Source organism: Mesorhizobium sp. M7A.F.Ca.CA.001.04.2.1, from assembly GCF_003998485.1.
GTDB lineage: Bacteria > Pseudomonadota > Alphaproteobacteria > Rhizobiales > Rhizobiaceae > Mesorhizobium > Mesorhizobium ciceri.
Genome location: NZ_RZQT01000037.1, coordinates 1 through 52,175, shown reverse-complemented (window position 1 = coordinate 52,175; position 52,175 = coordinate 1). Strand labels below are relative to the sequence as shown.

Below are 52,175 nucleotides of genomic sequence, written 5' to 3'. Positions count from 1 at the left end.
GGTGTGGAAATTGTGGAAGCCGCGGCGGCGGTAGTCGGGCAGGTTCCAGCGCGGCTGGTTGTCGAACAAGATGTCGAGGTCGGGATTGGCGATCGAGGGCAGCGTCATGTGGCGGGCCGTTTCAAGTTGGGGTTCGCTCGTGAGACTCACGCCTCGGCAATCATAACAATGGCGGCATGTTGCGGAGGGGCCGCTCACAACCGTTGCGCTTACTGCTGCGACGGACGTTTTTGCCGTCCAGGCTACCCTCCATGGATATCTCCGACTTGTGCCTGATGGCTTGTGTGGCAAATCCGGCGCATCCATGTAGAGGAAGCATCCGGGACCACGGCGTTCGTGCCCTGCAGACTCTGGTCTCAATTAAGTGACTACATCGTGATGATTTCGCCCCTGCTTCGAGATCCGTCCTAGGATCCATAATTTCTTAGTTTAGCAATTGTCCTAAAACCGGCTAATATCAAATCTTGGGTGGCCACCTCGAAACTGATATGAGCAACTGCTTGCATTTCCACCGGCCACGCCGACTGTCCGGTCAAAACAGGGTGCGCTCCACATGGAGGCTTGGGGAATGTCCTTAAGCACAAACCGGAGTTGTCACGTTGTTTGATTGTGGCTGCGTGAGGCGGCCCCTCGTCTCGGCGGCGGAAGCGGTCGCCTTTGCGAAGAAGGCGGGCCTGCCACTCGCCATCAAGGCCGCCTTCGGCTGCGGCGGGCACGAAGGTCGCGCGCTGACGTGAAGAGGTGGGCGAACTCTTCGATTCGGCTGTGCGCGAGGCAACGGAGGCCTTTGGCCGCGGTGAATGCTATGCTGAACGGTTCCTCGACAAGCCACGCCACATCGAGGCCCAGATCATCGCCGACGGCCACGGAAACACCGAGGTGCTGGGCACCCGGGACTGCTCGCTTCAGTGCCGCGACCTCGAAACTCGTGGAGCAAGCACCGGCGCCCTTCATCACCGTGGAGTAGCGTGCCAGCATCCACCGGGTTCTCCCTGTTCCACGGTGAGTGACCCACGGAACGGTTCAGAAAAAGGTGCAGTAGCATCTCAACCTCAAAGACCCCAATCAGAGAGGTTTTACATCTCTCTCGAGTGAACATCGTCCTCTGTACCGGGAGAGTTGGTGGTAGAGCGCCACCCAATCGAGACGGTTGGTTCAGGCGGCTGATTCACACATCCGGTGCTCGTCAATGCGACGGCCTAACCCGCGATATCTCACACTGTCTTCCGGCATATGTCTGTGCGCGGCATTTTTGCGGGCGCATGAGTTGCGCAAGGGCTGTCGCCGCGCGAAGCGGTCGTTGTGGTTCGGCGATATCCTTGTTGTTGACGGGAGGGGTGGATCGGGGCGCTCAGATGGCGGCTGCCGACAGTCTGGCGTAGGTCAGGGTCCACTCGCGCTGGAAGGGCAGGCCGAGTTCATGGCCAGCCTGATGCGGCGCCCGAGACGCTGACCAGGGCGCCGATCTTGAACAGTTTGAGGCGGATGGTGGCGCAGCTTGCCCTGGCGAGGCGGGTGTTGGCCAGGCCGATGCGGCGCAGCGCGCAGACCAGCACATAGGCCATCGAGGCGAACCAGAGCCTGAGCTGGCTGGCCCGCATGGTGGCGGCCGAGGTGCGGTCGGCGAACAGATCGAGCTGGCATTCCTTGATGCGGTTCTCCATCTCGCCACGGGCACAGTAGAGGTCTTCGTGCCGGCCAGGCCTCGGGATCGACCGAGGTGACGACGAAGCGCGGGTTGGCCTCACCTTGCGTCCACTCGGCCTTGGCCACGACCCGGCGCCGGCGGCTCCAGCTCTTGCGCGTGGTCCACAGGAAGTCCTTGAAGCGGCGGGCGGGCCGGCTGGTGAGGGAGCTCTCTGCTCTGGCTTGCTCCAGTTCAGCTCCGATGTGCCGGGCCAGCCCGACATTACGGGCCAGGCCGAACAGGTACTCGACGGCGTTCTGCTCGCACCAGTCCATCAGTTCCTCACGGGCGAAGCCGGTATCGGCGCGCAGCACGATGCGCAGCTTGGGCCAGCGCTGGCGCAACTGGCGCACGATGCGCGCGATCTCCTGAACCGAGCCGGCGGCGGCGGCGATGTTGGCGGGCCGCAGCTTGGCGCACAGCAAGTGATCGCCGCAGAAGACGTAGAGCGGCAGGTAGCAGTAATTGCCGTAATAGCCATGGAAGAAGCGGCCCCTCCTGATTGCCGTGCAGGGGATCGTCGGTGGCGTCCAGATCGCGCACGATCTCTTCGGGCGGGGCCGCGTGCGCGCCAAGGAACAAGTCACGAACAGCGCCTCGATCGCCGCCGGATCGTGGCTGATTTTGTGATCGCGCGAAGGTTGCGGCCGCGCATTTCTTGTGACGCCGCGCCTTGAGCTTGCCGCCCAGCACCGGATCATGGCGCAATTCGTCGTGGTCGCTGAGGTCTCCATAGCCGAGCGCCAGCGCGAAGATGCGCTGCCCGACCAGCGTCCTCACCGCATGCTCGACCGGATTGCGGGCATCCACGAAGCAGCGGGCAAAGCGGTCGACCAGTCCGATCGCCCGCTCCGTAGCCCCAGCAAAAAGCGCGCCGGCATCCGAGGTGATCGTCCTGCCGTCAAAACCGGCCACGACCGCTCGCTTTTCAACGGCTCCAAAATCAAACCGTTCTGCGCTACACTCTGTTTGCATCGGGGAGCACCTCTGCCTCGAGTAAGTCTTTGTAGCAGAAGCATTTTCCCTGATTCGGAGCCCCGATGCACCTCAACTCTGAGAGAGATCCGGGCTAAGCCCCAGTCTTGCGACCCCAGCAGTTGCAAAAAATTTCCGCCTTCACTTCGCCAGCCAGCACGCAGACAAGTGCTGTGGTCCTACTTCGATGGCCAGTGGCTCCTCTACTTTGCAGCGATCGAAGGTGAGAGGGCAACGCGAATGGAAGCGACAGCCCTTCGGCACGCGTGCGGCGCTCGGAACCTCGCCTTGCAGGGCCGGCAACTCGGCGCGACCAGCGTTAGCGCCAATCTGCGGTGTGGCGTTGCGCAAGGCGACGGTATACGGATGGCGGGGGCTGAATGTGATCTCGTCAGCGCTACCGATCTCGACCATTTTTCCAAGATACAACACGGCAATCCGGTCGGCGATCAACCAGGCAAGAGGCAGGTCGTGCGTGATGAACAGCAGCGCCATGTTGTACTTGTCGCGCAGGTCGACCAGTACCTGAAGGATCTGTGCGCGTATCGAGACATCGAGCATCGACACAGGTTCATCGGCAACGATGAGATCCGGCTTCACGGCAAGCGCTCCGGCAATCACGACCCGCTGACGCTGGCCGCCAGACAGCTCGTGCGGGAAGCGGGCGAAGAAATCGCCGGGAGGATTTAGCCCGGCGGACGCCAGAGCTTCGCTCACCCGGTCGGTGAGCTGGATGCTGTTTTCAACGAGCCGTAGCGACCGCAACGGCTCCGCCACGATATCGAACACGGTATGTCGCGGGTTGAGCGCCTGATAGGCGTCCTGGAAGATCATCTGCACGCGATGCCGGTAAGGACGCAGGGCCGAGGCGCCTCGCTCCGCGGTCATGTCGCGGCCTTCGAACAACAGCCTGCCGCCTGTCGGCTGGGCAAGCTTGGTGATGACGCGGCCCACCGTCGTCTTGCCGCTTCCCGATTCACCCACAAGGGCGATGATCTCCCCCCGTCCGATGTTGAGGTCGATCCCGTCTACCGCGCGCACGGCGCTGGCAGGTCGGCCCAGGACACGGTCGAACAGCCCGCCCTGGATAGGAAAATGGACCTGCAGGCTCTCAAGACGCAGGATATCGGCAGTGTCAGGCATGAGTTGCGACCTTGTCTTCTTGCGAGGACCGGTGAAGATGACAGGCGACGCGTCCCTGCCCGAACTTATCGATGCCAGGGACTTCGGTCGCGCAAACCGCCATAGCCGACGGGCAACGCGGATGGAAAGCGCAGCCCGAGGGTCGGTTCACCAGGTTAGGGGGATCACCCGGTATTGGCCGGATGAACTTTTTGCCGCTCGCCGGGTTCGGGATCGAGTCGATCAGCAGGCGGGTGTAGGGATGTTTGGGCTGAGCGAAGATCTCGGCGACAGTGCCGTCCTCGACGATGCGGCCCGCGTACATGATCATGACGCGATCACAACACTCAGCCACCACAGAAAGGTCGTGGGTGATCAAAATGAGGGCGAGATTCAGCTGCGATCGCAAGTCGGCCAGCAGTTTGAGGATCTGAGCCTGGGTAATGACATCCAGTGCGGTCGTGGGCTCATCGCCAATGATGATCGAGGGGCGACATGCGAGCGCCATCGCAATCATCACCCTTTGACGCATGCCGCCTGACAATTCGTGGGGATAGGCGGCCCCGCGATCGACCGGAATGCCGACAAGTTCAAGCAATTCCTTTGCTCGGGCGATTGCGTCAGCCCTCGGCATCCCGAGCTTCAGCATGCATGGCTCGGCTATTTGTTTGAGGATGCGGTGAACGGGATTGAGCGCATTCATCGCGCCCTGGAAGACAACGGACGTTTCGCTCCAGCGATGTGGCCGCATAGCGGCATCGTCATCGATCGGCACTCGATAGCCGCGATAACGCACCTCGCCGCTGCTGACCCGCGCGTTGGGTGATAGCAGACCCGCAATCGCCATGGCGGTCGTGGTTTTCCCGCTGCCCGATTCTCCGACGAGGCCAATGGCCTCTCCGGCCTGGAGCGCGAAGCTAACTCTGTCGATCGCACGCGACGAAACGCCCTTAAGACCATAGTCGACCGAAAGCCCCTCGACTTCTAGAAGCGGAGCCTTGTCGTGGGAGGAGTTTGTCATGGAACAACCCTCCGCCGTGGATTGAAAGTGTCGTCGAGGGCGTTACCAACCAGAACGAAGCTAAGGGAAACCATTAGGACGCACACTCCGGGGGCACCGAGATACCACCAGGCTCCGGCGCTAGCGGCTCCAGCGCGTTGAGCGAGCGACAGCAAAGTGCCCCACGAAGGCTGCAACGGATCGCCAAGCCCAAGGAACGAGAGCGATGTCTCGACATAGATTGCCCCGGCTACGACCAGCGCACCGTTCGCTGCGATTTGCGGCACGAGATTGGGAAGGATGTGCCGCACCATGATGCTGAAATTACTGCTACCCGCAACGCGCGCACGATCAATGAATGTTCGCTCTTTAAGCGACAGTGTCTGGCTGCGAACGATACGTGCAACGAACGCCCAGCTTGTCATGCCGATAACGACAAGGATCACGAAAAGAGAAGGACGAAAGCCGAGGATGTCTCCGCCGCGCCCCATCACCTCGAGAACCACGGGTGTGATGACCAGCGCCAGCACGAAGGACGGCATAATAAAAAAGAAGTCCGTCAAGCGCATCAGCCAAACATCGACCCGGCCACCATAGTAGCCAGCCGTCATACCGATCGTAGTGCCGACGACGAGGCTGATCACAGTCGCCAGTAGCGCAATAGTGAGCGAGATCCGGGCACCGTGGACGACCAGATTGAGCACGTCACGCCCCACCTCATCCGTACCCAGCAGATGCTGGGCTGATGGTGGCGCGAGGAAATCGCCCGTTGCATTGATTGCAGTCTGAAGTGGTCCCACGAGAATATTGGGGACTGCTGCCACAATAACAAAGAATACCAGACATACGAGGCCCACCTGAGCGCCGGCGTAGTTGAGAAATTGGCGCAGAAAGCCTTTTATCGCGCGCGCCCGGGCCCGCGGGGAATATCGAACTGTACTTTCACTCATTGCCGGACCCTGGGATCAAGAAGACCGTAGGCAAGATCGGCCACGAGGTTTGCGAGAACAATCGAGGCACCAAGCAACAGGAATATTCCTTGAAGGACTGGATAGTCCCGGGCGTTGAGAGCCTCCACCGTCAGGCCGCCGATGCCTGGCCAGGCGAATACGGCCTCGACCGTGATGGCGCCTGCCACCACATAGCCAAGATTGAGGGTAATCAAGGTCACGACCGGCAGCATCGCATTGCGAAATGCATGACGCATCAGCATCTGACCATTGGTCAGCCCTTTGGCCCGTGCGGTTACCATGTAATCCTCGGTGACTACTTCACTCATTGCGGCACGGGCGACCACGACATATTGGCCGATAAGTCCAAGCGCCACGGCGGTGACCGGAAGCGCGAGATGCCGCAAGTAATCGAGCAACGAATTCAGGGAGCCGGGGATCGCGCCGGGAGAGTACGCACCGTAGCCCGGAAACCAACCCAACGCTGTGCTGAAAATCACAACCAGGATCATGGCCAGCCAGAAAGAAGGCGTCGAATAGAGCGCAAGGGAGGCTCCAGTCGCGATATGGTCGATGGCTCCTCCTCTGCGCCAACCCGCGTATAGGCCAAGCATAACCCCGCATAGAATGGCGATGAATTGGGCCAGACCGACGAGGGCGATGGTGGCCGGCAACCGCTCCAAAATTAGGTCATCGACACGTCTGCCCCTGAACTTGAAGCTGTACCCCAGATCGCCGTGGAGAGTTGCCGACAAGAAGTCGACTGTCTGGTCCGGGAAAAGTGGCCGGTTAAGCCCCCAGTTCTGGCGCTGGGCCTCGATCTGCTCAGCGGTCACGCTGGCGCGTGCCCCGCCGAGCAAAAGCGATGCAGGGTCGCCTGGAATGACCCGGAACAGGATGAAGTTCAGAGTGGCCACCATCAGGAGGGTTATAATGGCCCTGATGAGAATGCGGGCGATGTGTCGCGTTGTTCCGCCTCCATTCATGGGGCTGGCACCGGCTTCAGGCGGTCAAGCGGAAAGTAACTCCACGCGGCTATACTGTCCGGCGACCCCCACCCCTCGAAACAATCCTTGCGATGAGCGTCAAGCATAAAGGGGTAACACAGCATGATATAAGGCGCTTCTGTGTAAATGAGGCGTGCCGCCTGATCGACTAGTTCCTGGCTCTGTTTAAGATCGACTGTGACGTCGACCTCCGACACGAGCTCTTCGAACTTATCATTTTTCCAGTAGGAAGTGTTGTCGATGCCAATGCGCTTGCTGTCGCCCAAGGCGAGTAGGTCGTGAGGCGAGGGAGACAACCAGCCCCCACGAACGAGCAGATCCCAGCCTCCGCCGCCGTTCTCTGGCGCTGCCGTGTGGGCGCCGAGCGCACCGGAATCGAACTGGGTCACCGATACGGGAATGCCGATTTGTCCCAACCAGCCTGCGACGAGTTGCACGGCCGCGATCGGTATTTCGAGTTCACCGGAGTCGGTTCCGGTGATCAGCTCGAGCTGGAAGCGTTTTCCCTCCTTATCCTCCCGAACGCCGTCGCCGTTCGTGTCCCGATACCCCGCGGCATCGAGCCGGCGGCCGGCCTCCGCGGGATCGAAATGGCGTCTGATGTCCCCAAGGTCCGAGTAGTAGTCGGCGGCCAACGGCATGACCAATCCCACTCCGGGGTCGGCATGTCCACGGTAGGCACGATCGACGATCGTCTTCTGGTCAATCGCATACCCGATCGCATCGCGAAACGCCGGATCCTGCAGGGCCTTCGTGCTGCCTGCCCCGTCACCGGACAGGGTGTTGAAAGCCAGGTAATTCCGCTGCTCGACGCGCACTTCACCGACCACGATGCTAGGATCCTTCGAGAGGTCGGCCCATTGGGCAGCCGTCGGGGGGCTGCCGTAATCGAGGCTTCCGCTCTTTAGGCCCTGTGCTAGGGGATCAGCCGAATCGAAGAAGCGTATGATTATGCCGGACGTCTTCGGCTTTCCCGTGCGGAAATATTTGTTCGGCACGAGACGGGCAAACTGGCCCTGCTGAAACTCCGCAACGATCATCGGGCCCGTGCCCACCAGCGGCGGGTCGTTGCGGAAGGTGCTGCGCGCATCAGCGTAGCTGATGTCCTTCCAGATGTGCTCAGGAACAATCATTACATTCTTGTAAAGCGGCAGGCGGGTAGGGGCCTTGGTCACGATCTGCAAGGTCTCGTCGTCGAGGGCCGTGATCGACTTGAACCGTTCAAATCCGCCCGTGTTGTTGAAGCCGATGTTAAGTTCGTCGGCCTTGCCTATGGAGCCAAGCAGGTAGTTGTAGGTGAATGCGGCATCTCTGGCTGTAGCGGGCTGGCCGTCCGACCACTTCATGCCAGGCCAGATCTTGAAGGTCCACGTGACGGTGTCGTCAGCAACGGACCACCCTTTGGCAAACGACGCCTTCCAGTCGGGGTGGCGCAGCGCGTCCGGGCCCACTAAAAGGTCATAGGTGAAGGTGATCGGCCAGAACGAGCCCCAGGTGACAAACGGGTTCATCGAGTCGGGAGCGACGATGTTGCCAAGACGCACGATGTGATCGTCGCACGACGACGAGGCGAACGCCCTGGAGCGCATGACCCACGGTGCAGCCGACCCTAGCAGCATCCCCTTCATGACCGCACGGCGACTGAGCGTCCACTTGTTCATTCTTCCTCCCTTCAAGTAGGTTTCGTTTTTTGCTGCAATCCCCACCCGGCAGTGCCGTAATGCGAAGTCCCGTGATGCGAAGCTCAGTTCCAGTTGCTAAATACCGGCGCAACCTGGCGCAACGGCATCGCGTTCATCTCTTCCGCAGCGGATGACTTGCAACGGCACGCTGATGTTAGCCGTGGCCCCAAGGTTCCCTAATACCAAAGTTTTGGTAGCCACAGTAAAATTGATATGAGCCGTCCCGCCCCGGTTCTGGTCTTCTAATGCTACAATTCGGCAATCAACCAATTCGGAATTGCCAACATGGAAAAATGCGAGCGCACGCGTCACAGCGCTCCCTATTACCTGCACGTTACGAACGAACCCCTTACTTACTTGGAAGGCTCCCCGCATGACGATCCCCTCGATCGCCAATCCCGACCTCGACATCTTGTTCGACAACCAGCCGCGCTGGAACCTGCCCGACTACCGCCGCCGCGGCTTCCACAATTTCCACACCACGATGCGCTACGCCATGTCGCTGCGCGCCCCCCGCGTCCTGCCGCTCAGGAAGCAGATCGACTGGGCCATCGGCGAGCGCCCCGGCGTCGCACGTTTCCTCGCCATGCCGCATTTCTCGGCCTTCGTCGTCCTGCGTGGCGAGCGCATCCTCTACGAAAGGTACGCGCCGGACTTCGGCCCCGACAGGCCGCATCCCATCATGTCTATCACCAAGACGACACTCAACCTGATGCTCGGCCGCTGCGTCGCTGATGGCCTCATCAATCTTGACGAGCGAGTAGGTACTTATCTGCCGGAGATCGGCACGGGCTACGCCGAGGCGACCGTCAAGGCGGTCGCCGACATGAACGTCGCCAATGACTTCAGCGAGGACTACACCAACCCTAACGCGACGTGGTTTGCCATGGAGGCCGCCGTCGGCTGGCGCCTGCCGCTGGCGGGGCATATGGAGGAGACGACCCGCTCCTTCGTCTGCGGCATTACCGGCGGCGACCTGGCAAACCGCACTGGCTATGCGCTCTACAAGTCGACCAACAGCGATGTCCTTGGCTGGATCATCGAGCGGGCCAGCGGCCGGCCGCTTCGCGACTGGCTGATCGAGATCGTCGAGGCGGCGGGGCTCGAGGGATGCTTCCATATCACCTGCGACCGCGAGGGCGTGCCGCTGGTCGACGGCGGCGCCTGCCTCTCTGCCCGCGACCTCGCACGCTACGGCCTGCTCTTCGCGCGCAAGGGCGAGGGCATCGATGGCCGCCGCGTCGGCGATGCCGCCTTCATCGAACAAACGCGCTACAACCCCGGCCTTCCAATGCCGAAACCACGCGACTGGATGCGCTATAGCCGCCAGATGACGACCGATGGTACCTGGCTTGGCCACGGCGGCTACGCAGGCCAATATATGCTCGCAAACCCTGACACCGGCATTGTCGTCGTCTACTTCGGCGTGCTCGAAAACACAGGCGACCCTGACCCCGATCCAAACTTCCAAGGTCCTCTGGTGAAGATGATGGCAAAACTCGCCGCGGAAGTTTGAGCGAGTGGTAGACGTGCTGGAGCATTTACCAAGAACGAGCAACCAAGCAAAGGGGAAACACAATGACAATGAATCGACGCGATATTCTCAAGGGGGCCGCAGGGTCGTCCGTAGCCATCGGTGGACTGAGTTGGTCCAGCCTTCATGCGATCGCGCAGACAAACAAAAAGAACACGCTGACCTGGATTTGGGACATAGCGTACCAGAACATGAACCCAGCCATTGCTAATGCGGCCGAACTCTATGTGCTAGGCAGCGTCTACGAGACCCTCTTTGCCTACAAGGACGGGAAGGTCCTGCCGAAACTGGCAAGCGCTTGGGAGGGTGCGGAGGGTGGCAAGACTTGGACTGTCAAACTGCGCGAAGGGGTAAAGTTCCACGACGGATCGCCGCTGAATTCGGCGGCTGTCAAGAAGTCGTTCGAATATACGCGTGATCTTGGGAAAGGGGCGAGCTACCTGTATGCGGGCTTGGAACATGTAGAGACGCCGGACGAACATACCCTCATCTTCCGTTTCAAAGACGCCATCGCCTTCGATCTCGTGGCGGGTGCACAATCTGGTGGTTACGTGATCGGTCCGGCAGGCATCGACAAGGGCGACGAATGGCTGAACCAGGGCAATGCGATCGGCACAGGGCCCTACAAGTTGACAGAGTTCCGGCAGGGAAAGCTAATCGTCCTCGACAAATTCGAAGATTACTGGGGCGGATGGAAAAGTGGCCAAATCGACCGTGTTCTTCATCCCTATGTGGCCGAAGTGTCGACGCGCATTCAGATGATCCGCTCCGGCGAAGCAAACCTTTGCCCTCGTATTCCCGCTACGCAGATCGAGAGCCTCAAGGCTTTGCCCAATGTTTCCGTCGCGGATATTCCGAGCTGGCGCACACAATTTTATATGATTAACACCCAAAAATATCCCACAGACAATCTGAAATTCCGACAAGCTCTGTTATCTCTTTGGGATCACGAGTCAGTACTGAAGGACATCTTTCATGGCATCGCCAAAAAGCCGGTAGGTCCCGTCGTATCGACCTTGTGGGGTCATGGAACATACGACGTGGGCAAATATGATCCACAAAAGGCGCTAATACTCCTTGAAGAATCGGGCATTCCTAAGAAAGATTGGAAGATAAAGGCACTGTACTACGCCGGTAATCAAGAGCAGATCGATGCAATAGAGCTGTTCCGGGCCAACGCCGAGGCTGTCGGCCTCGATGTCGAGCTCGAGCTTGAGGCGGTCGCCACCACCTACAACACGAAGGCTCGGTCTCCTGAAACGACCGGTCACCTGAACGCGATGGTAAATTGGCCAGGTTATCCCTCTCCGCAGGATTTTTTGGGAATCTTTAAGAGCGAAGAGAAACCCGTCTGGAACTTTTCCTATTACCACGACGAAGAGTACGACCGCCTGGTAGGCGAGGGCTTCCAATTGGAAGGTGTCGACAAGGACGCTGCGGCTAAGGCCTATATTGCCGCCCAAGACAGGGTGATGCAGAATGCCGTCGCCATCTTCTATGCCGATGTTGACCGGGTCGTCGCCTATTCCTCCGATATCAAAGGAATGGAACAAGCCAACAATCCCGCCTACGAATGGATCTCCCTCTACAGCCTGAGCAGATAGGCGGCTTTGCTTAGCTGAAAGTAACGGGAGGATATCACGGCTATGGCAGTGCACTTGGTTCAACGGCTGTTGATGATCGTTGGCGTCGTACTTGGCGTCGTCACCATAATGTTCGTCCTGAGCCGAGTGCTTGCCCCCTCGCCCGCGGAGTTGATGCTGGGGCAGAGGCCTTCCGCTGAGATGACCGACAAGATGAACGACGAGCTCGGACTCAATAGACCGCTCGCGGTTCAATATTTGGGTTTCATTGGCAATGTGCTGCGTGGAGAGTTGGGCAACAGCCTGCTTACCAAGCGGCCTGTGCTGTCGGAGGTAGGCGAGCGGTTTGGCGCGACGTTCGAACTCACCACCTTGGCGATGGTGATCGTTCTGCTCATTGGCATTCCGATCGGAGTTCTTTCCGCTGTAAAGCAGAACTCGATCGTCGACAATGTCGTCCGGACGGCCTCGGTTGCTGGCGTCGCGGTCCCCTCTTTCATCCTGGCGATGTCACTGCAGCTCCTCTTTTACGGCGCTCTCGGATGGCTGCCGCTCCAGGGTCGCGTGGATACTTCGATCCTTTTGGGCAGCCCGATCAGGCCGATCACCGGTCTGTTCCTTATCGATGCCCCTCTTACCGGCAATTGGGAGGGTTTCATGAGCGCTCTTGCACACATAGCGCTGCCACTCCTCACCTTGACCATCCTGCTACTTGCTACCGTGACACGCATCACGCGCAACATGATGATCGAGGTTCTGAAGGAGGAGTATATTCGGACTGCGTTTGCCTATGGCCTGCCGAAGTCCGTGATTTACTATCGGTATGCGTTGAAGGCCACCCTCATACCAATCCTGACGGTCGTTGGGTTGACCTATGGATTCCTTCTGGGCGGAGCCGTTGTGGTTGAGTCAGTCTTCGACTGGCCAGGACTGGGTGCCTTTGTGGTCTCGTCGATCGCGCAGAACGACTACCCCGCCTCGCTCGGCGCCACACTCTTTCTTGCCGGCACATACCTCCTGGTCAATCTGATCGTCGACCTTCTGTATGCGGTCGTCGATCCCCGGCTCAGAACAGCGTGATGGAGATGATGATGCAAACCGATGTCATCGAGTGGCCCAGCCGCCTGATCCGGGCAAGAGCATTCTTTAGGCAACACCGGCTGTTCGTTTTTGGCGCGGCCATCCTCTTGGTGGTGGTTTCATGTGCGGTGCTGGCCACCTGGATTGCACCCTATGAGCCGACCAAAATCATCATGTCGGAGCGGCTTTTAGCCCCCGGCGCCGAGCATCTGATGGGCACGGATCGCTTCGGCAGGGATATCTTCGCCCGGGTGCTTCATGGAGGAAGGATATCGCTGCTCGTCGGCCTTTGTGTTGTCCTTCTATCCTTAGTCATCGGCGTCCCCATCGGACTTGTGGCAGGGTATTTTGGTGGCAGGACCGACCTTCTTTTGATGCGTATAGCAGATGTCTTCTTGGCCTTTCCGCCGCTGCTTCTGCCGATCGCCATCATTGCTGCACTTGGTCCTGGCATTTGGAGCGCTGTGATCGCGCTCGGTGTTTCATGGTTCCCAGGAACGGCGCGCATTATGCGCGGCGCGGTTCTGCGAGTGCGCGAGGAACTTTACATCGGCGCCGCGCGAACGATCGGTTTGGGGCATCCGAGCATTCTGGTTCGCCACGTGCTGCCAAACTCGTTGACGCCGGTCATCGTTGCGGCCTCGGCGGATTTTGGCTACGCGATCTTGGCAGGGGCATCGCTGAGCTTTATCGGCTTGGGCGCAAGGGCTCCGGCGGTCGAGTGGGGTCTAATGGCGGCGGATTCCCGCGTCGACTTCCTCGATCATTGGTGGACTGCGCTGTTTCCGGGTCTGGCCATCTTCGTGACAGTGCTTGCGCTCAATCTCGTTGGCGACGGTCTCCGCGATATTCTGGACCCAAAGCAGGGTCGACCGGAATGAGCGACCCGGTTCTTCAGGTGAGCGGCCTCGGAGTGACTTTTCCCGGTCTTTTCCGATCGACTTCGATCCTGCGCGGCGTTGATTTCGAAGTTGCCGCAGGCGAAGTGCTCGGCTTGGTGGGTGAGTCGGGCTGCGGGAAGTCCATGACCGCGAGCGCCTGTCTTGGCATGGTGCCGCCGCCCGGTTGCATCACCGGCAGCATCAGGATCGACGGGCAGGAGGTCATTGGGCGGCCCGAGTCCGAACTGCGCGCGATGCGCGGCAGCCGCGTTGCGATGATCTTCCAAAATCCTATGCGTTCCATGAACCCGTTCTTCACGCTTGGGCGGCAGATGATCGATGTCATTTGTTGCCACCGACCGGTCGGCCGGCGAGAAGCGCGTACCGTGGCTCTGAGCGAGCTCAAGGCCGTGCGCATCCCTGACCCGGAGCTGGCACTTCAGAAGTACCCGCACCAGCTTTCAGGCGGGCAGATCCAGCGTGCCCTGATTGCGCTCGCGCTCGCCTGCCAGCCGCGCCTTTTGATCGCCGATGAGCCCACAACGGCGCTCGACGTGACCATCCAGGCACAAATCGTCTGGCTCCTGCGGCGCCTCGCCGATGAGAAGGGCCTTGCCGTCGTGTTCATCACACACGATCTCGGCATCGTTTCGCAACTTTGCGACCGCGTGGCCGTCATGTATGCGGGCCGGATCGTTGAGATGGGCAGCGTGGAGGGGGTGATTGACCAGCCTCGCCATCCCTACACGGCAAAGCTGCTGGGTACTGTTCCCGTAGTTGGCCGCGGTACCGGCGATCTCGTCTCGATACCCGGCCATGTACCCGATCCTGGCGTAATACCGACGGGCTGCGCGTTTCACGACCGGTGCGACCGGGCGACTGGCATCTGCGCAGAGGCGGATCCGCCGGCCCGGACCTTTGGCGAGGGCCACCTGGCACTATGCCATCATGCCGTTCGCCATCAGCAGGTCACGGAGGCACCATGAACGCCGCACCGCCCGTTCGCCTGGTCTCCGTGGAGGGTCTGTGCAAAGTGTATCCCACGCGCCAGGGTGCCATAAAGGCCTTGGACGATATCAGCTTTCAGATCGCGCCGGGCGAGACGCTAGCACTCGTCGGCGAGTCGGGCTGCGGCAAGAGTACGCTCGCCTCCGCACTCCTGGGGCTTATGAAATTCGATGCAGGCACAATCGAGATCGGCGGCAATGCAGTCACCGCCCACCGATACGGAACCACAATGCCCCCACGCCGCGACGTCGGCGTGGTGTTCCAGAACCCGCATTCCTCCCTCGATCCGAGGATGAAGGTGCGCTCGCTCGTCGGCGAACCGCTGAGCGGTATTCTAGGCATACGGGGCGAAGCCGTCACCCGGCGCGCCGGCGAACTGCTGAGCCAAGTTGGACTCGGCGTGGATTACCTCAACCGTTATCCCCATCAGCTCTCGGGCGGGCAAATGCAGCGCGTCGCCATCGCACGTGCGTTGGCGCTTGAACCACGGCTGCTTGTGCTCGATGAGCCTACCGCGGCGCTCGATGTCTCCGTGCAAGCCCAGATTTTGAAGCTTCTTAAGGCTCTCCAGGCCAGATCAAACGTCAGCTACCTATTCATCACGCACGATCTTGGTGTCGTAGACTACATCGCCCACCGCGTCGCCGTCATGTATCTTGGCCGGATCGTTGAGAGCGGGTCCGTTGATGAGGTCTTCGCCGGTCCGCGCCACCCATACACGCGGGCATTGCTCGACGCCGTCCCGGTCATCGATCCTCGGCGACGGCGCCAGTCCCCACCGCTCGACGGCGAGGTCCCGAGCCCTCTCAACCGCCTTCCCGGCTGCGCCTTCGCACCACGTTGCCGTTGGGCGATGAACGAGTGTCGCTCATCGGAGCCCGCGCTTTGTGAAGAAGAGCCTAGACGACGGGCTTATGCTTGTTTCCGTCCATTAGCGCCCGAAAAACGTCCCCCATAAAGAGACCTGCATGAAGCTGCGTGAATATGCAGGCGGCCGTAGAAGGCGCCAGCATTACGATTGCCGAAGCGTGAGCCTCACTACTAACGAACCCCATCTTTGAAAGGCCCACCACATGACGCTCCTCTCGATCGCCAATCCTGATCTCGACATCTTGTTTGACAACCAGCCACGCTGGAATCTGCCGAACTACCGCCGCCGCGGCTTCCACAACATCCACACCACAGTGCGCTATACGATGTCGCTACGCGCCCCCCGCGTCCTGCCGCTCAGGAAACAGATCGACTGGACCATCGGGGACCGGCCCGACGTCGCACGCTTCCTCGCCATGCCGCATTTCTCGGCCTTCATTGTGGTGCGCGGCGAGCGCATCCCCTACGAGCGTTATGCCCCGGACTTCGGGCCCGACAGGCCACATCCCATCATGTCTATCACCCAGACGACACTCAACCTGATGCTCGGCCGCGCGGTGGCCTACGGCCTCGTCAATCTCAACGAGCGAGTAGGTACTTATCTGCCGGAGATCGGCACGGGCTACTCCGAGGCGACCGTCAAGGCGGCCGCCGACATGAACGTCGCCAACGGCTACGCAGAGGACTACACCGAATCCTACACGTGGTCCGACTTGGATGCCTCCAACGGGTGGCGCCTGCCGGTGGAGGGTCACAAGGAAGAGACGACTCGCTCCTTCATCTGCGGCATCACCGGTGGCGATCTGGCGACCGGCCACGCCCTTTACAAGATGACGAACAGCGATGTCGTTGGCTGGATTATCGAGCGCGCCAGCGGCCGGGCGTTGCGCTATTGGCTGATCGAGGTCGTCGAAGCGGCCGGCCTCGAGGGATGCTTCCACATCACCTGCGACCGCGAGGGCGTTCCACTGATTAGTGGCGGCGCCTGCCTCTCCGCCCGCGATCACGCGCGCTACGGCCTTCTCTTGGCGCGCAACGGCGAGGGTATCGACGGGCGCCGCGTCGGCGATGCCGCCCTCATTGAAGATTCACGCCGAAACCCCGGCCCTCCAATGCCGAAACCGCGCGACTGGATGCGCTATAGCGGCCAGCTAACGAACCGACGGCATCTGGCTAGGCGACGGCGGCTACGGCGGTCAGTACATGCTCGCAAATCCTGACACCGGCATCGTCGTCGTCTGCTTCAACGTGCTCGAGAACACGGGTGACCCCCACCCCGATCCCGCCTTCAAGGTCATCTGGTGAAGATGACGGCCAAACTCGCTGCGCAACGTTGACTCAGTACTAAGCCTTGGCGTTGCAGGGTTGCCTGGCGGTTGCAATTTACTTGCCGTGCTTTGCCATCGCGGTGTCGGGGTCAAACGGCAAATCGCTCATAAAGCCAAAGGATGTGGAGGGAAAGATGAACCCAATTAACACCAACCTTACTGAAGATGACGTCGTACGCGATATAGGCTACGTTTCTATGGCGGACGGAACGCGCATAGCTCACATTACCTGGCGCCCGAAATCTGGCCACTATCCGACAGTCTTCTGGTATTCCCATTACAAAGCTAGTGCCGCACCTTTCGAAATGGCAAAGCAATTTCTCGAAGCCGGCTACGCTTTCGTCGGCGCCAACTTTCCTGCAACGGGTTGCTCAGAAGGAATTGTTGAATATTGGTATGACAACAAGGAAGGCGTTTATGGAGCCGAGGTGGTGGAATGGATTGCCCGACAGCCTTGGAGCGACGGCAACGTTGGAATGATCGGTAATTCAACTCCCGGTGTAATTCAATTCTGGGTCGCAGCAGAGCGACCTCCTCACCTAAGAGCCATCGTGGCGAGCGGGATAGGGGATGGCTACGAGAATTTCGTCTACGTTGGCGGGATATTCCAGCTTGGTGCCGCGGCGTGGGAAGTCACGACCAAGGCGACGCAGGCAGCCGGTGCAGAGTGGCGCATAAACGCGGGAGATAGCCAATGCGCCGCGATTCGCCGGGGTAAGCAAGTCGTCAAACGCGGATTTCTCGATGAGGTTAGGAGCCGCCCACTCAAGGATGAATGGTGGGATGCAGTCACATTGGCCCGCCCGGAGGTTGCCGGCAAGGTCGATGTCCCGACTATGATTGTTGCCTCATGGCAGGATGAATCCTGCCGCTGCGCCAGTCAAAGCGCCCGGCTATTTACTCACCTACTCAGAAGTGTGAAGCACAAGAAACTTCTGCTGATGAACGGTGATCACAATGTCGCCGGTCCCCACCCAACTATGGGAGTTCGAAGCTATGGCTTTGTGGATACGGAGCAGATGAGGTTCCTGGACCGTTGGGTGAAGGGCATAAAGAATGGTGTAGAAAACGAAGCTCCTGTCACTGTGTTTTGGGACGTTCGAGAGGTTGCTGGAAACGCTAAGAAGGCGGTTGCCGGGTGGATGACGACGCACGAGACGTGGCCAGAACCGACCATTGAGCGTCGTCCCTTCTATCTTACAGCCGATGCCGCGCTATCCTCTGACGAGCCAAGTGGCAACTCAACCGATGGCGCCCGGGCCTATCTCTACCCAACGGCAGCAGAGCTCGTTGGAAGCAGTGAGCAGTTTGCGCTCCAGCCATATTCGCCAGGCGTATTAAATTACAGAACGGAGCCGTCTGATTCAGACATGGTCATGCTTGGGAACCCCGAGGTCACGCTATACCTCAGTATTGATTATGGCAATGATACTGACTTGGGATTATCGCTGAAAGATATCGATGAAGAAGGCAATGTTCTCTTTCTGCAAGGAGGCTTGCTGCGAGCTTCGCTACGAGCGATCGATAAAGAGCAGACATGTGAAGAGGTGATTCATTCGTTTCGTAGAAGCGCAAAGCTCGTACCAAGTGAAATCTACGAGATACGGATGTCATTGCTGAACCCGATTGCTCATGTCGTCCGGCAAGGGCACTGTCTCGAGCTAACTATCGGCGCACCGTGCTCTATTCTCGACCAGCAAACTGCTCCCCACCGATATCCGCACAACTTTCAAAGCAGCATCCCCGTCGGTGGCCCGTCAGTCAATAGGGTCTATCACTCGAAGAAGTACCCTTCGAAAATCCTGCTTCCCATCATACCGGGTGCAGTAGCCCAGGCGTCCCCGCCTGACCCCCTCGCGTTGCGAGGCCAGCCTTTTCGAAAGCAAACTGAGTTTGTGCCTGGAGGGCTACCCATTTTGTAACTTCAGCTCAGACGCTACTTCCTTCAGCATCTCGGCGCACGCGAGGGCGTACCGAATGAGGAACTATAGCTTCGCGCCACTTCTATGTGGAAAGTAGAGGACAATGAGATACACTCCGCACATCGACGCTGAAGCAGACGTCACTCACATAATAGTGTGACGCGAGCAGTAGGTCCGAGTGTTTTAGTTGCCGATCCGAAAGTTTTTGGGGCGGAAACTCCTTATCAACTGCTATCGTATTTCACAAAACGTCTGAGGAAGGTGCTCCAAATGGGTAAACTCAAATTACCGGCAGGCAAGAAAATAGCGGTTAATCTAGGCGCCGACTTCGACGCTCAAGCATTGTGGCTTGGCGGTTTCAACCGCCCCACCCCCTCGGCCATGTCCAGAGGTGAATTTGGCGCGGCCGTTGGCGTGCCGCGGTTACTTGATCTATTCAAGCGCGAAGGCATCAGATCCACATTTTTCACACCTGCCCACACCGTCGACACCTTCCCCGAAGTCAGCAAGCGCATCCGCGACGAAGGCCACGAGATCGGCCACCATGGCTACTATCATGAAAACCCGACACTGCTGTCCAGTGACACTGAGAAACGGCTAATGGATCTTGCGTTCAGGACATATAAGAAGGTGCTCGACCTTCGGCCGGTCGGGTACCGGTCTCCCTATTGGGACTTTAGTGACAATACACTCGATTTGATCGAGGAAGCGGGCTTTAGTTATGACAGTAGCTTGATGGCGCGGGACCTGGTCCCTTACCGACCCCAGCGCTGGCAGATACGTTGGGAAGAGGGCAATGTCGCCGGTCCAGCAAGCAAGGTGCTAGAGCTTCCCGTCAGCTGGTATCTGGACGATTGGCCGCCATTCGCCTATACTGGCACTCACGTAGGTATGGGCGATACGGATATTGTTCTTCGTCGCTGGAAGGACATCTTTGACTACGCCTATAAGAACCAGCCCGACGGTGTTTATACGTTGGCACTGCACCCACAAATCATTGGTCAAGCCCATCACATGGTCCTGTTGGAGCGTCTGATCAAACATATCAAATCTCACGAGGGCGTTTGGTTCGCGACCTGTGAGGAAATCGCCGGGTGCTGGGAGGACGACGCTGACGACCGCCGCCTGATGGCGCTACCCGACGCCCGCGGCGTTGAGCCAATGCCCGCTGATTATAGTTGGCCTGGACGACAGGTGTGATTGCACGCTAGAGACGCGGTTGATCGACAATGTCGAGGTGCCTCCCGGCGAGGAGCCATCACGCGGACAGCGGCTGAGGCAGACCGCGCCCGGCCATCACTTCGAACCGATTGGTGCGTGGGGCCAATTGGACTAGACGTCATGTTCCGAGGGTCTGAGATCGGGTGGGCCCGCCCTTTCGTGCGATTAACAGACGAGGGTTGCTTCTCTATTCGGCGTGTTGAAGTCAAGCGCTTTTCGAGCCTTCAGCTTCGCCGACGTTGCGCTCTTTCGCGGGGTCTTGCTCCTCTCCGGGCGGCTCGATCGACCGCGAGCAAGGCATTTCGAAGGCGGGCAATCCGAGCATTTTACCTGAAAATCCATCCCAGGGCAGGTTCGAAAGCGCGGCTTTTTGCGAGCTGGCTCGCCAAAAGCTCTTGAGCAGCTGCTCTCTTGCTCGCTGTTCTCTTCGGGCGGCTTCACATCACCGCGCTCGCTATGCCTTGGCCAAGAGGGCGTAGCTTGCTGTGAAACGCCCGAATTTGTGGTCGCCACAAGTCACCGGTTTATAGCGACGCGGGTTGCCATCGGTGACGCAGGCGCCAGCGGTTCGATGATTGCACATCGAAATCAGCATCGATAAAGACGGGGATCGAATAGGGCTCCCGCCCAGTGGTGTTGACTACGCGATGCATGTTCGCATGATAGACATCATTGGTGAGCCGCTGGATCAGATCGCCAATGTTGATGACGAAGGTGCCGTGGATAGCTGTGCCCTCTACCCAGTCGCCGTCGCGATTCATGACCTGCAGACTACCGACGTCGTCCTGTGCCAGGATGGTCAGATTGCCATAGTCCGTGTGCGCACCGATACCGATGATGTTTCCCCGACATAGCCACCCGGCGGAGGGTAGTGGAGAAGGCGCTGGATACTGATCGGGTGGCGCATCAGTTTCTCGAAATGATTTTCCTGCAAGTCCAGACTGAGAGCGATGCCACACCCTCCAGGGTCGAGCGTTCAGGGCCGATGTCAAAGCATTCTTTGAGGTCTTTCGTCTTGCCTGGATCGGTGTTTTCCCCGAATGGCTCGATGTATCCGCGCAGCGCCACATCCGATTTGCTTACGTGCAGTTCCATCTTCTGCGGCATAGGCAAATCAAAAAACCGGCGACTCACGTCGAACACCGAATCGACGAACTCCTGAGGAATGCCATGGTTCTTGACGTACATGAAATCATTGTTCGACAGCGCCCAACGTATCTGCTTGGCCACTGCCTGCTTATTGCTGCCATCGAGAAGGGGCGCGATATCGACCACCGGAATTTTGTCGAAGCTTTCGCGCTTCGCACGCAGCTTGTCGTCCAGTCTGGCAACGAGATCTACGGACATCGGACACTTTGGTTTGACGGAGGGAAACCGGCCGACCTTGGCCCATTCGTTCCGATCTCCTCAACTGCAATAATATTGTTGTCGGATTACTTCTAATAACCTGGCGTCACCGGTGCGGACGGCACGGACAATCCGATCCTGATGGATTCCGGCATCCCTGTCTATGCTGTCTTGAGAATGCAAAATCTTGCGGAGCTCGACATCAAACCATTATCGCCAACCAAAGCGGTATCTATCCGGTCGTTGGTCGGAAAATCGCCATCCACGCAGGCGATCCTTTGTTGCCGATGATTAAATCGCTCAATCCAGCCAAAGGCCTAGCAGATGGGTGAATCGTTCCCATTTTCGAGATGCCGGGGCTCCAAACCCCCGCCTCGTGTCGGCTGCTGAAAAGATTCGACTTATTGACATGCTGTCGAACTGCGGCTTTCGAAAGCTTGAGGCCACTTCATTCGTGTCACCGAAGTGGGTACCGCAAATGGCCGATGCGGCCGAGGTCATGGCCGGTATTCGCCGCGCGCCGGACGTCGTCTATGCGGTGCTGGTCCCCAAAGGGCTACGAGGTGGCGCGGTCGGCCAACGCTGACGAGATCGCCGTGTTCGCATCGGCCTCGGAAACCTTTAACCGCAGGAACATCAACTGTTCGATTGCCGAGAGCTTCGAGCGTTCCGCCCGTGCTCGCATGTCAGCCAAGATATTTGACGCCAATGAAGCCTGTGAACTTGGAATGCTTTCCTGCGCTGGCCGCCGGCCGACCTTGACGCAGCGGTCGAGCCGAGATCCGGCGGCCCTATCGCTCCGCCTCTCCGCAAGCCGTCGCCGCCGCCAGGGCGCTTGCGCGCCGACTTAGGTCGGCAATCGATGACGCGATAATCGGCGAAACGGCCGCTCTGCTGGCCAATGCGTGGGAATTGACCGACGCCGCCGAAGGAATCGCGGCTTTCTGCGAAGGCCGTGGGCCATGCTGGCAGGCGTGAGGCTGGGGTCATGTACCTTTGCTTATCGATGGTCGACAACTGTGTTTCGGCATGTAACGCAGAGACGCCAAGGCAAGTTCAGGCACAATGACCATGTCAATTGGCTCTATCCAACTGCCGGCTAATCGACATCATGCTTTCTTTTCTGTCTCTGCTGCTCGCCCTGATGTTGGTAACACTCGTTGGTCCGGGGATGTTAACGCTGGTCTTTATGATCGGCATTTCGTATGTGCCGGTCTTTGGCCGATTGACGCGCAGCGCCGTCATGGTGGTCAGCAACCGCGATTTCGTGACTGCGAGTAGGTCGTTTGGCGCGACCGACGCACGCACCATGCGTCGCACATCCTTCCGAATGTCCTCGGACCGATCATCGTGATGAGCAGCTTGACCATTGCGGGAGCAAAGAGACGAAGGAAGCCTCAGCTTTTTGAGCATGGGCATTCAGCCGCGCGAACCCGAGTTGGGGAACCTGATTTGGGACGGAGTCGTGGTTATCCTCCAGAACCCTGATGGCAGTGCGTGCCGGAAGCCGGGAAACATCTATGCGGACCTATACCCGCGCATATGAAGGAACTTGAATCCAAGCGGCAAAGCTGGACTCGGCGTGATAAGCCCATCCGAAGGCGAATGCTGGCCGCGAGCAACGGCCAAACTTTTCTTGGCCAATGCGCCGACGTGACATCGCGTGACATCCCATCCCTCAATCCATTGTATCGATTGACAGAACTACAGATCAACACGCTCGTCTAGACACCCGCGCACGGGTCTCATTATCTCGCGAAGCTCAGCCACCGGCCCTGGCCAGTATGGGCTAAAGCTTACCGAACCGGTAGTCCTCCGGGCACAACTCAGTTTGCTTCCGAGAAGGCTGGCCTCGCAACGCGAGGGGGTCAGGCGCGGGCGCTTGGGGTACTGCCCCCGGTGTGATGGGAAGCAGGATTTTCGAAGGGTACTTCTTCGAATGATAGACCACCGACAGGGGACCGGCGATATTGTGATCACCGTTCGTCAACAAAAGTTTTTGGTGCTCCACGCCTGTCAGTAGTTGAGATAATAGCCGGGCGCCCTCATCGAGAAGCGCCACAGGTTCAAGGTAACGTTACAAGACCAGAGCTGGTGCGGCGTGGCTCATATCAATTTCACCGTGGCTACCAAAATTTTGATATTAGCGAGCCTTTCGGTGACGGCTATGTTGGCGTGGATCTGGAAGTTATGGGGATCTTTGCTTAGGCCAAAACTGGATACGCTGCCGACCTATAGCTCGGGTAGACCTCGCTCTCGGCGCCGGCGAGCCTCGAGCGTCCGAAGCGCGCAGCGGATTGAAGCTGATTTGTGGAACTCGAAGGGCGATGGGTCATGAGCATCAGAGTTGGGCAAAGGGATGAAAAATGTTGAACCCCATCACCGTTGAGATCGTCAGGAATGGATTGATATCCGCCGCGGAAGAAATGAACGCGATGCTGATCCGCTCCGCATTCACGCCGATCATCTATGAGATGAAGGATTGCGCTGTTGCGATCCTGGACCGCGACCACAAGGTTCTCGGCCAATCGTCGGGCCTGCCGATATTTCTCGGCAATTTGGAAATCTGTTCGGAATATACGGAGCGCAAATTCGGCAGGCACATTTGGCGCGAAGGCGACATCTGGGCACTGAACGACACTTACGTGGTTGGAACCCATCTCAATGACGTCTCTGTATATGCACCGATCTTTTTCAGGGGCGAGCTCTTTGGCTTCGCCGTATCCCGAGCCCATTGGCTGGACATTGGCGGCAAGGATCCGGGACAGTCGTTCGATTCAACGGAGATATTCCAAGAGGGCCTACGCCTTCCGCCCACCCGAGTGGCAATAGGAGGTGAAATCAATCACGACGTGGTCGACGTGATCGAGGCCAACACCCGATTACCCAAGGGAGTAATCGGCGATCTCAAGGCGCAGATCGCGGCTGCGAACGTCGGGTCTCGCCGCGTCATCGAACTCCTCGACAAATATGAAGTTGAAGTTGTTAACGAGGCAAAGAAAGTCATCTTCGATCAAACCGAAAGCTTTGAACGGGCAGCCATCGCAGCGATTCCGGATGGAGAATACTCGGCGGAAGGCTTTGTCGACGATGACGGATTGGGGAACGGCCCGCTTCAGGTGAAAATGCGAGTTACTGTAAAGGGTAGCGATATCGAAATCGATGTAACCGAGGCGAGTGATCAGGCGCCTGGCCCGATCAACAGCGGGGCTTCCCAGACAATCTCAGCATGTCGAGTCGGATTCAAATATCTGTTCGCATCCGACAAGCCGGTTAACGGTGGCTCGTTTCGATCGCTGTCAGTAAGACTGCGCGAAGGATCGTTTCTCGCCTGTACCTGTCCCGCACCCGCAAACTGGTACTTTAGTTCCCTGGGGTTGCAAATCGACCTCCTCGCCAAGGCACTGGCCGATGGGATGCCAGACCACGTTACAGCTGCTGATTATGGCGATTCAAATCCGGTGATCATGTCGGGCATGGATCCCCGTAGCGGAGGGATTTTTATCGATTTCGAGTGCCATGTCGGAGGCTGGGGGGCGTTCCGTGGCCATGATGGGATCTCGGGGCTGATCAACAAAGTGAATGGCGGCCTGAGGGACATTCCCATAGAAGTTTGCGAAACGCGCTATCCGCTCAGGATAAGGGAGTATTGCCTCCGCCCAGATTCCGGCGGCGCCGGACAATGGCGTGGCGGCTGCGGCATAAACAAGACGTATGAGATGCTGTCCGACAATTGCTCTGCCGGCTTCTGGTGGGAAAGGTCTGTTACCCCTGCTTGGGGCCTCCTCGGCGGGATGCATGGACGTCCGCCATCAGTAATCGTGAAATCTTCCGAAGCAGGAGAGATCAGCCGCCTGAAAGCCAATGGCATCAAGCTGAAGTCAGGCGATTTGATTATTTGCCGATCCGGCGGGGGCGGCGGGTACGGTTACGCTTCGCAACGCGATAGAAAAGCAGTCGAAGACGACATCGCGGACGGTTTTATTACCGTGGAAGGCGCAATTCAAGATTACGGCTACGAACTGAACCGCTGATCGAAGAGTTCGTTCGTATTTGTAGTCGGGAAACTCTCGCTCAGCCGGGAATTTAGGAGAAAAGATGCACGATAAAAACAGGTCGCTTGTGGATCTGGACAAGCACGCGCTGATCCATCCATACACAAATCTTGCCAACCATCAGCGCACTGGCCCGTTGGTAATTGAGCGTGGTGACGGCATCCACGTCATCGACGAGAATGGCAAGAGCTATATTGAAGGGCTGGCTGGTCTTTGGAGCACTGCGCTTGGCTTCAGCGAACCCGAACTTGCGGCCGCGGCTGCCAAGCAGTTCGATGCGTTACCGACCTATCACAGCTTCAACGGCATGGCCACTCGACCAATGATCGAACTCGCCAATCGCTTGAAGGATATGGTTCCCATATCTGACGGGCGTGTTTTTTTTGCCAATTCCGGCTCTGAAATCAACGACACGGTAATCAAGCTGATCTGGTACACCAACAATATTCTGGGTCGTCCCGAGAAGAAGAAAATCATTACGCGTATGCGCAGCTATCACGGCGTCACGCTTGCGACCGCTTCCATGACCGGTTTGGGAACTTGTCACGACGGCTTTGACCTGCCGTTGGACCGGTTTTTTAAATGCATGTGCCCAGATTACTATCGCGAGGGCCTGCCTGGCGAAAGCGAAGAGCAGTTTTCCGAGCGCTGCGCGGACGATCTTAGAAAGTTGATCGAGCACGAGGGCGCGGGCACAATTGCAGCATTCTACGCCGATCCGGTAATAGCTGGCGGCGGTGTGGTGCCGCCGCCAGCAGGCTATTTCGATAGAGTTCAGAAAATCCTGAAGGAAAATCAGATTCTATTCGTGGCGGACGAGGTTATTTGCGGCTTCGGGCGCACCGGGCGCGCATTTGCCTCCGATACCTACCATCTGCAGCCAGATGTTATCACAGTCGCCAAGGCCCTGTCCTCCGCCTATCTGCCGATCTCGGCTGCAATTGTGGCGCCGACTATCTGGGAACCGCTTATAAGCGGAAGTGAGAAATATGACGCATTCGCCCACGGCTTTACCTATTCGGGTCATCCGGTATCCGCGGCAGTTGCGCTCCGGACACTGGAAATTTATGAAGAACGCTCGATTTTCCAGCACGTGCAGTCTGTCGGAAAACATTTTGCGCAGCGCATTGATTCCTTCGCCGGCCATCCCATGGTTGGGGATATTCGACGGGTCGGTCTGCTCGGCGGGATTGAATTTTCGTCTGACCCAGCCACTAAGGCGCAGTTCGATAAGTTACTGAAAGTGGGCTCATTCTGTAGCCAGAAGTGCCAGAACCATGGACTGATCATCAGGAATATGGGCGACATCATCGCTTTTTGCCCTCCGCTGATCATCTCGGAACCGGAAATAGACGAGATGTTCCGACGGTTTGAGTTGGCCTTAGCCGAAACTTGGCAAATGGCAAAAGCCAATGCGTAGCACCGAGGTGACAGGCCAGCATAACTCGATGATTGCGGGAGCAAATTCAGACTACCCGACGCTCGGGATATTCATCGATGGTGAATTTATCGAGTCCAGCTCGGCGGCGCCCAAGGAAGTGATAAACCCAGCTGACGAGACAGTGTTAGGTCTTCTGCCTTCGGCCACTCCCCAATTGCTGGAAAGGGCGCTGCATTCGGCTGAGCGCGCGTTTGGGTCCTCGCGCCGATTCTTGCCTGAGAACCGGCAGGAAGTATTGGCCCGAGCGGCCGATATCCTTGCGGAAAGGGAAGCCACGATTTCCTTGCGTATAGTTCTAGAGCAGGGCAAGCCGTTGGGTCAGGCCCGGGCCGAGGTCGGCCGGGTCGTCGAGCTGTTTCGATATTATGCTCATTTGGCGCTGGAATTGTGCGATGCTGATCTCGGGGATAACCGACACGCAATCAGACGTTCGTCGAAACCGGTGCCGATCGGTGTGGTTGCAGCCTTTACCGCTTGGAATTTTCCTCTGGTGCTGCCGGGGCGTAAGCTGGCGATGGCTATAGCTGCTGGCTGTCCCGTTATCTTGAAGGCGGCAGAGGAAACGCCTGCGGCAGCAATAGAGCTCGTACGGGCCCTTCAGGAAGCCGGGTTGCCCGAGGGGTATCTGAATCTGGTCTTTGGCAATCCCGCTGAGATTTCGAAACAATTGATCGCATCGCCGGTCGTTCGAAAAATCTCGCTCACTGGCTCGATCCCTGTTGGTAAAGCTCTTGCGCGACTGGCGGCGGAGGGAATGAAACCCGCAAGCATGGAATTGGGCGGGCACTCAGCCGCACTTGTCTTCGCAGATGCCGATATAGAGGCAGCAGCAACTGAACTTGCCGCAGCCAAATTTGCGAACGCCGGCCAGGTCTGCACCGCGCCCAGCCGTTTCTTCATCGAAATGCCAGCTTATAACAGTTTCGTGGATGCATTCTTGTGCAAAGTTAAGAGCTTAAAGGTTGGAAAGGGGCTGGATCCCAATACGGATATCGGTCCACTCGCGCATTCTCGTAGAATTGATGCGACAGTCGGGGTGGTCGAAGACGCAATAGCCCGTGGAGCTCAGATCGTTACCGGTGGCAACAGGGTCAAGGGGGCGGGTTATTTCTTTGAACCGACAGTACTGTGCGAAGCGATGGCTGAAAGCGTTATTATGCGCAATGAATATTTCGCGCCACTCGCGCCGATTAATGGGTTCAAGAATGAGATGGAAGCGGTGCGTATGGCGAACGCCTTGCCGTATGGGCTAGCCGCCTACATCTATACGCAATCACGCGAACGCATCGAACGTCTGACTATTAGTTTGGAAGTGGGTGGCGTGTTCATCAACACGACCGCCACAGTGACGGAACTAACGCCGTTTTGCGGAGTGAAAGAAAGCGGCTACGGATACGAGGGTGGGCGCAGAGGGCTTGATACGTTCCTTCACTATAAGCTCGTCAATACTGCGATCTGACTCAGTTCTAATGATTTGGATCTGGCTCTTTTCAGAGGGGATCAGCTCCATGGTCCAGCAAGTTGCGTTGCCGTTCTTGACCGGCGGGATTGACCGTCGAGGCCAACGCCGAGAGCAGGGCGCGGGCGCGGGTCTTTCTCCTCTTTGCCACCGGGGCGTCGCGCCGGATCCACAGCCGCCATCTTCGACGAGTATCGGATATTCCCCGTGCTGGGCTGAAGGTTCGGTCTGCTCGTCGCTCAGCGGGTTGTCCCAATGCGTCGTTATGCCGTCGACGAATCTTTGCCCAACGTTTGGCGGCAGCGTTGTGGCCGACCGATCGCGCCGCACGCCGCCCCTCTAGTGTCGGGCGAGTTGAGAAACTGACCCCGCATTGCCTCAAGCAAAATGTTACCAATAGTGTCGCTGTTCCGAATGGGATGGTCAGGTGTTGTCATCCCGATTCGGAGGATGGATGGCAAGGCGGATCAGCATGGCGACACGGTCGGAATTGGTGGAAGCAATTGTCGAGCGGTATCGATCGGGGAGCCGAAGCGATAAGCGCCATCTCAGCCAGCCGAAGATGCTGAAGCGCGTGACCGGTATCCATCCAGCGGCGGCACGCCGCCAGGCCTTACCATGGCTTCTTCGCTGCCGCTGCAGGAGGAACTCCCCACGCGAGCGCTGGATGTCGGTGCCGAGCCTACCCGCCAGCGTCGACCGCCTCCTCAGGAGCACGCCGAACCTTTGCGAAGTGGTCAGACTGACCGGATTTCATTGCCCTTTTATCTATCCTGACACCAACGCTCGCCTGGCTTCGCGGCGAGGGAGGCAGAGTGGCTGCTTTCATGCTCGTCGACTTCCTCCTGGCAGTCTCACGTGCCCCCTCGTCATGCCTTGGCCAAATGAGCGTAACTTGCTGCAAAACGGCCGAATTTGTGCTCCCCACACGTCACCAGCTTATAGCGACGCGGGTTGCTGTCCGTGACGCAAGACGCCAGCGGCTCGATGACTGAATTGAAATCAGCATCAATAAAGAATGGGATCGAGTACCGCTCGCGCCCAGAGGTGTTAACCACGCGGTGCATGTTGGCCAGATAGAGGTCATTGGTGAGCCGCTGGATCAGGTCGCCAATGTTGATGACGAAGGTGCCGTGGATAGGCGTGCCCTCCACCCAGTCGCCTTCCCGATTCATGACCTGAAGACCGCCCACGTCGTCCTGTGCCAGGATGGTCAGATTGCCATAGTCCGTGTGCGCACCGATACCGATGATGTTTTCCCCGACATAGCCACCCTGCGGAGGGTAGTGGAGAAGGCGCTGGATACTGATCGGGTTGCGCATCAGTTTCTCGAAATGATTTTCCTGCAAGTCCAGACTGAGAGCGATGCCCTTCAACAGTGTTTTCGCGAGGATGACCATTTTCTGATGGTATGCGTATGTCAGCTCGGAAAACTCGGGCAGGGTTGAGGGCCACTGGTTGGGACCAAAAAACGGACCTTCCAGGCTCGGACGCTCAGGGCCGATGTCAAAGCATTCTTTGAGGTCTTTCGTCTTGCCTGGATCGGTGTTTTCCCCGAATGGCTCGATGTATCCGCGCAGCGCAACATCCGATTTGCTTACGTGCAGTTCCATCTTCTGCGGCATAGGCAAATCAAAAAACCGGCGACTCACGTCGAACACCGAATCGACGAACTCGTGAGGAATGCCATGGTTCTTGACGTACATGAAACCAGTGTTCGACAGCGCCCAACGTATCTGCTTGGCCACTGCCTGCTTATTGCTGCCATCGAGAAGGGGCGCGATATCGACCACCGGAATCTTGTCAAAGCTTTCGCGCTTCGCACGCAGCTTGTCGTCCAGTCTGGCAACGAGATCTACGGACATGAACATACCTCATCTGTTTGTGAATTCCAATGCAGGGGAAGAGCGCGCCGTTTTCTGGCAAATACGGCAAACGCGGTGAGCCAGCTGAAGTCAGCGGTAGCATGACTTTCCAGAGCGGGGGTCGCGCAAAAAAGTAACTTGCCAAATGACTTTATTTCGGCTGCTAGACCATTTGGCTTTGCATATAAGATGAGCCCATAGCCGAACTGGAGCTAGGCTCATGTCGTTCAAAGGCGTTATTCCGCCCGTCACAACGCCCTTTAATGCGGACGGATCTATCGACCGTGACGGCTTCTGCGTAATGGTCGAGCATCTCGTCGCGACTGGCGTCCACGGGATCCTTGTCGGTGGCACGACAGGCGAGTACTACGCCCAGTCACGCGATGAGCGTGTCGTCCTGCTAAAACTTGCAAGGAGCATGGTGAAGGGGGAATTGCCCCTGATTGCTGGCGTCGGCGCGATCCGCACGGAAGACTGCATCGAATATGGCTGGTTGCAAAGGACCTGAAGTACGACGGCATCCTGATAGGTTCGCCCTACTACGCTGTCCCCACGCAGCTCGAACTTGCCAATCATGCCCTTGCAATTGACAAGGCCGCCGATCTGCCGGTGATGCTCTACAACTATCCCGGACGGACCGGCACGATGATGGATTTCGAGTTCCTGGACCGCGTCGGTCGCAGCTCCAATTTCTGTGCAATCAAGGAGTCGAGCGGCAGCATGAATCAGCTGCACGCCCTGGCTCGTGACTATCCGCATATCGACCTGTTCTGCGGGATGGACGATCAGGCGCTCGAATTCTTCGCCTGGGGCGCCAAGGGTTGGGTCTGCGGAGCGGGCAACTGCCTGCCGGCTGAGCACCTCGCGTTGTACGAAGCGTGCGTTATTGAGAAGGATTTCACCAAGGGCCGGCAGATCATGTCGGCCCTTCTACCTCTGATGAGGCTTCTCGAACAGGGCGGCAAGTTCGTCCAAAGCATCAAGTTCGCGTGCGAATTGGCTGGATTGCCGGCTGGGCCGGTGCGCCGACCTATGCGGGCACTCGACGACCAACAAAAGCGGGAACTCGAGTCGACGATCCGCACCCTTAAAGCAGTCATCGCGTCGATCACTACAAAATCCCAAAAGAGGGCTTCCGAGAATGTCATCGCTATTAACGCGTGATGAGTACCAGAACTTGGCGGACAGCTTGCCACTGCCTACTAACGCAGCGATCGACGGCACGGCGCGGGCAGCACAATCTGGGGATACATTCGAAACCATCAATCCCGCCACGGGGCAGGTCATCGCCAGGATCGCTTCCTGCGGCCAGCCCGACGTCGATCTCGCTGTCGAAAAAGCACCACTGGCGTTTGAATCGGGCGTCTGGTCGCGTGCGCATCCGAGCGAGCGCAAGCGCGTTCTGCGGCGGCTAGTAAAACTGATGGAGCGAGACGCCCATGAGCTTGCAGTGCTTGAGACGCTTGAAAGCGGCAAGCCGATCTATGACGTCGAAACCATAGACAGCCCTGCACTGCCTGGAATGGCACGCCGAAGCCACCGACAAGCTCTACGGCCAGACGTCGCCTTCCGGTGATGATGTCGTATCGATGATCGTACGCCAGCCGCTCGGCGTGGTCGCTTGCGTTCTGCCCTGGAATTTCCCTATCCTGATACTGGCATGGAAGATCGGGCCAGCTCTTGCGAGCGGCAACTCCGTAATCGTCAAGCCGGCCGAGCAGACCAACATGTCAACTTTGCGCATTGCCGAACTGGCGCATGAGGCGGGGATCCCCGCGGGCGTCCTCCAGATTGTAACCGGTCCCGGCGAGATCACCGGCAAGGCACTCGGCCTGCATCCCGACGTCGACATGGTCGCCTTCACTGGTTCGACCGATGTCGGCCGGAAGTTCCTGGAATATTCCGCCAGGTCCAATCTCAAGCGCATCGTGCTCGAATGCGGCGGGAAGAACCCCTGCATCGTTCTGGATGATGCCGAGAACCTCGATGTCGTAGCACAGCATGTCACCCAGGCGGTCTTCTCGAACATGGGCGAGAACTGCTCGTCCAATTCGCGCCTCATCGTTCACGAGAAGATCAAAGACCGCTTGGTGGAAACGGTCCTGCACAAGCTCAGGGAATGGCCTCTGGGGGAACCGCTGAACCCAGCCAACCGGCTCGGTGCCATTGTCTCGAAGGAGCAGTTCGACCGAATTATGGCCTACATCACGAAGGGGCGGGCGGAAGGCGCCAGGATGGTCACGGGCGGGAACGCCCACAGGTACGGGAAAGGCTTTTTCATCGAGCCCACCGTGTTCGACGATGTTACCCCCAAAATGACAATTGCACGGGAAGAAATTTTTGGACCGGTGCTTTCCGTCATTAAGGTTACCAACGCTGATGAAGCAGTCCGGGTAGCAAATGACACGCAATATGGACTTGCAGCCTCGATCTTCACAGCCAATCTTGGCAAGGCACATCGTATCGCGCGAGACATCCGCGCCGGAACGGTGACCATCAACTGCTATGGGGAAGGAGACATCTCGACGCCCTTCGGCGGCTTCAAGCTTTCGGGCTTCGGGGGACGGGACAAGTCGTTGCATGCCCACGACCAGTATACCGAACTCAAGACCATCTGGACGGATATTTCCGATCCTGAGGTCTCGCGTTCGGTAGACTAGCCGATCGCAAAGATGGACCACGCGGCTGCCCGCACGCCTGCGGACACGTCCCTGTCCGGCTGGTACGGTATTCTGCCGCCTCCCAAGGCACCGGAGGTGCTGCGCGACCGTCACAAGGCAGACTGGCTCATTGTCGGAGCCGGCTTTGCTGGTCTGGCGGCCGCGCGGCGTCTGTCCCAACTGGTGCCGGACGAGCGCATTGCGGTCGTCGACGCCCAACGCATCGGTTGGGGTGCTGCCGGGCGCAACTCCGGCTTCATGATCGATCTTCCGCACGAACTCGGCAGTGAGCACTACGGCGGAAGCCAGGACCGCGACCGCCGGCGCATCCGCCTGAACCGGGCCGCGATCGAATTCTCTGCTTCATCCGCAGACGAGTACGGTCTGCAGAAGTTCTTTGTTCGGGCCGGCAAATTTCATGGGGCGGCAACCGGCCACGGTCTCTCTGCCCTACGCGGGTTCGAGGAGCACCTGACGGGATTAGGCGAGCCATTCGAGCGGCTCGACGCGCTGCAGCTGAAGGAAATCACCGGAACCGACTTCTTCGCCGGAGGTACCTTTACGCCGGGAACAGTAATGGCACAGCCGGCCGGCTTCATCCGCGGCCTCGCCCAAGGGTTAACCCGCGGTCTCCATATATTCGAGAATTCGCCGGTCATATCTCTGCAGACCGGCAAAATGCATAACGTGAGGACGGCCGGGGGCGAGATCACCGCGCCGCGGCTGATACTGACGGTCAACGGTCATCTTGAAAGCTTTGGCTTCTTCAGGAAACGCCTGCTCCATGTGTTCACCTACGCCAGCATGACAAGGCCGCTCTCCAGGACCGAACAGGCGCTTCTGGGCGGTCAACCGACCTGATCCCGGCTGATCCGATGGGATCAACTATCCGGAGGATCGGCAACCGGATCCTCGTCCGCAACACCTTTACCTATAATCCGGATATGTCCACCAGTGAGAAGCAGATCCGTCGGATCGGCGCTGCGCACGACCGATCGTTCCAGGCGCGCTTCCCTATGCTGGGTGAAATACCGATGGAATTTCGCTGGGGAGGCCACTTGTGTCTCTCCCTCAATTCAGCGCCCGCATTCGGCGAAATTGAGGATAGGGTCTTCGTAGCCGGATGCTGCAATGGCCTTGGAACGGTGCAAGCTACCCTCTATGGGATGCTGGCTGCCGATCTTGCCGCCGGTAGCAACGAGCCGATGGTTGCAGACGCCCTGAGCGAGCCAACCCCAGTTCGGCTGTATCCAGAACCGCTGATGTCGATCGGAGTGCCGTTGAAGCTGTGGGCGATGCAGAAGCGGGCCGGCAGAGAGCTCTAGCTTTCTCGTTCTTGCGCCGCCGTTTCCCGGATCCAGCTACGGAGGCTCTGCGCGGTAGGGGACAGTGTGCGATTTTCAAACCAGGTGAGATAATAGCTACCAGGGGCGGGCAACTCGAGATCCGTCAGTCTGACGAGTCTCCCTTCTTCGATCTGCGCCTTGACAAGGCGGTGCCAGCCAACAGCCACCCCTTGATCGGCTTGAGCGGCCTGGAGAGCCACGAAGAACTTGCCGAAGCGCCGACCACGGGTCGGCCCATGCGAGACTCCCGCGCGCCGCAAGACCTCGTCCCAGCCAGCCCAGTCGGGATCCACCCAGTCAACGTGCAGCAAAGGAAGGTCGGCCAACGACTCCGCTGTTGCGTCGCGATGCTTGCTTGCAAATCCAGGGCCGCATACCGGGTAGATTGTTTCATCGAAAAGGAGTTCAGCATCTTCATTCGACCACGATCCAAACCCGTAGCGGATACGCAGTTCGACTTCGGCGCGCCGGTATTCTCGAGGATTGTCCGAAATCAGGTGGTCAACGGCAATGTCCTGATTTCGCGTCCAGAAGTCCGGCATCCGTGGGATCAACCACATCGACGCGAACGCATCAGAGCAGGCGAGAGTGACGTTCTTCGCCCGGTCGCCGTGCTTCACATTTCGGACGATATCTGCGGCCCGCGAAAAACCGCTGGCCAACGCGCCATAAAGGTCTTCGCCGGCGCCTGTCAGCGCCACGCCGGTTGCCAGCCGAGCGAAGAGCGGAACACCGAGCTCATCCTCGATCGCTTTGATCTGCCGGCTGACAGCCCCGGGAGTGACGTTCAGTTCGGCAGCAGCCAATTTGAATGACAGGTGCCGGGCAGACGCTTCAAAAACAGCCAAAGCAGTCAGGGACGGCAGGTCGTAATAGCGGCGAACCATCTCAAGCTCCAAATACTTCGACAATCGCGCCGGGCGACAAATATATCAACCACTCGGTACTTTTGGAAATCGGGTTGCAGCTGATAATCTGCGTTACGGCCGATTATGGCCGCAATTCCAACCCAGCTGCGCCGCAGCTTAGTAAAACTGCTCGAACCATGCTTCGCGATCTGCGACGCTGCCCGATCAAAGTCCGACACCGCTGTAGCGTAGCACAATCCGTGGCGATGCCGCTGACTGACAACTCAACAAGGAGGTGAAACTTTTGCAGGACTGCCCCACTAGTCTTCGGCGGCCTTTCAGAGATTATGATGGGAACTTTTCTCAAAGGTTGACTTGAGCCGTGACTGGCATTGATAAGAAAACTGCGGTGATAACAGGCGCTGCGGGATGCATAGAGCGAGCTATCTCCAGGCAGTTCGTTGAAAGGGCTTTCGTGTGGTTGCGAGCGACCTCGACCAGGCCGGACTCGACAGGCTTGAGGCAGAACTAAATCTATCCGGACAGAATGTCTGGACCAAAGCTGGTGACCTCAGGAGCAAGGACCATTGCGAGGATTTGATCGAGTACTCCGTCCAGGCGATGAGCGCCTGTCATTCTCTTCTTTGTGCGGAGCGACGTTGACGCAGCAACCTCTGGACTGATGATTCCTTTAGATGCCGCTGACCATAATGGCGCAGGATGACTTCTCACCACTGATGCAGGGGCGCTGTGTCGTTTCACTCCGAGAGGGCTCTCTCATTGCACAATTGCGTTTTGAGAGATGCTCAAGCGTCGCGGAGATAGCCGTCCCAAGGTCCAGCCATTGGGATCATCGGAGCGAAGATCCAGACGTTGCGCCATTCTGCAAGACTGTCAGGCGGCCCATGCAGAGATGCGGGCAGCGGTTAAGCGGGTCGCTTTACCGGGCCTCCAGTAGGCGTGGCGCGCAACAGACAGGTGGAGAAATTGAGTCAGGACAATGACAAAGGATATGCCGCTTGTATTCGAGACATTTCTGGAAAGGCTCTCGGAGAGCGTCGACGAAACAGATTTTCGGGATGCCTTGGCCAGCGCGGCCTCAAGATTTGATCTACTCACGTTTGCGTATCTATCCCTGCCCTCACAACCTTCCGGCGAGCCCAAGTTGATCTCAAATTATCCGCGTCCCTGGACAGCGCACTATCTGCGAAACCAGTATCAGAGAGTCGATCCCGTCATCATGCGTGCGCGACTTGCCGAACGTCCATTCCAATGGGAATGCGACCTTCGTGGCGTTGAGACATCGAAGGTTCAGCAAAGGCTGTTCGCTGAAGCGGCAGAGTTCGGCATCTGCTCTGGATTGACGATCCCGATTGTCGATCGCAGAGGCCGTGTTGCTGTGATGACCTTTGCAGCGCGTGAGCCGTCCGCTTTACTGCGCGTCGCCGAGCGGTATGAGCAGGCGCTCCAACTCATGGCAATGTGCTTTCACATTCATATTCGCCGCAAACTCTCTGTCAATCGAACGGTTGACGGCATTTTGCTGACACCACGTGAATATGATTGCCTGCGGTGGGCGGCGCGCGGCACGTCCGCCTTGGATACGGCCTGCATCTTGGGCATCACGGCGCGCACGGTCGCTTTTCATCTGGATAATGCCAGGAATAAGCTCGGCGTGCGCACCAAAAACCAGGCCGTAGCGCTGTTAGCCTCCTCACGATCTTCAATTCTCTAGATTAGTAAACTGCTTCGACCATGGTTCCTCTATGCTTTGCACAGGCCGCTTCAGTAGGTGCACTAGCCTCCGATGGCAGGCTCATTCCTTGCGCAACATTGTGCCAGATAGCATTGCAAGCCCGTCCGCGAATTGACGGTCGCTGGAGTTATTCAGGCGGCCAGAGTTCATCAAAGGTCCCCGCGAATAGCTTATCTTTGGCGATCGGAACAAACGACGTCGATGGCGAACCGTTCTCGATGGCGGCGAGCGGGTAAGGTTCGGTTCCTCTCGCAATGACCATGCCGCATCCCGCGCCCATGGCTATCTTTGCTGCCATTAACTTTGTTACCATGCCACCCGAACTATAGCGGGTGAGAGAATGACCCGCCATGGCCTCTATCTCGGGGGTAATGCACCGCACTTCTGTCACGAGACGAGCCAACGGATTGTCGTGCGGGTCTTCCGTGAATAGGCCATCTAGGTTAGAAAGCAAAATTAAAAGGTCGGCTTTTACCATCTGCGCGACCCGTGCCGCCAGCCGGTCATTGTCGCCAAAGCAGATCTCGGCCGTTGCGGTCGTGTCGTTCTCGTTGATGATGGGTACGGCCCCGATTTTGAGAAGTTGTTGAAGGGTCGACCATGCATTGTGCCGGCGATTCTGGTTCTCTATGTCTTGGCTGGTCAACAACATTTGCCCCGACGCAAAACCATGGCGCTTTAATCTCTGTTCGTAAGCAAGCATAAGTCGAACCTGACCAATTGCCGCCGCCGATTGCTTCTCCTCAATTCTGAGAGGTCTGTCTAACCCATCGAATTGACAAGATCCAAGCGCGACAGCGCCGGATGTAACGAGAATCACTTGCTGCCCGCGTGAGAAAAATCGGGCGACATCGGCTATTAGCGAATCAAGCCAAGCGCCGCGCAGCTTTCTCGTTTGTGGATCGACAAGCAGTGCAGAGCCAATCTTCACGATGATCCGGCGAGCTGAACGCAATTGGCCCGCGCTTGTAGTCTTTTGGATTGGGTGTTGCTGCCATGGCAGGGAAGACATTTTTTCAATCTCTTGGTATCCAAACAGGCGGCTGTGCGGCCTTGCAGGATGATCAGATTTCAACTTCTTTGTATGACCTAACATTTTCGGAGCCGCCGAGGACTTGCTGCGGAACGTACCACTTGTCAGTGATTTCGGTCGTGAAGAGTCTTTAAATTCGTTGTAACCGGGGGTTCACGATGATTAAAGGCGCGCATGGTGTCCTTGCTGCCGCGTCAGCTGCCAGTTGCCTTGCCAATCTATGAGTTCATTTGGTCAAATCAGACTGCTGCGGCGATCGAGCAGCGAAACTCGGGGTCTGCACGTTGCGTGCCCAGCCTAAGTCGAATAGCGCCTCGCCGTTGATTGCAATTCGGATATTCAGCGGCCCGAATCTGTTCGGCGCTCTGTCCATACCCAACCATACTACTGCGGGGAGCGAGGCTACGAGGAACTGCGGGGTTGTCGTCGCATCATCCAGCGAGATCGCTAAGGACGCACAGGCAACTGCCAAACCCTGTTTCGCTGGAAGAGCGCTCTCGCCGCCTCGGCTTCGTCCTGCGGGCGCTCAACGGTTCGCCTGCGGGCAATTCCCACCGGAAAATTGCGTCGGCCAACCGCGGGTCGGCGCCGACTGGAAAGGTCCTCCCGATCATCTGTGCGACCGCGTTCGCTGCGCCGTGGCCATGTGCCGATGAATGGCGGTAGCCAGTTCGTTGCTCAAGAAGCTAACGCCTTGCCCTTTTCGTCAGCCCGGAACAGTTCCTTGTAGCCGGTCGTAATCATCCAGTTCGCCCGGTCGATATGGCTGTGAATAGCTTTGCGGGCGCGCCCCGGTTCAAGTGCCGGGTCAATACCGAGAATGAGATCGGCCATCTCTTCTACGGTAGCATTGTCGGCGCAGGCGTCGAGGATCCTCAGATAGATTTTGAAATGCTGCCTGTCATAGCTCGTGAGGCTGTCTGACCAAGGGACCTCGTCGAGCAGTGTTGAGCTTTCAGTCCAATCTGTTCCCGTTGTTCGATTCATGTCTGCCGCGAACCTCGCATCTTGATCGCTGGATCCAAGGCAGAATATCCCAAAATGGGATAATCCGAAACGGGGATTAGTCGCTGAGCCGGTCTTCACCTGACCGGTTCACCTTAATGCCCAAATCTCTTCGATCTCCCCGCCACCAGCGGTTTCTGACCCAGTTGATCTCACTGCGCAAGGTCAAAGGACTGACGCAGGCGCAGGTGGCTGAGAAGCTTGGTCGTCCGCAATCCTTCGTGGCGAAATATGAGGGTGGAGAGCGGCGTCTCGATATCATTGAGTTTCTCGACGTAACTGCGGCCCTCGACGCTGATCCGTGTGAGATTCTGTTGAGCCTGCGGACGTAGGGGGCGCCCGCGCCCATCACGCGTGCCGGGTGCCAGTGGGTCGCTCCCCGCTTTTCTTGGCTCAGAGCGTCTCGACCATTTCCGCTGCGCTCCCTAGCGCGCGTCGTAAGACTCTCGCAATTCTCTCTGTGGCGCCTTCCAGCAGGTGGCGCCGCATCCTTCTAGGCCCGCCGCGGCGTCCCGCAACCCTAGCTAGCTGTGCTTCGGGTCATTCTCCTCGTTCCGGTCCTTCGGATGCGGCGGCTCAGACCGCGGGTCCGTTCCTGTCATGACTCGCCGCCGCACCGCTTCCTGGGAGCGGCGATTGGCGAGCGGAGGACAAAACGATGAGACAGAAGCGTACGCCAGCGAAGAGCAGGCGAGGGCGGGCGCCATGTCCTCAAATCCGCTCTGCGGCTAGCGAAACGTCGGAATCGTTCCTGTCTCCGTCTTGTTGAGGCCAGTTGCGCGGGAATGGTCCCAAACCGCCGCCCAAGCGGGCGCGCCCATAGGTGGCGCAATGCTATCGGTCGTAGTCACGACCAGTCCGGGGACTCCGCGGCTGGGCTACACTTAACTAGTGTCCCGCAAGGTCACCCTTGCTGCCGCAAGCTGCCCGTTGAGCCACGCTTCGGCATGCTGCGCATAATTATGCCGACCGCCTGCGTCATCACGCTTGTCTGCCTGCGAATCCACGCGCGGGGAAGGCAAGTTGCCCGGGACCACAAGGATTGCGGCGGTTATCGTCACACCCGTCCGGCGAGATCGCTGTTCGAGGTGGCGAGGCTGGCATGCTGCGCAACGGCATTTCTGGGGGGCGCCGCGAGCATATACCCCTGCGGTGCGAGCCCGCATTCCCGTTTTGCTGCCCGTCCGACTCATTATGGACGCGATCTGGCCCGATCGGCGGTTGAAAGCCGCCTCCGGACTCTCTTGAAAGTGTCAACAGTTGCGGCGTAAGGGCGACTGCAAAAAATCCTGTTTCGCTCAAAGCGCGCTGCCGTCGCCTCCGCTTCGTCCTGCAGGCGCTTCGACGCTTGGCTTGCGGATGCCGAAGCACTGGGATATCCGCGCCGACTGGAAGTCCTCGCGATCATCTTCGAGCGCATTCGCGCTGTGGTGATGCGTCGATGCATGGTGGTTACGCGACTTCGTTGCTTGAAGCCAAGCGACCGCACCGCCCATTTCGTCAACTGGCGAACAAATCCTTGTAGCCGCTCGTCACCACCAGTTTGCACGGTCGAGATGACTGCGAAGAACGTTCCGTGCGCGCTCCGGTTCGCGTGCCGGATCAATGCCGAGGATCACATGGGCCATTTCCTCTTCAGTGGCGTTGTCGGCTGAGGCGTCCAGGAGCCTCATATAGGTTGTAAAGTGGTCCTTGTCGTAGGCTGTAATGCGGTCCGACCAGGGGACCTCGTCGGCAAACGGCGTGTTCGATTTGGGCTGTACATCGCCAATTCGATCTCCGGACAATGGACCCGCGAAGCCCTCTGCCTGCTAAATGTGGATTACATATTATAGTTGATAAACTCAAGCCGCCTGATCCGCTGGCTTGCGTGCATGGATATGCGCAAGTTGGTCGGCCGGAATGTACAGAGGATCAGGCAAAGGAAGCATCTGACGCAGGAGCAGCTTGCGGAGAGTTCCGGGTTCAGTCAGCAGTACATCAGCGGCTTGGAGAAAGGCCGAAGAAATCCGACAATTATCACGATCTATGAACTGGCGGCCCTCGGCGTCAGCCACATGGATCTGGTTCAGCCCGACAAACAGACCTGATGCCCCCGCCCTCCAAGTAGCTAGCGGCCTGATGGCGCGCGCCGGGGGCTCGTGAACCCAACCCGCTTTTCTTAGGGTCCCCCGGCAGCCCCTGCCATTTGGCTCGCCTGGCGCGGGCGCACCCTATTGGACAGTCGGCCGCTGCGGTTTTTGACCGCCTTTCCTGGGGCGTGGGTTGGTCGGCATCCCCTTTTAGGCCCGCCGCGGCCTCCCGCAACCTTCGCTCTCGCTTCAGGTCCTAATCTCTTGGTCACGGTCTCCGGATGCGGTCCGCCTCTTTCAGCGGGCCTAATCGCTTTCTGCCGCCCACCCCACTGGGACAGGCACGCGAGACGAGTATCGAGCGTTGCGGTTAGCGCACGAACAGCAAAGAACTGAAAAACAGGCAACTGTCGCAGCATGGCTGAACCAGCCATCTTGTCGGCATCTAGGAGCCGCGTGTTCGCCTTGCGCTGACACGAAGCTCAGACATGACGTCCGGGAGACGATGCTGGCAAATGGTCTGGCTGAAGCATTCCACCCACAATACCAAAGCCCGTCCCGATCCAAAGCGCTTCTAAGCACTCCATCTCAGGCGCGAGGCTGGCTGGCCAGTGCACCTTCTGGGTCCGCCGGAAGAGAATCCCGCCCGACAATAGCTTCATGAGGTCTTGCGCTGCAGTGTCGACCGTAAAAAAGGGCGCGCGAGGCGCCCTTCATTTTAAACCGGCAGTCGGGAAGCAGGCTTCACTCTGATATTCAAAAGCGGTAGGTGACACCTGCGCCTATCAGCCAGGGATCGAGCTCCGCCTTCCCCGTCAGCTTCGCGCCGGCCACCGTGACGTCGAAGTCCGGCTTCAGGAAAAGCTTCTTCACGTCGAAGTTGAGGCCCCAGTGCTGGTCCACCATGTAATCGAATCCGACCTGCAGCGCCGTGCCGAACGTGTTCTTCACCTTGAGAGCATCAGCGCTGCCAGTGTCCTGGTTGTAGAATATCGTGTAGTTCACGCCGGCGCCGACATAAGGCTTGAACGCGCCGAGATCGGTAAAATGGTACTGCAACGTGAGCGTCGGCGGCAGCAGCCAAACTTTGCCGATGTTGCCCAACCCTCCGATCGTCCCTTGGCCCGCGATGTTGGCATAGGTGGTACCGAGTATGAGTTCGGCGGCGATGTTGTCGGTGAAGAAATACGAGATATCGAGTTCCGGCGTCACCGTGTCCGAATACGAAAGACCGGAGCCGGGAAGCGTATCAACGTAGCCCAGATCTTTCGTAACGACGCCCAACGCCCGCAGGCGGACCTGCCAAGGGATTGGCGCTTCGGTGACCGAGGCTCCCGTCTCCGCCAGGACGGTCTCTGCTTGCGCAGGCTCCGCGGCGACGGCCTGCTGTCCCACCATGATCAGGGCCACCGCCGCTGCTGTTGCCCGCGCTACGCCCATTCGCGTTCTCGCCATGAGATTCACTCCTTGATGTTCAGAAAGGATGCACTGCACTATTTCGTCTCCTGCTCGAATGAATTGTTGATGGACCTCAAATGCCCCTCTTGCGTTGCAACGCGTTCCGCCGTCTCCGGAAGGTGATCGTTGAAGCCGATTGCGCTGCGGAGAAAATTGGTGCCTAGACTGATGAATGCGGCTTGCTCCCGATTGTCCTCGCCGCAGCCGTGCCCGCCTGCGCTGGCCTCGTAGAAGTAAGCGGGATAGCCAAGAGCCTGCAGTTTTGCGGCCATCTTGCGCGCATGGCCCGGATGGACGCGGTCGTCGCGTTTCGTGGTGGCGATCAGGATAGGCGGATAGGGCTGTCCCGGCGCTGCGGCGTGATAGGCGGAGATTTCCTTCAGGAAAGCCCAATCGTGAACCTTGTCCGGATCGCCATATTCGTCGATCCAGCTCGCGCCCGCCAAGAGCTTGGTGTAGCGACGCATGTCGATAAGCGGTGCTGTGCAGAACAGAGCCCCGAAATGCTCAGGATAGCGGGTCAGCATGTTTGCGATCAGCAGGCCGCCATTTGAGCCACCCTCGGCGGCAATCCGCCTCGGCAGGGTGATGCCCCTTCGCACGAGGTCGGCGGCAACGGCGGCGAAATCGTCATGGGCGAGACGCTTGCCCTCCCTGCGCCCGGCTTCGTGCCAGCGGGTGCCGAACTCGCCGCCGCCGCGGATGTTCGCCTCGACACACGTGCCGCCGCGCTCGAGCCACAGCTTGCCCAGCGGGGAGTTGTAGTAGGGCAGGAGTGATACGCCGAACCCGCCATAAGCGGAAAGGTGAATCGGAGCATCTCCGTTCCCGTTCGCCGGACCAACCTGCGTATAGGGGATCAGCTCATGATCGATAGAGACTGCCTCGTGGCGCGTGACCACCAGTCCGGATGCATCGAAATTCTCCGGGCTGCGCTTCAGGATTGCTGAAGCGCTGAGAGACGGCGCGGCATTCAGATCGAACAGCAAGAGCTGCGGCGGCGTGATCGGATCCTGAGCACAGATCAGGACCTCTCCATTGGTCTCGTGAACTGCCGCATCGAATGACCAGACGTTGACAGTACCTTCGGCGGGCAGGGTGTTCAGGACTCGGCGCGTCCATTCCTGGTGGCCGGGAGTGAACATCTCGAAACGCGGTGCGAGATTGACGAGGTAAGAGATAATGAGCTTCCCGTCATTCCAGAAGAATGACTGCATGGAGCGCCTTTCCCCTGGTTGAAACAGGGTCTCAAAACGGCGTCCGCCGGCGAGGAAAGTGGAAAGCGAGATGACGATCAGCGCGTCGGCGGGATGGGTGGTGCCTCCCACCGTCCAGGGCTTGCGCGGCCTTACCGCCAGCCAGTCGCCGAAGACCCGCCACGACGCGTCGCGAGGAAGATCGATCTGCCTCCTCGGCCCGCTCCTATCGCCGATCCAGCTGATCTTCTCGAAGAAGGCCGGCTGCTCGATGAACCAAAGGCGCTCGCTGCGGCCGGTGCGGTCCGAATGACCAGACACTTGGAAGCTTTCGAACCCGGCCTCGAAGATTGCCGGCGTGGTGAGGGGATCCGCGTCACGCTTCCACAGTCGAACGGTGCGCGCATAGCCGGAGCGGGTGGCCATGCCATTACCAAGCGCACTGAAAAGCAGAAGCGTGTCAGGGTCCAGCCAATTAACGTAGCCTTTGGCCTCGGGGAGGTTGAAGCCGTCGGCGACAAAGCTCAGAGAGATCAGGTCGAATTCGCGATGCGCGACCGCGTCGCTGCCGCCGCGCGACAGGCGCAGAACGGCTCTTTCCCGTCTCTCCGGCTCGATGGACGCGCCGTCCCAGATCCAGTCCTCTCCGTCGCTAGCCGCGAGAGCATCCAGATCGAGCAGTAGCTCCCATTGGGGATCCGCCTTCATGTAGGAGGCAAGGGTGGTCCGGCGCCACAGTCCGCGTGGATTACCGTCATCTCGCCAGTAATTGTAGAGGTACTGACTACGGCGCGCGATCAGGGGAAGATTGTCGCGATTGTCGAAAATGGCTGTCAGAGCCGCGCGGTCGCGCTCGAACTGCGTTCCACCGAAGTGCTTCAGAGTCCTTGCCGATTGGCCGGCGGCCCAGGCAAGTGCCCGCTCGCCCTCTACTTCAAGCCAGACATAGGGATCGTCGTCGGGAGCATCAAGCGTTGGACGGACATCAAATGCGTTCATGTCCGGACAGCCTTCAAAAAGAAGGGATAGAGGCTTCCGTCGGCTCGGGAACGCTCAGTGTCGGTAGCGGCGCCCACATGTTCGAAAAGCGTGATCATTGATGAGTTCTTCCAGTCGGTGCGGCATCGCAGTGCTTTTGCGCATAGGGCCGCAACCTTCGTGCCAACTGGGAAAATCGTTTCGGAACAATGCGATCGCCCTGGAAGCGTTGTGTCACATGTCCGACATCGTCGAGAATCCGACAACGAGTGCTCCTCCTAATCACCGGATCAACCTCCGGCGCCAGTCGTGGACACTGTGCAGAACTCGAGAAGTGAAGCTCATTGGAGTGAACCTGGTTGACGCCCAACATCTTCGCTCTGGAGCGCTTCACGCACACGGATTTATGGCAGACACCATGATGCGATCGATGCGGTTAGAGACCAAGCTGGCTGCGCCTGTGAGTTTCAGCCGCCAGCTGGAAGCAGCGGAGTTCTGAGGAGAAGGGTGGGGGGCCCAAGCCCTGCCGCAATCTTGGCCTGCACCGTCCCCTTGATTGCTGTCGATCAAGCCAGGAAGCTGCATTCGGGCGAACGCATGGCGCTGGTCCCCATGGCAACTTGGGCTGATGTGGGGCCGTCCGATATGCGATACGAGGGTCTAGGATAGGGGAGCTCGGGCTCGGTAGTATCTCAGCGAGACGGCAATGGTCGACGAAGTCTTCCTGACGCCACGCATTGGTATGCCGCGGCAACAGGGGCAGTGCGGGCGCAAGTCTGGTCGTGAAATCGGCTGCTACAGGGGCATGCAGCGCTTCATCTCCATACCGTCCGCGAAGAAAGCGCGGCGCGAGCATCACCAAAGAGAAGCGGCGCGCCGTTCGTTTTGCGGTCCACTGACCAGTCGGCTTCACCTGTACAATACGGGCTGGCATAGCGTGAAACTTAGCCTCCAATGGCGGAAATTTCCCCCAGGAGACCTAGATGACTAAGCTTATAGCACCCGGGCTACGACAACCTGCCCACAACCAGCGTCGAAGCCACCGCCACGCCACCAGGTCTTCAGGGAACGTCCTGAACGGAACCCAGCCGGGCACTCCTATCAAAGCGACTCCCTTCGCATGCTCAGGCCGCGCTTGCTGTCGCTGCGCGGGACCGACAGCCTGCTTCTGCCCTGCACAGTGCCGACGACACATGCTTCGACGAAATGGCGTCATCGAGGTCGGGTGGCTTCGGCGCCGGTGCTTTGCAAAATTGCATGATGTTTGGACGTCCGTGGGGGCGGGCAAGGGGGCACAGTCGTGCCTGCAGTTCTCGTGACTGGCGCGGTCGAGGCTGATTGGCGGGATGAACGATCATATGACTGCACCGCTGGTATGACGCCGCGCGAAAGGGCATGGGAGTTTTTGCGCCGCAATCCAGCATTCCAGCGTGAGGTGACCGCTGCAAGCCAGCAGGCCAATAGCTGGTCTTACCAACCCTTGCTTGACCTGGTCGCGTCGGCCGGCGACCTGTTACGCTGGGGTGTTCTGTTTCGCCGAGTCTTATGGGCGAATTTCGATCGTTTCTGGTTCCGCTCTGGTGCGTCCATGTGTTGCCAGTCATTGCAGAACATCTGCCAGCATCGTCGGAGACAACGCCGTGCGAACTCTTGGCATTGCCATGTCGTGCGACGGTCCTGCCTGGCGCCCGGCAAAGGCCAACATGTTCTTCTTCGCAATGCCGAGCATACGCTCCAGCTCGCCGTCTCTGGCGTGGATATCTTGAGCCTGTCTGTCTCCGAACCGAGGCGATCTGGCCCGCGAGCTTTTGAGGCACCGCCTGAGGGCGGCTCGAGTGCCTCAATGCTCTAAGTGTGGGTCAACGTCTGCCTGCCCGCTGAATTTGGCACGCCTTACACCTACGTCACGACCAAGACCTTCCTGTTGCACTTCGGCCTCGACACACTGCGGGATTTGCCCGATTTCGAGGCGATTGAGGTTGCCGCGCTGCTCAGCAAGGAGAAGCTGCTGGCGGGCGATACTCCCATCGGGCTGGTGAGTGGTGGAGGAGGTGAGGAGCGACACTCCAAGGCCAGGACGGGCTAGCGCAGCAGATACATGGAAGTAATCGCTTGATATGAGCGGTTGAGAGTCGAATCAGGGAACTATGCGATCACTATCGATAAGAGGTGGCAATATCGATCGTGATTGTATCGGGCCACTCTACGGCGAAGGAGGCGGCAACTTGTGTCTCCGACCCGAAACGATTACCTTGCGGCCATTATGAGCAAGCATTTGCATCCGTCTTGACGACCGTGAACGCGCCCTGCAGCGTACAGCTGGACGACGCGGCGCTGGCCGATTGCTTTGCGGATCTCGATTTGGCCAAGCAGCATCCCGCTCATGTCAGCGCCTTTCTCGGCGAGGTCCCTCTCGCCCAGCAAGTCGAGTTCGCAACCGCGCACCACATTCGCGGTCGACGAGATGAAGGCTTTTGCCGCCAAGTTCTCTGCCTGGTCCGGCGAAAGCTATCCGCTCGCCGCGTAATGGCTGGACATGATAGCCGAGGCCCGTCCGAATGGCGGCGGCTTTTTCGTATTATATCGACCTGATCGACAAGATGCGGCGGAACAGGGGTCCACATGCGATGCGGCCAAAGCGGATCCAGCTCTCGAGCGCGACTACGGGGCAGGTGTGGTCGCTGGAGCCGCGGCCGACCTCGACCTCGCGCCAGCCGGTCTTGCCGCGTAGGGTGACCAGCAGCCCTTGCCGTCAAAAATCTCGATCCAGCCGGCGCCATCGCTGTTGTCGTCGCGCATGACGTCGAGACCGACGATCTCGGAGCGCCGCAGGCCGCCGCCACAGCCCAGGAGCAAAATAGCGCGGTCGCGCAGGCCCTGAGGTCGTGGCCGAGCGTGGCGATCATCGCCAGCAGATCGTCGCCAGGACCGCCTCTTTCTGCCGCGGTGGCTTTGCGTGCTTGCGGCGAATGCCGGCAAGAACCGTATAGATATGCCGCTCCGCGCGGTCCAACGGCCGGCCGCGCTGGGTAAAGTTCCAGGCGAGGCCGGAAAGCCGCCGCTCGATGGTCGCAACCAAAAGGGCAGGGGCGCCACGCTTCGGATCGCCGGCGGCGGTGCCCGAGGCACAGGCGCTGATATTGAGCCCGATCACCTTCGAGCCCGGAGCCAGGGGATCGAAGCCAGCGCGCCGGCACCAGGAGGAAAAATGCCGCCAATCCTTGGGGTAGGCGTCGCGCGTGTTCTCCGAGGTGGCGTTGTAGTCCCTCGCGGTCTCGACCAGTTCCTGGACATGCGCCGGGACTCTTTGAGCCGGGTCTCCATCTCCTTGTAGAGCTTGTCGAGCTCGCCATCGACTGGCTTCAGGTCGTCGATTGAACATTGCGTCCTCATAGGCTTTGTGCCTTGTTGTAGCAGGCATCGTCCGTTCGCGCGGCGGACACAGACATCACCGTCGCTGAGCCGAGAACGACGGTAAAAGAAAATGCACTCACTGACTTCATAACCAATCTCTTTTGCGGGTGATTTAGAAACGGACGCCGAGCTTGGCGCTGAACACGTGTGTCTGGGCATCCGAGGCGATCTGTCCCTGATAGGCGATGCCGAACGTCGCGTTCTCGGTGATGTTTACGTCCAGCCCAGCTTCGAGCAGAGCTGCGTTCTTTGCGATCGGCACGCCCTTGATGGCGAAGGACGAACCGCCAGCAAAGGCAAGAGCGGTATCCGGCCTGACGTCGCCGAAGGCGTGGCGCCAGCCAAGACCGCCGCGCGCGGTAGCAGTCACGGTGCCGAGGGTCAGTACCGTCGACGCACGCAGACCTAGCGTGGTAAACGCCGTGTCGCTCGAGCGATCCCCGCTCGACAAGGCGGCTGCGCCGCCATTCTCGGTGAAGCCATCGGCGTCAAAATTCACATAAGCGAGATTAGCGTAGGGCTCGAAGAAGCCGAAGCCGTATTGATACGGTAGCCGAGCTCGCCAAAGGCCTGGAACGTGCCGGCGTCGTAATCGGCCGAAAGGCTGTCGGCGAAGCCTGGAAAGACCACGGACCTGCCGGTCTCGATGCTGTGCCAGGCATAGGCAAGGCCGGAACGAAAACCGAGATTGCCGTTCTGCGTGCCGGCAAAAAGACCGAGATGGTAATTCTCGCTCGAGCCCGACGACGCGCGATCGTCCGCCTCCAAGGAGGTATGGCTGTAGCCGCTGATGAGGCCGAGCCGCCAGCTTTCGCCGACAGCCGCGTCACCGCCAGCCAGAAAGCCGCCGGTCGAGTGCTCGAGACCGGCGGCATTGCCGTCGCTGTCGAGATGACCCCAGGCGCCGAAGCCACGGCCCCATACGGCGAAATTCTCACTCGTTGCCGGGGCCAGTTCCAGACCACCCAGCCCATAAGTCATCACCGGAACGCTGGAGGCACCGACGCCGTCGAACGCCGCACGGATCCGTTCGCTCGCGGCATCGCGTACAGAATGACTGTCCTCGATGAGGCCGCTATGAATGGAAGCATGAACCTCGCCTGATAGCATATCGAAAGCGTTGCGGGCTTCCGGCGCCGTCAGGAACAGGATGTTGTCCTGGATCGGATTACCGCTTCCAAGCGCCTGAGCCGCTGCGGCGACCGAGCGTTGATTGAAGGTGCTGGCTACATCGGCAAACGCCGTCGATGTGCGGCTGATATCGAGATAGACATTGTTGGCATCGTAGACGAGCTGGAAATCGACGAAGGGCGTCGCGTCTGTCGCCAGAGCCCCCGTCAGCCCGCCATAGGTGCCGCTTACGCCGCCTGCTGCGGAGAGCAGAGTATATCGGGCATCGACCAATAGCGTTCCCTGCCGCAGGAGCTCGATCTGCGCGCCGCTGTCGATCGCCGCTGCTCCGCCAACATCGATGAGATCGGACGACCTTGCGAGGTTGACCTGATAGATCGATCCGGACTGCTGCGCGAAATCGCCCGTGACAGTCATTGTGGTGACGATCCTGCTCGGATCGGTCGCACTGCCAGGAGCGACCGTGCCGCCCTCGGAAATGGTGACCGCACCGTAGGTGCCGCCGCCTGCGACGACACCGCCGCTGTTTGCGATAGCCGTGCCCCCGATCTGCCCGTCATTCCCGAGAAAGCCGGACGTGGTCGCATCATGGGAAAGCACACCTGTATCGGCAAGCAGCAATCCCGCGCCGGAACCGACCGTCGTCATGCCGGAAAAATTGTTCTTTCCGCTCAGCGTTTGCACGCCACCGGCAACGAATAGTTTGCCGCCCATATTATTGTTATCAACGTCGAGGTCGTTGATGCTGCCGGCGAAAGTGTCGTTCGAAGCCGTTAGCACCAGGGTACGCTTGCCCAGTTCGACCGTTCCGCTGCCACTCAGGCTACGAATACGGGCATCGTTGTAGGCGTCGGAGATTCCCCAATAGTCGCTGCCATTTCCATGTTCGGAGATATCGAGCGTGCCGTCTGCAACGACTTTCGCTGACCGTTGGATGTTGCCGAGCCCCGCAAGCGAGAGATAGGCATCCTGAGCAATATTCGTCTCGCCGGTGTAGGTGTTGACATTCGTCATCCGGACCACCGTCTTTGTATCAAGCGTCAGCGATCCGGAGCCGGAGACGACACCCGCTATGCCGACCCCGCCCTCATTCCCCATGCTCGTCGTGATCCTGCTCAGACCGGTCCCTTCGGGTGCGGATGAATCGGTAGAGAAGTTGCTGGCAGTGACGAAATGTGACGTATAAGCGGTATACTTCTTCTCCAGATCGAAAATGACCGATCTGTTTTTGAAGAAGTCAAGACCGGCAACAAAACTGGTCTGGTCGTTGGGTTGTTCCGTCGTGCCGCTGGTGTAGGTGAAGTCGATATTGTCCAGCCTTACCGGATCGCCATCCGTTCCTGCGATTGTAACGCTCGGGATGTTGCCCGATGCGCTTACGATCTCGCGTTGCTCATTTCTCCGAACATTTTTAAGTTCGACGCCCGCATCCTGAAATTGCTTCAGCATCGCATCACTGATCTCCAGACTGCCACCGCCCGGTGTGCCGGTGTCGAGCAATACCGCGGTCTTGTTGGGGTCGGTGATTGGTGGGGCTCCATCCTTAACCGTGTACTGCAGATTGTAGCTGCCTTCGTATTCGGTCGAGGCATTGGCGCCAGAGCCAGGAAAATTCTGATAAGAATCCTGATCTTTTTCCTCGGGTTCTCCCCATGGCATGGCATTAGTATATTGGGCCCGGAGGCTTGGATTGAGGTTGACAATCGTGCAGGGGGAACAGCCAGGCGTTTGGTCGCTCTCGGAATCCGGATTCACATTGGCGGAGACCACGTAGCCAGACCTGGTGACACTGCCCATCATGCCCCAGACACTTGTCTTGCCAAGAAAATCGCCGGCCCCGAATGTACCTGCGAAATCGCCGCCTTCGTCTGCCATCTTGCCAGCGGTCATTTTCGCCCGCTGCTCCTTATCGGCGTGATAAGGTTCTTGGAGATCCTGACCATACATATCTTTAAGTCCATCCGTCACGGATCCCGGCGTGCACTTAAGATTGTTGTCCTTGCAATACGCATGGGTATAGACAAAATCGAGAATGCGAGCAGCCCGGTATTTCTTATCGCTTACAGACGGCCCGTCGATTGTTATCTTTTGATCTGGATCGACATATGTAAATTTATCAATTTCCACGTTCTGAAGCTTATTACCATACGTTCCGTCCCCGTACGTATATACGTAAGGCGTGTCGGCAATCGGGCGGACCCCGGTCACCTCTGACCCGATCTGCGTGTTGAGCTGGTCCGAGCCCGTGTCGAATACGTATCGCTGCGCGTTGCCATTGTTGATCTTGGCCCAGATGCCCAGGCGGTCATGGCCTTCCCCGACATACTCCAGCGGGATCGAAATCGGGTCGTCGGCCAACGCTTCTCCAGTTGGAAATGCTACCAGACCCACCCCGAGAGACACAGCCGGCAGGAATACCGTCGTCATCGCGGTGGTTGCCGCCAGAAAGTTCTTTGTCCTGAAACAAGCCTGCATACCTGGTCCTCGAAAAAGTCTCGCAAACTGATTGATCATTGGAACGGCCTCCTGAATGTTGTTTAACGAGACCCTTTATGGCGGCCCTGGCTGACAACAGCCTGAAAGCTGCAAGCGGCCTGCGAGAATGGGGCGATCCTGAATGACGACAGGTGCTGTCAACAATGGATGAGTGCTCGGCCTGAAAGCTGAGCACGCGTTATGCTCAGGCTGCTGACAAGGCCAAAGCAGCGTAAGTGCGGAGTGAAATCCAGGGTCCACATGGGTCGTCGCGCTTCCCGTGCGCCTGGGAAGGCGCCGGCCCGGCCAAGCTTTCCCAGATCGTCCGGATGGCGCACAAGATACCGGTTCAGGTCGATCGAGATGGAGGCCGAGGCGTATGCCAAGGCGGTCGACTGCCTGACGAAAGATCAGAATGCGTCGCTGGCGCTCTACGATTTCCGCCGGCAGCGAGCTCAGTCTCCTGCCGGGCATCCGTGTTTACTGGCGACGAGACACAAGATGTGCCCAAATTGCCACCAGACCGTCACCTGCGATGAGTTTCGGCAACTGATTTTGTCCTTTCAATCGTCGCCACTTCCTGGCCGCGGCCAACATGGGCCACTCGAAGGCAGCAGACTGGCGGCTATATGGACGGGCTGTGAGCCCGCACCGGAGACAGGCGAAATCTACGATCTCTATAGCAACGTCAAGGAGAAGCGCGAGGTGTTGCAGATGTGGTCAAATCACATCGAATGGCTGATCAAGCAGGCTGCGGATGACGCTCTGGCGGCGTAGCTGCTGGCA

At 58.6% G+C, this 52,175-nt stretch carries 34 protein-coding genes and 8 pseudogenes; 23 read left to right on the top strand and 19 right to left on the bottom strand.

Annotation, left to right across the window (positions count from 1 at the left end):
* Positions 1-626 precede the first annotated feature (626 nt).
* Positions 627-964: pseudogene (locus tag EN955_RS14600) on the top strand (acetyl/propionyl-CoA carboxylase subunit alpha); the annotation flags it as partial.
* Positions 965-1,351: 387 nt separating this feature from the next.
* Here the strand turns inward: EN955_RS14600 and EN955_RS14595 are convergent.
* The 6 genes and pseudogenes from EN955_RS14595 to EN955_RS14570 all read right to left on the bottom strand — a co-directional run bounded on the left by EN955_RS14595 (position 1,352) and on the right by EN955_RS14570 (position 8,402).
* Positions 1,352-2,662 (bottom strand): annotated as a pseudogene (locus tag EN955_RS14595) (IS1380 family transposase).
* 141 nt (positions 2,663-2,803) lie between these two features.
* Entirely contained in the window at positions 2,804-3,805 is a 1,002-nt protein-coding gene (locus EN955_RS14590; protein ID WP_024505854.1) for an ABC transporter ATP-binding protein, read from the bottom strand.
* Entirely contained in the window at positions 3,798-4,805 is a 1,008-nt protein-coding gene (locus tag EN955_RS14585) for an ABC transporter ATP-binding protein (protein ID WP_024505853.1), read from the bottom strand. Before EN955_RS14585 ends, EN955_RS14590 begins: the two co-directional genes overlap by 8 nt.
* Positions 4,802-5,734, bottom strand: coding sequence for an ABC transporter permease (locus EN955_RS14580; RefSeq protein ID WP_024505852.1), 933 nt, complete (start codon positions 5,732-5,734; stop codon positions 4,802-4,804). Before EN955_RS14580 ends, EN955_RS14585 begins: the two co-directional genes overlap by 4 nt.
* Positions 5,731-6,720, bottom strand: coding sequence for an ABC transporter permease (locus EN955_RS14575; protein ID WP_024505851.1), 990 nt, complete (start codon positions 6,718-6,720; stop codon positions 5,731-5,733). Before EN955_RS14575 ends, EN955_RS14580 begins: the two co-directional genes overlap by 4 nt.
* Positions 6,717-8,402, bottom strand: coding sequence for an ABC transporter substrate-binding protein (locus EN955_RS14570; protein WP_024505850.1), 1,686 nt, complete (start codon positions 8,400-8,402; stop codon positions 6,717-6,719). Before EN955_RS14570 ends, EN955_RS14575 begins: the two co-directional genes overlap by 4 nt.
* A gap of 394 nt (positions 8,403-8,796) precedes the next feature.
* Between EN955_RS14570 and EN955_RS14565 the strand changes: the two genes are divergently transcribed.
* The 9 genes from EN955_RS14565 (at position 8,797) to EN955_RS14525 (ending at position 19,829) form a co-directional block, all read left to right on the top strand.
* Positions 8,797-9,939 carry a serine hydrolase gene (locus tag EN955_RS14565; RefSeq protein WP_127223431.1) on the top strand — a complete coding sequence of 381 codons (1,143 nt, stop codon included), beginning with the start codon at positions 8,797-8,799 and terminating at the stop codon, positions 9,937-9,939.
* A 68-nt stretch (positions 9,940-10,007) separates the two neighbouring features.
* Complete coding sequence (locus tag EN955_RS14560; protein WP_245265433.1) at positions 10,008-11,561, top strand: ABC transporter substrate-binding protein; 1,554 nt, start codon at positions 10,008-10,010, stop codon at positions 11,559-11,561.
* Positions 11,562-11,603: 42 nt separating this feature from the next.
* Positions 11,604-12,620, top strand: coding sequence for an ABC transporter permease (locus tag EN955_RS14555; RefSeq protein WP_024505809.1), 1,017 nt, complete (start codon positions 11,604-11,606; stop codon positions 12,618-12,620).
* Entirely contained in the window at positions 12,620-13,501 is an 882-nt protein-coding gene (locus tag EN955_RS14550) for an ABC transporter permease (protein ID WP_245265432.1), read from the top strand. The genes EN955_RS14555 and EN955_RS14550 overlap by 1 nt, the downstream gene beginning before the upstream one ends.
* On the top strand, positions 13,498-14,487 hold the full coding sequence (locus EN955_RS14545) for an ABC transporter ATP-binding protein (protein WP_024505807.1): 990 nt from the start codon (positions 13,498-13,500) through the stop codon (positions 14,485-14,487). The genes EN955_RS14550 and EN955_RS14545 overlap by 4 nt, the downstream gene beginning before the upstream one ends.
* Positions 14,484-15,467, top strand: a complete 984-nt coding sequence (locus tag EN955_RS14540; RefSeq protein ID WP_024505806.1) for an ABC transporter ATP-binding protein — start codon at positions 14,484-14,486, stop codon at positions 15,465-15,467. The genes EN955_RS14545 and EN955_RS14540 overlap by 4 nt, the downstream gene beginning before the upstream one ends.
* Before the next feature lie 115 nt (positions 15,468-15,582).
* Positions 15,583-16,599 carry a serine hydrolase gene (locus EN955_RS14535; RefSeq protein WP_032899848.1) on the top strand — a complete coding sequence of 339 codons (1,017 nt, stop codon included), beginning with the start codon at positions 15,583-15,585 and terminating at the stop codon, positions 16,597-16,599.
* A gap of 242 nt (positions 16,600-16,841) precedes the next feature.
* Positions 16,842-18,629: a CocE/NonD family hydrolase gene (locus tag EN955_RS14530; RefSeq protein WP_032899849.1), complete on the top strand. Its 1,788-nt coding sequence runs from the start codon at positions 16,842-16,844 to the stop codon at positions 18,627-18,629.
* A gap of 270 nt (positions 18,630-18,899) precedes the next feature.
* Positions 18,900-19,829, top strand: a complete 930-nt coding sequence (locus tag EN955_RS14525) for a polysaccharide deacetylase (protein WP_024505804.1) — start codon at positions 18,900-18,902, stop codon at positions 19,827-19,829.
* Between the two features lie 545 nt (positions 19,830-20,374).
* On the opposite strand, the gene EN955_RS35095 is transcribed toward EN955_RS14525, so the two are convergent.
* Both EN955_RS35095 and EN955_RS35090 read right to left on the bottom strand, forming a co-directional pair.
* Positions 20,375-20,809: an isopenicillin N synthase family oxygenase gene (locus EN955_RS35095; protein WP_164782112.1), complete on the bottom strand. Its 435-nt coding sequence runs from the start codon at positions 20,807-20,809 to the stop codon at positions 20,375-20,377.
* Positions 20,757-21,197 carry a 2-oxoglutarate and iron-dependent oxygenase domain-containing protein gene (locus tag EN955_RS35090; protein WP_206521635.1) on the bottom strand — a complete coding sequence of 147 codons (441 nt, stop codon included), beginning with the start codon at positions 21,195-21,197 and terminating at the stop codon, positions 20,757-20,759. Before EN955_RS35090 ends, EN955_RS35095 begins: the two co-directional genes overlap by 53 nt.
* Before the next feature lie 328 nt (positions 21,198-21,525).
* Here EN955_RS35090 and EN955_RS14510 point away from each other — a divergent pair.
* The 4 genes and pseudogenes from EN955_RS14510 to EN955_RS14490 all read left to right on the top strand — a co-directional run.
* Positions 21,526-21,865, top strand: a pseudogene (locus tag EN955_RS14510) (hydroxymethylglutaryl-CoA lyase); the annotation flags it as partial.
* A 1,698-nt stretch (positions 21,866-23,563) separates the two neighbouring features.
* Positions 23,564-25,231 carry a hydantoinase B/oxoprolinase family protein gene (locus EN955_RS14500; protein WP_024505866.1) on the top strand — a complete coding sequence of 556 codons (1,668 nt, stop codon included), beginning with the start codon at positions 23,564-23,566 and terminating at the stop codon, positions 25,229-25,231.
* Positions 25,232-25,295: 64 nt separating this feature from the next.
* Complete coding sequence (locus EN955_RS14495) at positions 25,296-26,672, top strand: aminotransferase (RefSeq protein ID WP_024505867.1); 1,377 nt, start codon at positions 25,296-25,298, stop codon at positions 26,670-26,672.
* Positions 26,665-28,152 (top strand): aldehyde dehydrogenase family protein, encoded by a 1,488-nt coding sequence (locus EN955_RS14490; RefSeq protein ID WP_024505868.1) that lies wholly within the window; start codon positions 26,665-26,667, stop codon positions 28,150-28,152. The genes EN955_RS14495 and EN955_RS14490 overlap by 8 nt, the downstream gene beginning before the upstream one ends.
* Positions 28,153-29,021: 869 nt before the next feature.
* Here the strand turns inward: EN955_RS14490 and EN955_RS14480 are convergent.
* A complete protein-coding gene (locus tag EN955_RS14480; RefSeq protein WP_127218540.1) occupies positions 29,022-30,017 on the bottom strand; it encodes a 2-oxoglutarate and iron-dependent oxygenase domain-containing protein in 996 nt (331 codons plus the stop codon).
* A 220-nt stretch (positions 30,018-30,237) separates the two neighbouring features.
* Between EN955_RS14480 and EN955_RS14475 the strand changes: the two are divergent.
* From EN955_RS14475 to EN955_RS14460, 4 genes and pseudogenes are all read left to right on the top strand, one after another.
* Positions 30,238-31,181, top strand: a pseudogene (locus EN955_RS14475) (dihydrodipicolinate synthase family protein).
* Positions 31,159-32,677 (top strand): annotated as a pseudogene (locus EN955_RS14470) (aldehyde dehydrogenase). The pseudogenes EN955_RS14475 and EN955_RS14470 overlap by 23 nt, the downstream one beginning before the upstream one ends.
* A gap of 12 nt (positions 32,678-32,689) precedes the next feature.
* Positions 32,690-33,538 (top strand): FAD-binding oxidoreductase, encoded by an 849-nt coding sequence (locus EN955_RS14465; protein WP_050580555.1) that lies wholly within the window; start codon positions 32,690-32,692, stop codon positions 33,536-33,538.
* 14 nt (positions 33,539-33,552) lie between these two features.
* Positions 33,553-34,002, top strand: coding sequence for an FAD-dependent oxidoreductase (locus EN955_RS14460; RefSeq protein WP_050580554.1), 450 nt, complete (start codon positions 33,553-33,555; stop codon positions 34,000-34,002).
* Here the strand turns inward: EN955_RS14460 and EN955_RS14455 are convergent.
* Positions 33,999-34,910: a LysR substrate-binding domain-containing protein gene (locus EN955_RS14455; RefSeq protein ID WP_024505695.1), complete on the bottom strand. Its 912-nt coding sequence runs from the start codon at positions 34,908-34,910 to the stop codon at positions 33,999-34,001. The genes EN955_RS14460 and EN955_RS14455 overlap by 4 nt on opposite strands.
* 961 nt (positions 34,911-35,871) lie before the next feature.
* On the opposite strand from EN955_RS14455, the gene EN955_RS14450 reads away from it, so the two are divergent.
* Complete coding sequence (locus EN955_RS14450; protein ID WP_032899801.1) at positions 35,872-36,606, top strand: LuxR family transcriptional regulator; 735 nt, start codon at positions 35,872-35,874, stop codon at positions 36,604-36,606.
* Positions 36,607-36,754: 148 nt separating this feature from the next.
* Here the strand turns inward: EN955_RS14450 and proB are convergent, their stop codons facing one another.
* Positions 36,755-37,723 carry a glutamate 5-kinase gene (gene proB, locus EN955_RS14445; RefSeq protein WP_245265427.1) on the bottom strand — a complete coding sequence of 323 codons (969 nt, stop codon included), beginning with the start codon at positions 37,721-37,723 and terminating at the stop codon, positions 36,755-36,757.
* Between the two features lie 615 nt (positions 37,724-38,338).
* Positions 38,339-38,647: a DUF2285 domain-containing protein gene (locus tag EN955_RS14440; RefSeq protein ID WP_024505691.1), complete on the bottom strand. Its 309-nt coding sequence runs from the start codon at positions 38,645-38,647 to the stop codon at positions 38,339-38,341.
* A gap of 116 nt (positions 38,648-38,763) precedes the next feature.
* Between EN955_RS14440 and EN955_RS14435 the strand changes: the two genes are divergently transcribed.
* Positions 38,764-38,997 carry a helix-turn-helix transcriptional regulator gene (locus EN955_RS14435; protein WP_024505690.1) on the top strand — a complete coding sequence of 78 codons (234 nt, stop codon included), beginning with the start codon at positions 38,764-38,766 and terminating at the stop codon, positions 38,995-38,997.
* Positions 38,998-40,165: 1,168 nt separating this feature from the next.
* On the opposite strand, the pseudogene EN955_RS35385 reads toward EN955_RS14435, so the two are convergent.
* Positions 40,166-40,437, bottom strand: a pseudogene (locus EN955_RS35385) (DUF2285 domain-containing protein).
* A 102-nt stretch (positions 40,438-40,539) separates the two neighbouring features.
* On the opposite strand from EN955_RS35385, the gene EN955_RS14425 reads away from it, so the two are divergent.
* Positions 40,540-40,755, top strand: a complete 216-nt coding sequence (locus EN955_RS14425) for a helix-turn-helix transcriptional regulator (protein ID WP_024505688.1) — start codon at positions 40,540-40,542, stop codon at positions 40,753-40,755.
* Between the two features lie 738 nt (positions 40,756-41,493).
* On the opposite strand, the gene EN955_RS14420 is transcribed toward EN955_RS14425, so the two are convergent.
* Together EN955_RS14420 and EN955_RS14415 are read right to left on the bottom strand one after the other, a co-directional pair.
* Positions 41,494-42,192 carry an OmpW family protein gene (locus EN955_RS14420; protein ID WP_024505687.1) on the bottom strand — a complete coding sequence of 233 codons (699 nt, stop codon included), beginning with the start codon at positions 42,190-42,192 and terminating at the stop codon, positions 41,494-41,496.
* Between the two features lie 38 nt (positions 42,193-42,230).
* A complete protein-coding gene (locus EN955_RS14415) occupies positions 42,231-44,390 on the bottom strand; it encodes a prolyl oligopeptidase family serine peptidase (protein ID WP_024505686.1) in 2,160 nt (719 codons plus the stop codon).
* A gap of 1,870 nt (positions 44,391-46,260) precedes the next feature.
* Here EN955_RS14415 and EN955_RS14405 point away from each other — a divergent pair.
* Positions 46,261-46,455: pseudogene (locus EN955_RS14405) on the top strand (SMC-Scp complex subunit ScpB); the annotation flags it as partial.
* Between the two features lie 161 nt (positions 46,456-46,616).
* On the opposite strand, the gene EN955_RS34790 reads toward EN955_RS14405, so the two are convergent.
* The 4 genes and pseudogenes from EN955_RS34790 to EN955_RS35875 all read right to left on the bottom strand — a co-directional run bounded on the left by EN955_RS34790 (position 46,617) and on the right by EN955_RS35875 (position 51,428).
* Positions 46,617-46,853 (bottom strand): hypothetical protein, encoded by a 237-nt coding sequence (locus EN955_RS34790; RefSeq protein WP_024505684.1) that lies wholly within the window; start codon positions 46,851-46,853, stop codon positions 46,617-46,619.
* A gap of 115 nt (positions 46,854-46,968) precedes the next feature.
* Positions 46,969-47,751 (bottom strand): annotated as a pseudogene (locus tag EN955_RS35380) (integrase); the annotation flags it as partial.
* A 144-nt stretch (positions 47,752-47,895) separates the two neighbouring features.
* Positions 47,896-48,282 carry an autotransporter domain-containing protein gene (locus tag EN955_RS35880; protein ID WP_024505681.1) on the bottom strand — a complete coding sequence of 129 codons (387 nt, stop codon included), beginning with the start codon at positions 48,280-48,282 and terminating at the stop codon, positions 47,896-47,898.
* Positions 48,279-51,428, bottom strand: a complete 3,150-nt coding sequence (locus EN955_RS35875; protein ID WP_081714461.1) for an autotransporter domain-containing protein — start codon at positions 51,426-51,428, stop codon at positions 48,279-48,281. Before EN955_RS35875 ends, EN955_RS35880 begins: the two co-directional genes overlap by 4 nt.
* 324 nt (positions 51,429-51,752) lie before the next feature.
* Here EN955_RS35875 and EN955_RS14380 point away from each other — a divergent pair, with 324 nt between their 5' ends.
* The gene (locus EN955_RS14380; RefSeq protein ID WP_024505679.1) at positions 51,753-52,166 is read left to right on the top strand and encodes a hypothetical protein; all 414 of its coding nucleotides are present in this window, start codon (positions 51,753-51,755) and stop codon (positions 52,164-52,166) included.
* Positions 52,167-52,175 lie beyond the last annotated feature (9 nt).

Coding starts and splice junctions, on each gene's coding strand:
- EN955_RS14590 (WP_024505854.1), bottom strand. CDS start 3,805: ATGCCTGACACTGCCGATATCCTGCGTCTTGAGAGCCTGCAGGTCCAT.
- EN955_RS14585 (WP_024505853.1), bottom strand. CDS start 4,805: ATGACAAACTCCTCCCACGACAAGGCTCCGCTTCTAGAAGTCGAGGGG.
- EN955_RS14580 (WP_024505852.1), bottom strand. CDS start 5,734: ATGAGTGAAAGTACAGTTCGATATTCCCCGCGGGCCCGGGCGCGCGCG.
- EN955_RS14575 (WP_024505851.1), bottom strand. CDS start 6,720: ATGAATGGAGGCGGAACAACGCGACACATCGCCCGCATTCTCATCAGG.
- EN955_RS14570 (WP_024505850.1), bottom strand. CDS start 8,402: ATGAACAAGTGGACGCTCAGTCGCCGTGCGGTCATGAAGGGGATGCTG.
- EN955_RS14565 (WP_127223431.1), top strand. CDS start 8,797: ATGACGATCCCCTCGATCGCCAATCCCGACCTCGACATCTTGTTCGAC.
- EN955_RS14560 (WP_245265433.1), top strand. CDS start 10,008: ATGAATCGACGCGATATTCTCAAGGGGGCCGCAGGGTCGTCCGTAGCC.
- EN955_RS14555 (WP_024505809.1), top strand. CDS start 11,604: ATGGCAGTGCACTTGGTTCAACGGCTGTTGATGATCGTTGGCGTCGTA.
- EN955_RS14550 (WP_245265432.1), top strand. CDS start 12,620: ATGGAGATGATGATGCAAACCGATGTCATCGAGTGGCCCAGCCGCCTG.
- EN955_RS14545 (WP_024505807.1), top strand. CDS start 13,498: ATGAGCGACCCGGTTCTTCAGGTGAGCGGCCTCGGAGTGACTTTTCCC.
- EN955_RS14540 (WP_024505806.1), top strand. CDS start 14,484: ATGAACGCCGCACCGCCCGTTCGCCTGGTCTCCGTGGAGGGTCTGTGC.
- EN955_RS14535 (WP_032899848.1), top strand. CDS start 15,583: ATGACGCTCCTCTCGATCGCCAATCCTGATCTCGACATCTTGTTTGAC.
- EN955_RS14530 (WP_032899849.1), top strand. CDS start 16,842: ATGAACCCAATTAACACCAACCTTACTGAAGATGACGTCGTACGCGAT.
- EN955_RS14525 (WP_024505804.1), top strand. CDS start 18,900: ATGGGTAAACTCAAATTACCGGCAGGCAAGAAAATAGCGGTTAATCTA.
- EN955_RS35090 (WP_206521635.1), bottom strand. CDS start 21,197: ATGTCCGTAGATCTCGTTGCCAGACTGGACGACAAGCTGCGTGCGAAG.
- EN955_RS14500 (WP_024505866.1), top strand. CDS start 23,564: ATGTTGAACCCCATCACCGTTGAGATCGTCAGGAATGGATTGATATCC.
- EN955_RS14495 (WP_024505867.1), top strand. CDS start 25,296: ATGCACGATAAAAACAGGTCGCTTGTGGATCTGGACAAGCACGCGCTG.
- EN955_RS14490 (WP_024505868.1), top strand. CDS start 26,665: ATGCGTAGCACCGAGGTGACAGGCCAGCATAACTCGATGATTGCGGGA.
- EN955_RS14480 (WP_127218540.1), bottom strand. CDS start 30,017: ATGTCCGTAGATCTCGTTGCCAGACTGGACGACAAGCTGCGTGCGAAG.
- EN955_RS14465 (WP_050580555.1), top strand. CDS start 32,690: ATGGACCACGCGGCTGCCCGCACGCCTGCGGACACGTCCCTGTCCGGC.
- EN955_RS14460 (WP_050580554.1), top strand. CDS start 33,553: ATGGGATCAACTATCCGGAGGATCGGCAACCGGATCCTCGTCCGCAAC.
- EN955_RS14455 (WP_024505695.1), bottom strand. CDS start 34,910: ATGGTTCGCCGCTATTACGACCTGCCGTCCCTGACTGCTTTGGCTGTT.
- EN955_RS14450 (WP_032899801.1), top strand. CDS start 35,872: ATGACAAAGGATATGCCGCTTGTATTCGAGACATTTCTGGAAAGGCTC.
- proB (WP_245265427.1), bottom strand. CDS start 37,723: ATGTTAGGTCATACAAAGAAGTTGAAATCTGATCATCCTGCAAGGCCG.
- EN955_RS14440 (WP_024505691.1), bottom strand. CDS start 38,647: ATGAATCGAACAACGGGAACAGATTGGACTGAAAGCTCAACACTGCTC.
- EN955_RS14435 (WP_024505690.1), top strand. CDS start 38,764: ATGCCCAAATCTCTTCGATCTCCCCGCCACCAGCGGTTTCTGACCCAG.
- EN955_RS14425 (WP_024505688.1), top strand. CDS start 40,540: ATGGATATGCGCAAGTTGGTCGGCCGGAATGTACAGAGGATCAGGCAA.
- EN955_RS14420 (WP_024505687.1), bottom strand. CDS start 42,192: ATGGCGAGAACGCGAATGGGCGTAGCGCGGGCAACAGCAGCGGCGGTG.
- EN955_RS14415 (WP_024505686.1), bottom strand. CDS start 44,390: ATGAACGCATTTGATGTCCGTCCAACGCTTGATGCTCCCGACGACGAT.
- EN955_RS35875 (WP_081714461.1), bottom strand. CDS start 51,428: ATGATCAATCAGTTTGCGAGACTTTTTCGAGGACCAGGTATGCAGGCT.
- EN955_RS14380 (WP_024505679.1), top strand. CDS start 51,753: ATGGAGGCCGAGGCGTATGCCAAGGCGGTCGACTGCCTGACGAAAGAT.